The sequence below is a fragment of the Primorskyibacter sedentarius genome (genome assembly GCF_004342065.1).
In the GTDB taxonomy this organism is placed as follows: domain Bacteria; phylum Pseudomonadota; class Alphaproteobacteria; order Rhodobacterales; family Rhodobacteraceae; genus Primorskyibacter; species Primorskyibacter sedentarius.
The window spans coordinates 109,660-164,666 of the sequence record NZ_SLZU01000010.1 but is presented as its reverse complement, the minus strand read 5'-3'; the positions used below and the strand labels follow the sequence as shown (position 1 = coordinate 164,666).

Annotated in this window: 59 protein-coding genes and 1 tRNA gene (2 of these 60 only partly in view); 33 read left to right on the top strand and 27 right to left on the bottom strand. The window is 62.4% G+C overall.

Annotation, left to right across the window (positions count from 1 at the left end; genetic code table 11):
• Positions 1-290, top strand: the 3' portion of a protein-coding gene (locus tag EDD52_RS14565; RefSeq protein ID WP_132246214.1) for a complex I NDUFA9 subunit family protein. It extends 694 nt beyond the left edge of the window; the window shows 290 of its 984 coding nt (coding positions 695-984); its start codon lies beyond the left edge, outside the window; the stop codon is at positions 288-290.
• Positions 291-341: 51 nt separating this feature from the next.
• Here the strand turns inward: EDD52_RS14565 and EDD52_RS14560 are convergent, their stop codons facing one another.
• The 4 genes from EDD52_RS14560 to EDD52_RS14545 form a co-directional block, all read right to left on the bottom strand.
• Positions 342-605 carry a DUF6455 family protein gene (locus EDD52_RS14560; protein ID WP_132246212.1) on the bottom strand — a complete coding sequence of 88 codons (264 nt, stop codon included), beginning with the start codon at positions 603-605 and terminating at the stop codon, positions 342-344.
• A 4-nt stretch (positions 606-609) separates the two neighbouring features.
• Positions 610-888, bottom strand: coding sequence for a DUF6455 family protein (locus EDD52_RS14555; protein ID WP_132246210.1), 279 nt, complete (start codon positions 886-888; stop codon positions 610-612).
• A gap of 23 nt (positions 889-911) precedes the next feature.
• On the bottom strand, positions 912-1,109 hold the full coding sequence (locus EDD52_RS14550) for a DUF6455 family protein (protein ID WP_243651955.1): 198 nt from the start codon (positions 1,107-1,109) through the stop codon (positions 912-914).
• Positions 1,110-1,267: 158 nt separating this feature from the next.
• Positions 1,268-1,987, bottom strand: a complete 720-nt coding sequence (locus tag EDD52_RS14545; protein ID WP_132246208.1) for a M48 family metalloprotease — start codon at positions 1,985-1,987, stop codon at positions 1,268-1,270.
• 168 nt (positions 1,988-2,155) lie between these two features.
• Here EDD52_RS14545 and EDD52_RS14540 point away from each other — a divergent pair, with 168 nt between their 5' ends.
• On the top strand, positions 2,156-2,389 hold the full coding sequence (locus tag EDD52_RS14540) for a hypothetical protein (RefSeq protein WP_132246206.1): 234 nt from the start codon (positions 2,156-2,158) through the stop codon (positions 2,387-2,389).
• A gap of 37 nt (positions 2,390-2,426) precedes the next feature.
• Here the strand turns inward: EDD52_RS14540 and EDD52_RS14535 are convergent, their stop codons facing one another.
• A complete protein-coding gene (locus EDD52_RS14535) occupies positions 2,427-2,684 on the bottom strand; it encodes a DUF167 domain-containing protein (protein WP_132246204.1) in 258 nt (85 codons plus the stop codon).
• Between the two features lie 140 nt (positions 2,685-2,824).
• Here EDD52_RS14535 and EDD52_RS14530 point away from each other — a divergent pair, with 140 nt between their 5' ends.
• A complete protein-coding gene (locus tag EDD52_RS14530) occupies positions 2,825-3,403 on the top strand; it encodes a nitroreductase family protein (RefSeq protein WP_132246202.1) in 579 nt (192 codons plus the stop codon).
• A complete protein-coding gene (locus EDD52_RS14525; RefSeq protein ID WP_132246200.1) occupies positions 3,400-4,098 on the top strand; it encodes an EI24 domain-containing protein in 699 nt (232 codons plus the stop codon). The genes EDD52_RS14530 and EDD52_RS14525 overlap by 4 nt, the downstream gene beginning before the upstream one ends.
• Here the strand turns inward: EDD52_RS14525 and EDD52_RS14520 are convergent.
• Entirely contained in the window at positions 4,052-4,348 is a 297-nt protein-coding gene (locus EDD52_RS14520; protein WP_132246198.1) for a DUF1467 family protein, read from the bottom strand. The genes EDD52_RS14525 and EDD52_RS14520 overlap by 47 nt on opposite strands.
• An 18-nt stretch (positions 4,349-4,366) precedes the next feature.
• Positions 4,367-4,771, bottom strand: a complete 405-nt coding sequence (mce, locus tag EDD52_RS14515) for a methylmalonyl-CoA epimerase (RefSeq protein ID WP_132246196.1) — start codon at positions 4,769-4,771, stop codon at positions 4,367-4,369.
• Positions 4,772-4,900: 129 nt separating this feature from the next.
• Here mce and EDD52_RS14510 point away from each other — a divergent pair, with 129 nt between their 5' ends.
• Complete coding sequence (locus EDD52_RS14510; RefSeq protein WP_132246194.1) at positions 4,901-5,617, top strand: response regulator; 717 nt, start codon at positions 4,901-4,903, stop codon at positions 5,615-5,617.
• Here EDD52_RS14510 and EDD52_RS14505 read toward each other — a convergent pair whose 3' ends face one another.
• The 3 genes from EDD52_RS14505 to EDD52_RS14495 all read right to left on the bottom strand — a co-directional run bounded on the left by EDD52_RS14505 (position 5,618) and on the right by EDD52_RS14495 (position 9,098).
• Positions 5,618-6,382 (bottom strand): GNAT family N-acetyltransferase, encoded by a 765-nt coding sequence (locus tag EDD52_RS14505; protein ID WP_132246240.1) that lies wholly within the window; start codon positions 6,380-6,382, stop codon positions 5,618-5,620. It lies immediately after the preceding gene.
• Positions 6,383-6,469: 87 nt separating this feature from the next.
• Positions 6,470-7,705 carry a DUF1501 domain-containing protein gene (locus EDD52_RS14500; RefSeq protein ID WP_132246192.1) on the bottom strand — a complete coding sequence of 412 codons (1,236 nt, stop codon included), beginning with the start codon at positions 7,703-7,705 and terminating at the stop codon, positions 6,470-6,472.
• Between the two features lie 10 nt (positions 7,706-7,715).
• Complete coding sequence (locus EDD52_RS14495) at positions 7,716-9,098, bottom strand: DUF1800 domain-containing protein (protein WP_132246190.1); 1,383 nt, start codon at positions 9,096-9,098, stop codon at positions 7,716-7,718.
• 168 nt (positions 9,099-9,266) lie between these two features.
• On the opposite strand from EDD52_RS14495, the gene EDD52_RS14490 reads away from it, so the two are divergent.
• On the top strand, positions 9,267-9,743 hold the full coding sequence (locus EDD52_RS14490) for a hemerythrin domain-containing protein (protein WP_132246188.1): 477 nt from the start codon (positions 9,267-9,269) through the stop codon (positions 9,741-9,743).
• Positions 9,744-9,906: 163 nt separating this feature from the next.
• Here the strand turns inward: EDD52_RS14490 and aspS are convergent, their stop codons facing one another.
• Entirely contained in the window at positions 9,907-11,766 is a 1,860-nt protein-coding gene (aspS, locus tag EDD52_RS14485) for an aspartate--tRNA ligase (RefSeq protein WP_132246186.1), read from the bottom strand.
• Positions 11,767-12,277: 511 nt separating this feature from the next.
• Here aspS and carB point away from each other — a divergent pair.
• The gene (carB, locus tag EDD52_RS14480; protein WP_132246184.1) at positions 12,278-15,610 is read left to right on the top strand and encodes a carbamoyl-phosphate synthase large subunit; all 3,333 of its coding nucleotides are present in this window, start codon (positions 12,278-12,280) and stop codon (positions 15,608-15,610) included.
• Positions 15,611-15,695: 85 nt separating this feature from the next.
• Here the strand turns inward: carB and EDD52_RS14475 are convergent, their stop codons facing one another.
• A complete protein-coding gene (locus tag EDD52_RS14475; protein WP_132246182.1) occupies positions 15,696-16,505 on the bottom strand; it encodes a division plane positioning ATPase MipZ in 810 nt (269 codons plus the stop codon).
• A gap of 419 nt (positions 16,506-16,924) precedes the next feature.
• On the opposite strand from EDD52_RS14475, the gene EDD52_RS14470 reads away from it, so the two are divergent.
• The 11 genes from EDD52_RS14470 (at position 16,925) to EDD52_RS14420 (ending at position 26,722) form a co-directional block, all read left to right on the top strand.
• Positions 16,925-17,803 carry an RNA polymerase factor sigma-32 gene (locus tag EDD52_RS14470; protein WP_132246180.1) on the top strand — a complete coding sequence of 293 codons (879 nt, stop codon included), beginning with the start codon at positions 16,925-16,927 and terminating at the stop codon, positions 17,801-17,803.
• On the top strand, positions 17,800-18,594 hold the full coding sequence (locus tag EDD52_RS14465) for a ChaN family lipoprotein (protein ID WP_132246178.1): 795 nt from the start codon (positions 17,800-17,802) through the stop codon (positions 18,592-18,594). The genes EDD52_RS14470 and EDD52_RS14465 overlap by 4 nt, the downstream gene beginning before the upstream one ends.
• Positions 18,595-18,648: 54 nt before the next feature.
• Positions 18,649-19,848 carry a bifunctional phosphopantothenoylcysteine decarboxylase/phosphopantothenate--cysteine ligase CoaBC gene (gene coaBC, locus EDD52_RS14460; RefSeq protein ID WP_132246176.1) on the top strand — a complete coding sequence of 400 codons (1,200 nt, stop codon included), beginning with the start codon at positions 18,649-18,651 and terminating at the stop codon, positions 19,846-19,848.
• Between the two features lie 43 nt (positions 19,849-19,891).
• Positions 19,892-20,347: a dUTP diphosphatase gene (gene dut, locus EDD52_RS14455; RefSeq protein WP_132246174.1), complete on the top strand. Its 456-nt coding sequence runs from the start codon at positions 19,892-19,894 to the stop codon at positions 20,345-20,347.
• Positions 20,347-21,390, top strand: coding sequence for a HesA/MoeB/ThiF family protein (locus EDD52_RS14450; protein ID WP_132246172.1), 1,044 nt, complete (start codon positions 20,347-20,349; stop codon positions 21,388-21,390). The genes dut and EDD52_RS14450 overlap by 1 nt, the downstream gene beginning before the upstream one ends.
• A gap of 64 nt (positions 21,391-21,454) precedes the next feature.
• Complete coding sequence (locus EDD52_RS14445; RefSeq protein ID WP_132246170.1) at positions 21,455-23,467, top strand: M3 family metallopeptidase; 2,013 nt, start codon at positions 21,455-21,457, stop codon at positions 23,465-23,467.
• A gap of 80 nt (positions 23,468-23,547) precedes the next feature.
• Positions 23,548-24,525 carry a methylmalonyl Co-A mutase-associated GTPase MeaB gene (gene meaB, locus EDD52_RS14440; protein ID WP_132246168.1) on the top strand — a complete coding sequence of 326 codons (978 nt, stop codon included), beginning with the start codon at positions 23,548-23,550 and terminating at the stop codon, positions 24,523-24,525.
• A 4-nt stretch (positions 24,526-24,529) separates the two neighbouring features.
• Entirely contained in the window at positions 24,530-25,360 is an 831-nt protein-coding gene (locus EDD52_RS14435; protein ID WP_243651954.1) for an alpha/beta fold hydrolase, read from the top strand.
• Between the two features lie 115 nt (positions 25,361-25,475).
• Positions 25,476-25,766, top strand: coding sequence for a 50S ribosomal protein L28 (rpmB, locus tag EDD52_RS14430; protein ID WP_132246166.1), 291 nt, complete (start codon positions 25,476-25,478; stop codon positions 25,764-25,766).
• Positions 25,767-25,868: 102 nt separating this feature from the next.
• Complete coding sequence (locus tag EDD52_RS14425) at positions 25,869-26,234, top strand: hypothetical protein (RefSeq protein WP_132246164.1); 366 nt, start codon at positions 25,869-25,871, stop codon at positions 26,232-26,234.
• 47 nt (positions 26,235-26,281) lie between these two features.
• Positions 26,282-26,722, top strand: coding sequence for a copper chaperone PCu(A)C (locus tag EDD52_RS14420; protein WP_132246162.1), 441 nt, complete (start codon positions 26,282-26,284; stop codon positions 26,720-26,722).
• Positions 26,723-26,843: 121 nt separating this feature from the next.
• On the opposite strand, the gene EDD52_RS14415 is transcribed toward EDD52_RS14420, so the two are convergent.
• Genes EDD52_RS14415 through argB form a run of 3 tightly spaced genes read right to left on the bottom strand, consistent with a single transcriptional unit; the run spans position 26,844 to position 28,902 of the window.
• The gene (locus tag EDD52_RS14415) at positions 26,844-27,338 is read right to left on the bottom strand and encodes a SixA phosphatase family protein (RefSeq protein WP_132246160.1); all 495 of its coding nucleotides are present in this window, start codon (positions 27,336-27,338) and stop codon (positions 26,844-26,846) included.
• Positions 27,329-28,018, bottom strand: a complete 690-nt coding sequence (locus tag EDD52_RS14410) for a ferredoxin (RefSeq protein WP_243651953.1) — start codon at positions 28,016-28,018, stop codon at positions 27,329-27,331. Before EDD52_RS14410 ends, EDD52_RS14415 begins: the two co-directional genes overlap by 10 nt.
• The gene (argB, locus tag EDD52_RS14405) at positions 28,015-28,902 is read right to left on the bottom strand and encodes an acetylglutamate kinase (RefSeq protein ID WP_132246158.1); all 888 of its coding nucleotides are present in this window, start codon (positions 28,900-28,902) and stop codon (positions 28,015-28,017) included. Before argB ends, EDD52_RS14410 begins: the two co-directional genes overlap by 4 nt.
• 362 nt (positions 28,903-29,264) lie before the next feature.
• Between argB and yidC the strand changes: the two genes are divergently transcribed.
• Genes yidC through yihA form a run of 3 tightly spaced genes read left to right on the top strand, consistent with a single transcriptional unit; the run spans position 29,265 to position 32,478 of the window.
• Positions 29,265-31,088: a membrane protein insertase YidC gene (gene yidC / locus EDD52_RS14400; protein ID WP_132246156.1), complete on the top strand. Its 1,824-nt coding sequence runs from the start codon at positions 29,265-29,267 to the stop codon at positions 31,086-31,088.
• Positions 31,088-31,828, top strand: coding sequence for an MOSC domain-containing protein (locus EDD52_RS14395; RefSeq protein ID WP_132246154.1), 741 nt, complete (start codon positions 31,088-31,090; stop codon positions 31,826-31,828). The genes yidC and EDD52_RS14395 overlap by 1 nt, the downstream gene beginning before the upstream one ends.
• On the top strand, positions 31,828-32,478 hold the full coding sequence (yihA, locus tag EDD52_RS14390) for a ribosome biogenesis GTP-binding protein YihA/YsxC (RefSeq protein WP_132246152.1): 651 nt from the start codon (positions 31,828-31,830) through the stop codon (positions 32,476-32,478). Before EDD52_RS14395 ends, yihA begins: the two co-directional genes overlap by 1 nt.
• Before the next feature lie 161 nt (positions 32,479-32,639).
• Here yihA and EDD52_RS14385 read toward each other — a convergent pair whose 3' ends face one another.
• The 5 genes from EDD52_RS14385 to rpmH form a co-directional block, all read right to left on the bottom strand.
• Positions 32,640-34,178: a GGDEF domain-containing phosphodiesterase gene (locus EDD52_RS14385; protein ID WP_132246150.1), complete on the bottom strand. Its 1,539-nt coding sequence runs from the start codon at positions 34,176-34,178 to the stop codon at positions 32,640-32,642.
• 78 nt (positions 34,179-34,256) lie between these two features.
• Positions 34,257-35,147, bottom strand: a complete 891-nt coding sequence (ttcA, locus tag EDD52_RS14380; protein WP_132246148.1) for a tRNA 2-thiocytidine(32) synthetase TtcA — start codon at positions 35,145-35,147, stop codon at positions 34,257-34,259.
• A 62-nt stretch (positions 35,148-35,209) separates the two neighbouring features.
• Positions 35,210-35,440 carry a membrane protein insertion efficiency factor YidD gene (yidD, locus tag EDD52_RS14375; protein WP_132246146.1) on the bottom strand — a complete coding sequence of 77 codons (231 nt, stop codon included), beginning with the start codon at positions 35,438-35,440 and terminating at the stop codon, positions 35,210-35,212.
• Positions 35,437-35,847 (bottom strand): ribonuclease P protein component, encoded by a 411-nt coding sequence (rnpA, locus tag EDD52_RS14370; protein ID WP_132246144.1) that lies wholly within the window; start codon positions 35,845-35,847, stop codon positions 35,437-35,439. Before rnpA ends, yidD begins: the two co-directional genes overlap by 4 nt.
• Positions 35,848-35,869: 22 nt before the next feature.
• Positions 35,870-36,004: a 50S ribosomal protein L34 gene (rpmH, locus tag EDD52_RS14365; protein ID WP_084350332.1), complete on the bottom strand. Its 135-nt coding sequence runs from the start codon at positions 36,002-36,004 to the stop codon at positions 35,870-35,872.
• A 286-nt stretch (positions 36,005-36,290) separates the two neighbouring features.
• Between rpmH and EDD52_RS14360 the strand changes: the two genes are divergently transcribed.
• From EDD52_RS14360 to EDD52_RS14325, 8 genes are all read left to right on the top strand, one after another.
• Positions 36,291-37,022, top strand: a complete 732-nt coding sequence (locus EDD52_RS14360; protein ID WP_132246142.1) for a TVP38/TMEM64 family protein — start codon at positions 36,291-36,293, stop codon at positions 37,020-37,022.
• Positions 37,022-38,440, top strand: a complete 1,419-nt coding sequence (locus EDD52_RS14355; protein WP_132246140.1) for a dihydrolipoyl dehydrogenase family protein — start codon at positions 37,022-37,024, stop codon at positions 38,438-38,440. The genes EDD52_RS14360 and EDD52_RS14355 overlap by 1 nt, the downstream gene beginning before the upstream one ends.
• A 20-nt stretch (positions 38,441-38,460) precedes the next feature.
• A complete protein-coding gene (locus tag EDD52_RS14350) occupies positions 38,461-39,849 on the top strand; it encodes a sensor histidine kinase (protein WP_132246138.1) in 1,389 nt (462 codons plus the stop codon).
• A gap of 59 nt (positions 39,850-39,908) precedes the next feature.
• A tRNA-Arg gene (locus EDD52_RS14345) sits at positions 39,909-39,985 on the top strand.
• Between the two features lie 677 nt (positions 39,986-40,662).
• A complete protein-coding gene (locus EDD52_RS14340) occupies positions 40,663-41,109 on the top strand; it encodes an Hsp20/alpha crystallin family protein (protein WP_132246136.1) in 447 nt (148 codons plus the stop codon).
• A gap of 24 nt (positions 41,110-41,133) precedes the next feature.
• On the top strand, positions 41,134-41,535 hold the full coding sequence (locus tag EDD52_RS14335; protein WP_132246134.1) for an Hsp20/alpha crystallin family protein: 402 nt from the start codon (positions 41,134-41,136) through the stop codon (positions 41,533-41,535).
• Positions 41,536-41,561: 26 nt separating this feature from the next.
• Positions 41,562-42,071 (top strand): Hsp20/alpha crystallin family protein, encoded by a 510-nt coding sequence (locus EDD52_RS14330; protein ID WP_132246132.1) that lies wholly within the window; start codon positions 41,562-41,564, stop codon positions 42,069-42,071.
• Positions 42,072-42,422: 351 nt separating this feature from the next.
• Entirely contained in the window at positions 42,423-43,826 is a 1,404-nt protein-coding gene (locus EDD52_RS14325; protein WP_132246130.1) for a DegQ family serine endoprotease, read from the top strand.
• Between the two features lie 253 nt (positions 43,827-44,079).
• Here the strand turns inward: EDD52_RS14325 and lpxK are convergent, their stop codons facing one another.
• From lpxK to EDD52_RS14295, 6 genes are all read right to left on the bottom strand, one after another.
• Positions 44,080-45,087 carry a tetraacyldisaccharide 4'-kinase gene (lpxK, locus tag EDD52_RS14320; protein ID WP_132246128.1) on the bottom strand — a complete coding sequence of 336 codons (1,008 nt, stop codon included), beginning with the start codon at positions 45,085-45,087 and terminating at the stop codon, positions 44,080-44,082.
• Entirely contained in the window at positions 45,087-46,307 is a 1,221-nt protein-coding gene (locus EDD52_RS14315) for a 3-deoxy-D-manno-octulosonic acid transferase (RefSeq protein ID WP_243651951.1), read from the bottom strand. Before EDD52_RS14315 ends, lpxK begins: the two co-directional genes overlap by 1 nt.
• Before the next feature lie 2 nt (positions 46,308-46,309).
• On the bottom strand, positions 46,310-46,552 hold the full coding sequence (locus EDD52_RS14310; RefSeq protein WP_132246126.1) for a DUF4170 domain-containing protein: 243 nt from the start codon (positions 46,550-46,552) through the stop codon (positions 46,310-46,312).
• Between the two features lie 74 nt (positions 46,553-46,626).
• A complete protein-coding gene (locus EDD52_RS14305) occupies positions 46,627-47,403 on the bottom strand; it encodes an inositol monophosphatase family protein (RefSeq protein ID WP_132246232.1) in 777 nt (258 codons plus the stop codon).
• Positions 47,404-47,428: 25 nt separating this feature from the next.
• Positions 47,429-48,775, bottom strand: a complete 1,347-nt coding sequence (locus EDD52_RS14300) for a TldD/PmbA family protein (RefSeq protein WP_132246124.1) — start codon at positions 48,773-48,775, stop codon at positions 47,429-47,431.
• Between the two features lie 132 nt (positions 48,776-48,907).
• On the bottom strand, positions 48,908-50,440 hold the full coding sequence (locus tag EDD52_RS14295; protein ID WP_132246122.1) for a DUF2125 domain-containing protein: 1,533 nt from the start codon (positions 50,438-50,440) through the stop codon (positions 48,908-48,910).
• A gap of 175 nt (positions 50,441-50,615) precedes the next feature.
• On the opposite strand from EDD52_RS14295, the gene EDD52_RS14290 reads away from it, so the two are divergent.
• The 4 genes from EDD52_RS14290 (at position 50,616) to EDD52_RS14275 (ending at position 54,777) form a co-directional block, all read left to right on the top strand.
• Positions 50,616-51,368, top strand: a complete 753-nt coding sequence (locus EDD52_RS14290; RefSeq protein ID WP_132246120.1) for an SDR family oxidoreductase — start codon at positions 50,616-50,618, stop codon at positions 51,366-51,368.
• Complete coding sequence (locus tag EDD52_RS14285) at positions 51,365-51,979, top strand: enoyl-CoA hydratase/isomerase family protein (protein WP_132246118.1); 615 nt, start codon at positions 51,365-51,367, stop codon at positions 51,977-51,979. Before EDD52_RS14290 ends, EDD52_RS14285 begins: the two co-directional genes overlap by 4 nt.
• A 270-nt stretch (positions 51,980-52,249) precedes the next feature.
• Positions 52,250-53,596: a mechanosensitive ion channel family protein gene (locus EDD52_RS14280; protein ID WP_132246116.1), complete on the top strand. Its 1,347-nt coding sequence runs from the start codon at positions 52,250-52,252 to the stop codon at positions 53,594-53,596.
• Positions 53,593-54,777, top strand: coding sequence for an FAD-dependent monooxygenase (locus EDD52_RS14275; RefSeq protein WP_132246114.1), 1,185 nt, complete (start codon positions 53,593-53,595; stop codon positions 54,775-54,777). The genes EDD52_RS14280 and EDD52_RS14275 overlap by 4 nt, the downstream gene beginning before the upstream one ends.
• A gap of 61 nt (positions 54,778-54,838) precedes the next feature.
• Here EDD52_RS14275 and EDD52_RS14270 read toward each other — a convergent pair whose 3' ends face one another.
• Positions 54,839-55,007 carry the 3' end of a glutathione S-transferase family protein gene (locus tag EDD52_RS14270; protein WP_132246112.1) on the bottom strand. Its footprint extends 422 nt past the window's final position, so 169 of the gene's 591 nt are visible here — the last part of the coding sequence; its start codon lies off the right edge, out of view; the stop codon is at positions 54,839-54,841.

The window sequence follows — 55,007 nt, the reverse complement described above, 5'->3', positions numbered from 1 at the left end:
GACGGCGATTGATCCTGAACATTCCGTTCTTCCTTGCCCGGATCATTGCATGGATGTTCGACATGCTTGAAAAGATCACGCTTGGCCTGATCAAAAACCCGGTGGCGACGCGTGATCAGGTGCGCAATCTTGCCTATGACAATGTTGTCGCCGACGATGCCAAGGGTTTTGCAGAGCTTGGGATCGAGCCTGTGTCCATGGAGGCGGTGCTGCCTGATTACCTGTGGCGCTTCCGTCCGTCGGGCCAGTTCGACGCCATCAAGGATTCGGCGCGCAACATCCGGGCTTAAGCACGAGGGAAGGGCGGTCTGTGCCTATTTGGTGGCCGTGCCCTTGCCTTTTTACCGCCGACGCTGAAGCCGTGACAGCCTGACAAGACTTTCAGAAATGGCGCATCCCGGTGGCGGGGTGCTGGCGTGGTTTTGCGGGCGGGCCAGCCATTCGATGCAATTTTCGACCAAGGCGCAGTTGGCGCAGCGTGTGACCATTTCTTCGTACCGGTCGACACTCAGCGCCCCGGTATCCACGGCCTTGCCCAGATCCAGCCCCATGCTGCGCGCAACGCCGCGGGTAATCCAGAAGTGGCGGGAAAAGACAGCGGTCATCTACTCAGGCCTCGGGGGTTGCTTTGCGCAAGGCAGACAGCGCGCTGAACCTGTCTTGATTCGCACAGTCGACCGGCACGGATGCTTGGGCGTTCTCGGGGTCTGACAGCCATCGCTGGCAGCCTTCGGCCCAGGTGCAGGCGCGGCAACGTTCGACCATCGTCGCCCAATCCGCCTGCTCCAGCGCGTGCGCCTCCACAGCGCCCGTCAAGTCGGCGCCCGTGGCTTTGGCCATGCGCAGTGCGAGCCAGTAATGCGCGTTTCGGTCGCCAAGTCGGTGCATCTGGAATCCTCCCGGAAACGGGGTCAAATGGTTTTCAACTCGTGAAAAAGCTCGGTGTTGCGGCAGAAATCGGGCGCTTCGTCAGCCATCCCTGTTGTCGACGCAAGCCAGCGTTCACAGCCACCGGGGTCAGAGCAGTTGGCGCAACGCAGGACTGCATCCTCGATCGCACCGATGCTGAGATTGCCGGACAGGGCGGAGTCCTCAAGATCAAGCCCCAAAGATCAAGCCCCAGCTTGCCTGCCACCTCGTCTACCAGTCTTGCATGGCGCTTCAGCGTGGTTCGGTTCAGCATTTTGGCCCCCGTTTCGATGCAAACGATGGCTAAAAGCTAACAGCTCGCAGGGGGCGCGCTTTGATGCAGGTCAATCCGGCCTGGTCACAGCCGTGCTGCGGTGCGCCGAACAATCTCGATCCGCGCGGAATTTGGCGGGTGGCTGCCAAGAAAGCGGTTTCCGGGGTCGGGGATGCGGGTGAAGAAGGCGGCACCCCGAACCGCATTGAACCCGGCACGTTCAGTGATGACAGTGCCAAGCGCGTCCGCTTCAAGCTCGAAATCCTTGGAATAGCTGCGCGCGCCCACCGCGGCACCCAGCTCTTCTGCGTTGCGGATGCCCTCGGCATTGGCGCCCGACAGGCTGGCGAGGCCTGACAGGATCACAGCCCCGGCGATTGCGTTACTGCGCGTGCGTTCCAGATGGCCAAGGATATGATGCGCGGTCTCGTGACCCATGACAAAGGCCAGTTCGTCGGCATTCTGCACGCTGGCAATCAGCGCGAGATTGAAGGCCACGACAGGTCGGCCGAATTTATCCACCGTCTGAAAAGCGTTCGGCGGCTGGTTCGGGCGGTTATCCACGACGATCAGGAAATCGCAATTCGCACCGCTGGTGCGGCGACGGCATTCCGCTTCGGCAACAGGTTCGACCGTCTCGACGACATTTACGAATTGTTTCGCAGCGATTTCTGCACGTTGGCGGCGATCGGAATCGCTTGTTTGCGCTGTCTGGCCCGAGGGATGCTGTGGCGCGGGCGTCGAGGTCGGCACGACCTCGCAACCGGCGAGGGCAAGGAAGAGGATGGGCAGTAACCAACGCATGCGACGTCCTGAAATGGCTAGGGGCCTGAAACATGAACGCACAGTTTGGCCCGCCAGAACGCGCAATACAAGGGCCGGCCGCGCAAGGCGGTAAACAGTTCTTGTATGGGTGTTTTTTTCGCCAACCATCTCTTGCATGGGCTGCCCTCGCGGCGATAGGCTGTATTCATGTTCAGTATCGAGCACGAATTCGACGCGACGGTCGTCACCTTGGTAGATGAAGGCGAAGCGCCCTTGCAGGAGGACGTTATCGTCAACAATTTCGAGGAATGCATAACGGTCGAGCAATATGACCCGCGCACCGACAGGGTCAACAAGATCACCTTGTCGATCTCTCAGATGCGGGACCTTGCAGCGGCGATATCGCTTCCCGAAGGGGTTTATTCGCGCACCAAGCCCTGACATCCGTCTGCTGCCGCTCTGACCACTTGGTCCTGCGCTAGGGGTCCACTTCGAACAGTTTGTCGCGCGACGTGTCGCCCCGCAGCAATTTAAGGCGGGACTTGGCGATCCCCATTGCCTTGGCAAGAAGGCGCTGCACGGCGGCATTCGCTTTGCCGTTCTCCGGCGCCGTTGTCACGTAGACGCGCAGGTTGCCGTTCTCTTCGATGATCCGGTCACGCGATGCCTTTGGCGTCACCCGAACCGCGATTCGTGCGCCCGGTGTTGCAAGGTGGGTAAGGTCGATCAGGGCCATTCTGTCCGCCTAGCATGAGGCCACTTCCCTGCCAAGCAGACCCCACCTTTTCGCCGCGAAGGCTCCGGGCAGGCTGTATCTGCCCTTGAAACCCCTGTCCGGGCGTCAGACATAGGGGCTGCAAGAACAGGAGACAGCCGATGCCCGCACCCAACCCTTCCGCGATGGAGTTCCTGCTGAACAGGCGGTCGCGCCCGGCCAAGACGCTGACAGGCCCAGGCCCTGATCGAGACGCCCTGGAACCCATCCTCACCGCGGCGGCACGCACGCCCGATCACGGAAAGCTGGAACCGTGGCGTTTCATCGTGCTTCAGGGGGCGGCCTTGCAGCGGCTTGCGGGCGTCGCAGAGCAAAGGGGACAGGCGCTTGGCCTTGACGAGACGCAGATCGGCAAGGGGCGGGCGCAATTTGCCGACAGCCCGCTATGCGTCGCGGTGGTGCAGGTGGAGCGCGGCGTCGAAAAGGTGCCGATGCTGGAACAGACCTATTCCGCTGGGGCCGTCTGTCTTGCCCTGCTGAACGCCGCATTGGCAAGCGGTTGGGGCGCGAACTGGCTGAGCGGCTGGGTCGCCCATGATCGCGGGTTCATGGAGAAGGCTTTGGGCCTCACCTCGCATGAGCGGGTCGCGGGCTTCATCCATATCGGCACCGAGACCACAACCCCGCCGGAACGTCCGCGTCCTGAAATCGACGCCGTGACGGATTGGGTTTCGGAATGATCCTATCATCTTTTCTGGCAGCGATCGGGCAACTTGGTGATGCCCGTTTTCGCAAAGTTCTGATCCTTGGTGTCGGCTTGACGATTGCGCTGCTTGTCGGTGCGACGGCGGGGTTTCTGTGGCTACTCGACGGCATCATTCCCGAAGGGGTCACGCTGTTCGGGCGAGAGATCACCGCGCTTGACGACTTTGCCAGCTGGGCCGCAATCGGGCTGATGCTGCTTTTGTCCGTCTTCCTGATGGTCCCGGTCGCCTCTGCCATCACATCGATGTTTCTGGATGACGTGGCCCAGGCGGTGGAGGACAAGCATTACCCGCAGCTTCCACCCGCAACTCCTGTCCCCTTCGGTGATGCGGTGCGCGACACTGTCAACTTTCTTGGCGTGCTGATCCTTGCCAATATCGTGGCGCTGATACTGGGGCTGATATTCCTGCCCGCGTGGTTGTTCATCTTCTGGGGCGTGAACGGATTTCTTCTGGGGCGTGAATATTACACGCTCGCCGCCATCCGCCGCGTTGGCCGGGCCGAGGCAAAGCGCCTGCGCAGCCGCAATATGGGAACGATCTGGCTGGCAGGCATCCTGATGGCAATGCCGCTATCGGTGCCGCTGGTGAACCTTGTGATCCCGATCCTTGGCGCGGCGACCTTTACCCACCTGTTCCATCGGTTACAGGCGCGGGTCCCATCCGGTTGAACATGTCGATATCGCGCACGGTGATCAGACCGGAAAAGATGATCCCCGCGATAATGCACCACAAGACCGCGGCGATCCCTGTGGTGATCCAGGCCTTCTTCTTCAGCCCGTGATGCTCTGGCGCGCCTGCATGGGTGCCGGGCACGATCTTGTTCACATCCCCCTGAGTCTGAAGGCGCAGCGGGATGATGATCAGGAAGCACAAGAACCACAGAACGGCAAAAAGAACGATGGCAGAGGTGATGGACATGCGAAACGCTCCTGCGGCTCAGACCTGTTCCAGTTCGACGAGGCAGCCGTTGAAATCCTTGGGATGCAAGAAAAGAACCGGTTTTCCATGAGCACCGATCTTGGGGTCCCCGGACCCCAGAACACGAGCGCCGGTTGCTTTCAGATGATCGCGCGCGGCAAGGATGTCATCGACCTCGTAGCAGACGTGATGAATGCCGCCCGAAGGGTTCTTTTCCAGAAAGCCGTTGATCGGGCTGTCGTCACCCAGGGGGTAGAGCAGTTCGATCTTGGTATTGGGCAATTCGATGAAGACGACCGTGACGCCATGGTCCGGTTCATCCTGCGGTTCACCCACCTTGGCGCCAAGGGCAGAGCGATATTGCTCGCTGGCGGCCTCCAGATCCGGAACGGCAATGGCAACGTGATTGAGACGACCGATCATGGTGTAAACTCCTTGGATGTTTGGCAGCTTATGCATGGCTGCAACGGTATCGCGCAAGCGGTCTGCGTCCATTAACCGCTCGTTAGGGCTGTTCGAGTCAAGGTGGCCCGGTCCGTAAAGGAGGTTGCCATGGATGATCTGGACCATATCGGCCTGACCCGCCTGCCCACTGCCAACCGGCCATTGCTTGGCCTGACGGTGCTTGTGGTCGAAGACAGTCGCTATGCTTGTGAAGCCTTGCGTCTGATGTGCCTGCGCAGCGGGGCGCGTTTGCGCCGTGCCGATTGCCTGAAATCCGCGCGCCGTCATCTGCAGGTCTATCGCCCTACCGTGGCCGTTGTGGATATGGGGCTGCCGGATGGGTCCGGTGCCGACTTGATCGCGGAGATGTCGGGCGGGGTTCCGCGTGTCGAAGTCATCCTGGCGACAAGTGGCGACGACTTCACTGAAACCGAGGCGTTCTCTGCCGGCGCCGACGGTTTTCTTGCCAAACCGCTCAGCAATCTCGAAGTGTTTCAAACAGCGATTCTGTCGCGCTTGCCTCATGATCGCAGACCCTTGGGCCCCCGGAGCGTTTCGCAAGAGGTCATTGTTCCCGATCCGGTCGCCTATCGTGACGACATGGCCCATGCGGCGGATGTGCTGACAGACGCGCTGGATGACCGGACAGTCGCCTATGTCGTTCAGTTTCTTTCTGGCGTCGCGCGCAGTGCGGGGGATTCGACCCTCATGGAGGCGGCGATTGCGTTGTCCGAATCGCGCGACAAGGGCTTGCCTGTCCATTCCCTCGCGGCGTCGCTTGCCGGAATGGTTCAGGACCGACTTGCAGAGAAGGTTGCGATCTGATCAGCCGCCCAGTGCCGGGTCGGCAGAAACCCGCACAGGCGCCGTCAGATCGCTGAGCGACTGCTTCTGCCTGCCACCTGCATCAAAATTGCGCGGATCCAGCCAGGTCTCGAACGCGGACTGTAGTCCCGGCCATTCCTTGTCGATCACAGCGAACCAGGCGGTGTCACGATTGCGCCCCTTGACCACGGTGGCCTGTCTGAAGATGCCCTCGTAACTGAAACCCAGCCGCTGCGCCGCGCGCCTTGAGGGGATGTTCAGCGCGTCGCATTTCCATTCGTACCGACGATACCCGGCGTCAAAAGCCCATCGCATCATCAGATACATCGCTTCTGTCGCCGCACGCGTGGCTTGCAGCCTGGGGGCAAGATTGATGTGGCCGACCTCTATTGAGCCGGCTTCAGGCGCGATGCGCAGATAGCTGGCCACGCCGCCCCAGGACGTCGCATCCTTGTCGTAAATGGCGAAGAACATCGGATCTTCCTGATCCTGCACCGCGCGAACCCAGCGTTCATAGGGCGCGGCGGAGGGGAAAGGGCCGTAAGGCAGGTAATCCCAGACCGCATCGTGGCCCGCATAGGCATCGAATAGCAGCGCGGCGTGCCGGTCGGCACCAAGCGGTTCAAGCAGGCAAAACCGGCCCTGCATCTGGCTGCGTCCCGGCCTGTCAGGGGGCGACCATCCGCGCAGGCTCTCTCCGAAACGGTTGGACAGGTTCACGCGGCCTCCTTGCGGGATTTGGGAAAGATCAACGCCATACGGCATTTCTGGCGCAGCGCCCGTGGTTTTGCCAGCCATAATCGCCGCCAATTGCCGCGATCGTACCGAACGACAAGCCCCGTCAGGCAGCTATCAGAGGATCAGTCCGGGATTGCTGCCCATCTCCAGCCCGGGAAAAACGGTGGCCTCAAGGTCGCTGACAGAGGAACCCAGAAGCTCGCGCATCAACCAGGCCGCATGTGCGCGGACATCGCGCGTCGGCATCAGGTCGCGGCGTTGGTAGAGCGCGCTTTCGTCCAACCCCGGCCAATCGGCCACAACGCGACCGCCACGGATGGCGCCACCGGCCAGAACCATGGCGCCCGCCGTGCCATGATCAGTGCCTTGAGATCCGTTGATTTTCACGGTGCGCCCGAATTCGGTCATCGCAACAATTGCGGTTTTCTCCCAGACAGGCCCCAGACCGGAGCGGAGCTCCAGGATTACTTCTGAAAGCCGGGTCAAGGCGGTGTGCAACCCACGGGCCTGGGAGTTGTGGGTATCCCAGCCATTCAGCGAAAACGACGCGATCCGTGTCTCGCCCCGCAGTTGCTGTGCCGCAAATTCCGCGATCTTCTTTTCCGTGCCGCCCCGCGCGGCAGCCAGCATATCCTGCTGCATGTCTGCCAGCATGTCGCCTTCATTCGCCATGCTCGACACCGGATCACCATCTGACCCGGCAAGGCCAAATGCCTCTGTCAGTGCGGCGGCAAAACGCGGATCTTCTGCCATCACCATTTCCGCCAGCAGCATGGCCTGTGGGGTAAGGAGAAGGTCGCTGTCGGGCGACCAGTTGGAAACCGGCGCCGAGCCCGACAGGATCGCCATATTGTCGCGACCGATGGCAAAGGCCGTCCGCACGGTGATCCCCGGCATCGTTGTCATCAACCGGTTGAGCCAGCCGTCGCGGGCCTTTGCGTGGCCCAGATCGGGCGTTCCGGCCTCCAGCAGATCCTGCCCGTCGAAATGGCTGCGTTTGTCGCGATAGGGGGTTGAAACAGCATGAACGAAGCCCAGCTGCCCGGCGTCCCAAAGCGGCATCAGCGGGCGGAGTGCCGGGTGAATGGCAAAGTAGCCGTCCAGATCCACCGGTCCGGTTTCCGACACCATGGGGTGATTGCCGCGAAGGGCCCGGTAGGCGGGGTCGCCATAGGGGCGCACAACGCCAATGCCGTCCATGCCGCCCCGCAGGATGATGACCACAAGGCGGTTGTCGCCGGGGGCCGAAGCAAAGGACATCGGTGTCAGAAGCGGGCTTGCCGCGGCCGAACATCCAAGTGCTGCGGAGCGTGACAGGAAGGCGCGGCGGGAAAGCGGGCTTTGCGTCATCTGGGTGCCTCTAATGGCGTTGGAAAGCGGGGGAGGCGAGGATCAGTCCGATCCCGTCAGCCCGGCTTTCAGCCGCTTTCGCGGCAAAGGAGGTGGCAGGGCTCTCAAGAGGCCCCAAGGCGATCTGAACGAATTCTCGCGGGTCGGGCAGATCAGGCCGCAGCACCTGCGGAATGGCGACGGCCCATTGCAGCCGCGCGGCCACGCCCTGCGGTGTGATCCATTGCGTGTCCTCTTCGGGCCAACCATCGGGGCCTTCCGGACGCTCCCATATCTGGCCCATCAGCCCCATCGGCTGGATGATGTTCAACTGCAAGGCGCGCTCATCGAGCGTTGCCATCAGCTCCGGCTCCACGCACAAGGCGCGGCAGGACGATCCCAGGAAGTCGATGGGCTGCTTGATGTTGACCAGCGGTCCCCAGGCGTCGGGATGGTTGAGAAGCGCGTCATACACCTGCATGAGGTCGCCGTCGGTCTCCCGGTAGCGCTGTGTCAGCGCCTCGACCAGTGCTTCGGGTGGGGTGTCGGACACGAAATGAACCGCCAGTTTGCCCGCGATATGCCGCGCCGTGGCGGGGTGGCGGGCGATATCCCGCAACGCCCTGTGGATGTCGCGCAGGCGCGCCGGATCCTGGCCATATTCCGTGCCCAGAACCGTTTCCGGTCCGGGCTCTGCAAAATGCTTGTTGAATTTGAAGCCGTTCTGGACCTGGAAAGTCAGCCCGGTGAAAAGTTCTGCCAACTGGCGCACGTCATTCTGGCTATAGGGGCCGTCCACGCCAAGAGTGTGCAGCTCCAGCACCTCGCGGGCGAGGTTTTCGTTCAGCCCGGCGTTCTTCTTACGCCGGCCCGCAACGGTGCTGTTCGGCCCGACAGAGTTCATCTGGTCGAGGTAATGCAGCATCAAGGGATGCGTCACCGCCGCGATCAGCAGATCCTCGAACCGGCCTGTCAGATGGGGGCGGATGGCTTCCTCGATATAGGGGGAGGTGGCGCGCCGGATGACGCCGGTTTTACCGCGCGCGGTGAAGTGGTCGCCCCAGAACTGCGCAAGCCGTTCACGCAGCCCGTTCGTCGTCCATGTGCGCCGCATCAGGGTCTGGCCCAGCCACTGCGACGCATCCACGCGTGCCACCTGGTTGAGCTTCCGGATGGCCTTGACCGCAGCGCGCGATTCCGGCGAGCCGCGGTTTTCGCGGCGGATGTCACCAAGGCGGGCCCGCTCGATCATCCGGGCCCGAAACGTGTCAAAAGCCTCGATCGGAAAGCGCTTTGCCATCGCGTCAGGGGCGCGAAGTGCAGTCAGCATCGCTTCGGTCGACGGTGCAGGGGCAAGGGTCGGCGACAGGCCGCAGCCAAAGCGGATCTCTGCCAGAACTGGATCAAAGGGCAAGATTGAAACGGTGTCCCATGGTTGCGGTTTTCACCGGGAATATAGCATCGGCCGGGCACCATTACATCTGTCCTTTTGGCAGCATCGGCAACGCGCCGCCGAACAGCGGGAACAAGTTCGGCGAAACAGGCGTTTGCATCGCAATTCGTTCATTGGAGGAGATACCAGATGCCATCGATCTATGAGGCGATCCGCCACGATCACGACCGCCACCGCGAATTGCTTGACCGGATCGCCGACACATCAGGCGACAGCGAACAGCGCCGCGCGGCTTGGGACGAGTTCTATCGCGAGGTGAAATCGCACTCTGCGGCGGAGGAAGAGACCTTTTATTCCAAGCTGATGCAGCAGACATGGGGGCAGGATGCGGCACGCCACTCGGTGCACGAGCATGCTCAGATGGATGAAATTCTGGAAGAGCTGCGCGAGATGGATCCGTCATCTCCCGGCTGGCTGACCCGGTTCAAGACACTCAAGCACGACTACGAGCATCACATGGAAGAAGAGGAAGGGGACGTTTTCAAACGAGCCAGGGAGGTCATCGGCGAGGAAGAGAACGATGCCTATGGCGAGCGTTTCCTGAAGCGGAAGTCACAAGAGGTAGAGCTGATCCCAGAAAAGCGCGAGGACGCGTTAGAGGATTGAACCCGGTCAGGTATGGGGGCTGGCGTGCCCCGGGCTTGACCCGGGGCCTCTGCCGGGTTGGCCGAAAGGCCCCGGGTCAAGCCCGGGGCGCGTTCCGTAGAAGAACGAAACGGCTCCCTTTGTCGGGACGCCGTCGCTTTCATCGTTACCAGTTAGGGAAGCCCTACTTTTCCTGCGGGATCACGCGCAGCGACAATTCCATCAACTGATCTGACGTTGGCTCCGACGGGGCGCCCATCATCAGGTCTTCAGCGCGCTGGTTCATCGGGAACATGATGACTTCGCGAATGTTGGCCTCATCCGCCAGCAGCATCACGATCCGGTCGATGCCGGCCGCACAACCGCCGTGGGGCGGTGCGCCGAAGCGGAATGCATTGACCATGCCGCCAAAGCGTTTCTCGACCTCATCCTTGCCGTAGCCTGCGATTTCGAACGCTTTGAACATGATCTCGGGGCGGTGGTTCCGGATCGCGCCCGACACCAGTTCGTACCCGTTGCATGCCAAATCATACTGATAGCCCAGCACGTCCAGAGGGTCGCCCTCAAGCGCAGACATCCCGCCTTGCGGCATGGAGAACGGGTTGTGTTCGAAGTCAATCTTGCCGGACTCTTCATCCTTTTCGTAGATCGGGAAATCCACGATCCAAGCGAAGGCAAACCGGTTCTTGTCGGTCAGGCCGAGCTCCTCGCCGATAACGTTGCGTGCACGGCCCGCGACGGATTCGAACGCTTTGGGCTTGCCGCCCAGGAAGAAGGCCGCGTCGCCAATGCCAAGACCCAGTTGCTGTCGGATCGCCTCTGTCCGTTCGGGGCCGATGTTTTTCGCCAGAGGACCGGCCGCTTCCATGCCGCCCTCGATTTCGCCGGATTTCAGCTTGGCCTGCGCTTCCTTGACGGTGATGCCCAGTTCCTGCGCCACCGCATCTGCGGTCTTTTCACGCCAGAAGATGTAGCCCATCCCCGGCAGGCCTTCTTTCTGGGCAAACGCGTTCATGCGGTCGCAGAACTTGCGGCTGCCGCCGGTGGGTGCGGGGATTGCGCGGATCTGGGTGCCGTCCTGTTCCAGCAGCTTGGCGAAGATGGCAAAGCCGGAGCCCGCGAAATGTTCGGACACGACCTGCATCTTGATCGGGTTGCGCAGGTCCGGCTTGTCCGACCCGTACCAGAGTGCGGCGTCACGATAGCTGATCTGCGGCCATTCCGAAGGTGCGTCGACCGTGCGACCACCGCCGAATTCTTCGAACACACCGGCAATGACCGGGCTGATCGTATCGAACACGTCCTGCTGGCTGACAAAGGACATTTCCATGTCCAGCTGGTAAAAGTCGGTTGGCGACCGGTCAGCGCGCGGGTCTTCATCGCGAAAGCACGGCGCGATCTGGAAATACTTGTCGAAGCCCGACACCATGATCAGCTGTTTGAACTGCTGCGGTGCCTGGGGCAGGGCGTAGAACTTGCCCGGATGCAGACGGCTCGGCACGAGGAAATCGCGCGCGCCTTCAGGGCTGGAGGCCGTGATGATCGGCGTCTGGTATTCGCGGAAATCCCGATCCCACATCTTCTGGCGCAGGCTGCGCACCACATCGGACCGCAGCGCCATATTGCGCTGCATCACCTCGCGGCGAAGGTCGAGGTAGCGGTAACGCAGGCGCGTTTCCTCGGGGTATTCCTGATCTCCGAAGACGATCAGCGGCAGCTCTTCGGCGGCACCCAGCACTTCGATCTCGCGGACAAAGACCTCGATCTCGCCGGTTGGCAGCTTGGGGTTGATCAGGCTCTCGTCGCGGGCCTTCACGTCGCCATCGATGCGGATGCACCACTCGCTGCGGACTTTCTCGACATCCGCAAAGGCGGGGCTGTCGGGGTCGCAGATCAGCTGGGTGATGCCGTAATGATCGCGCAGGTCGATGAACAACACGCCGCCGTGGTCGCGGATGCGATGCACCCAGCCCGCGAGCCGAACCGTCTGGCCCACCTGGTCCTTGTTCAGCCCTGCGCAGGTATGGCTGCGATATGCGTGCATGTCTTTGCCTCTTCGAACGAATGGTTTGCGGGCCGATACACCCGTGATGGCGCGGGAAGTCAAGCAAAAGGACCCGTGGACGTGCCCCTGCGGGCCGCGTTCCCGCCTTTCACGCTGCGGCGCGGTGGAATTCATGTGATCCGTCACTGCAACGCGGCAGCGGAACTGCGTCTGCTGGCGAGAAGAAAGCCGAGCGCCGGACCGGTCAGACCCTGGGTACCGCCGCGCAGAGACATGTGGGCGAGCCAAAGGGTGCCGTGCCGCAACGGAACGTCCGCCGATTGCCCGCGGGGCATAGCTTTGCCACACCACCATGTGTTGCAAGGCGCGCTTCCGCCACGGCCCACGCGGGAAAAACCGGTGCTTCCGACAGAAAAGGCCGCGCAGAGTCGCAACAGAGTGCGCATGGGCGCGTTTCTGGCGCCCTATTGTGGCGTTCCGGGCCTTGCGTCCGTGGGGGCAATCCCTATAAGCCCGTGGCAATTTGCTCAGCAGCGCCATGGGGACCCAGATGCCGAAAAGAACCGATATCAACTCGATCATGATCATCGGCGCAGGGCCCATTGTGATCGGGCAAGCCTGCGAGTTCGACTATTCCGGCGCGCAGGCCTGCAAAGCGCTGCGGGAAGAGGGCTACCGGGTCATTCTGGTCAACTCCAACCCGGCGACGATCATGACTGATCCGGGGCTGGCCGATGCTACCTATATCGAACCGATCACACCCGAGACTGTCGCCAAGATCATCGAGAAGGAACGCCCCGATGCGCTGCTGCCCACCATGGGCGGGCAGACCGGGCTGAACACCTCGCTGAAGCTTGAAGAAATGGGCGTGCTGGAGAAATACGGCGTCGAGATGATCGGGGCCAAGCGCGAGGCCATCGAGATGGCCGAAGACCGCAAACTGTTCCGCGAAGCAATGGATCGGATCGGGCTGGAAAACCCCAAGGCCACGATCATTACCGCCCCGAAAAACGCCAAGGGTCAGGCCGATCTGGCCGAAGGTGTGCGGCTGGCGGTCGAAGCTTTGGAAGACATTGGCCTGCCCGCGATCATTCGCCCGGCCTTTACCTTGGGCGGCACCGGCGGCGGCGTCGCCTATAACCGCGAGGATTACGAGCATTACTGCCGCACCGGTATGGATGCCTCGCCCGTGAACCAGATCCTCGTGGACGAGTCCCTGCTGGGCTGGAAAGAATTCGAGATGGAGGTTGTCCGCGACACCGCCGACAACGCGATCATCGTCTGTTCCATCGAAAACGTCGATCCGATGGGCGTGCATACCGGTGACAGCATCACCGTGGCACCTGCGTTGACGCTGACCGACAAGGAATATCAGATCATGCGCAACGGCTCTATCGCCGTGCTGCGCGAGATCGGGGTCGAAACCGGCGGGTCGAACGTACAATGGGCCATCAACCCGGATGACGGCCGCATGGTCGTGATCGAGATGAACCCGCGCGTGTCACGATCCTCGGCTCTGGCATCGAAGGCGACGGGTTTCCCGATTGCCAAGATCGCCGCGAAACTGGCCGTGGGCTTTACGCTGGACGAGCTGGACAATGACATCACCAAGGTCACGCCGGCCAGCTTTGAGCCGACCATTGACTATGTCGTCACCAAGATCCCCAAATTCGCGTTCGAGAAATTCCCGGGCAGCGAGCCGCATCTGACCACCGCGATGAAATCCGTGGGCGAGGCGATGGCCATCGGCCGCACGATCCACGAATCGTTGCAAAAGGCGCTCGCCTCGATGGAATCCGGACTGACCGGTTTCGATGAGGTGGAAATTGACGGCGCACCCGAGAAATCGGCTGTCATCAAGGCGATCAGCAAACAGACACCCGACCGGATGCGCACGATTGCTCAAGCCATGCGCCATGGCCTGAGCGACGATGACATCCACGGTGTCACCATGTTCGACCCGTGGTTCCTTGCCCGTATCCGCGAGATTGTGGAGGCCGAAGAGGCGGTTCGCGCGGCTGGCCTGCCATCGGACGCGGACGGGTTGCGCGACCTCAAGATGATGGGCTTTACCGATGCCCGCCTCGCCAAGCTGACCGGGTTCTCGGAAAAGGACGTGCGCAAGCGCCGCCACAGTCTGGGCGTGACAGCTGTGTTCAAACGTATCGATACCTGCGCGGCAGAGTTCGAGGCGCAGACGCCTTACATGTATTCGACCTACGAGGCCCCAATGATGGGCGAGGTGGAATGCGAGGCCCGGCCCAGCGACCGCAAGAAAGTGGTCATTCTGGGCGGCGGTCCCAACCGGATCGGGCAGGGGATCGAGTTCGACTATTGCTGTTGTCATGCCTGTTTCGCGCTGACCGATCAGGGCTACGAGACCATCATGGTCAACTGCAACCCCGAGACGGTTTCGACCGACTATGACACGTCGGACCGGCTGTATTTCGAACCGCTGACGTTTGAGAGCGTGATGGAGATCATGCGCGTCGAACAGCAGAACGGCACCTTGCACGGGGTGATCGTGCAATTCGGTGGGCAGACCCCGCTGAAGCTGGCCAATGCGCTGGAGGCCGAAGGCATCCCGATCCTGGGCACCACGCCCGACGCGATTGATCTGGCCGAAGATCGCGAACGTTTTCAGGCGCTGGTCAACCAGCTGGGTCTGAAGCAGCCGCGCAACGGCATTGCGTCCACCGACGCTCAGGCACTGGCGATTGCCGACGATATCGGCTTCCCGCTGGTGATCCGTCCATCCTATGTTCTGGGCGGCCGCGCGATGGAGATCGTGCGCGACATGGCGCAGCTGGAACGCTACATCAAAGAGGCCGTGGTTGTGTCTGGCGACAGCCCCGTCTTGCTGGACAGCTACCTGTCGGGCGCTGTGGAGTGTGACGTCGACGCGATTTCCGACGGCAAACAGGTTCATGTCGCGGGCATCATGCAGCATATCGAAGAGGCCGGCGTGCATTCTGGCGACAGCGCCTGTTCCCTGCCGCCCTATTCGCTCTCGGACGAGATCATCGCCGAGTTGAAGGTGCAGACCGAGGCCCTGGCTCTGGCGCTGAACGTGGTCGGGCTGATGAATGTGCAGTTTGCTGTCAAGAACGGCGAGATCTACCTGATCGAGGTGAACCCGCGCGCCAGCCGGACCGTGCCTTTCGTGGCCAAGGCAACCGACAGTGCGATTGCTTCCATCGCCGCGCGGGTGATGGCCGGAGAGCCGTTGAGCAACTTCCCGCTGCGCGCACCCTATGCTGCCGAGGCAGGCTATGACGACGTATTGCCGCTTGGCGATCCGATGACGCTGGCCGATCCGAACATGCCGTGGTTCAGCGTGAAAGAGGCCGTCCTGCCCTTCGCGCGGTTCCCCGGCGTGGACACCATTCTGGGCCCGGAAATGCGCTCTACCGGGGAGGTCATGGGCTGGGATCGGTCCTTCCCGCGCGCCTTCCTTAAGGCGCAGATGGGCGCGGGCAACATTCTGCCCGACAGCGGCAATGTCTTCTTCTCCATCAAGGACGACGACAAGACGCCCGCATTGGTCGAAACTGCGCAGGTGCTTGTCGATCTGGGTATGAAGATCATCGCGACGCGTGGCACGGCGGCGTTCCTTGAGCAGCACGGCATCAAATGCGAGGTGGTCAACAAGGTCTACGAGGGGCGCCCGAACGTTGTCGACATGATGAAGGACGAACAGATCGCGCTGGTGATGAACACGACCGAAGGTGCGATGGCGGTTGAGGACAGCCGCGAAATCCGTTCGGTCGCGCTGTATGACAAGATCCCGTATTACACCACGGCGGCCGGTGCCCATGCCGCGGCGCTCGCAATGAAGGCGCGCGGCGAAGCCGAGCTTGTGGTCAAGCCGCTACAGGGCTGAAGCCAGCGGTGAATTGATTGAAAGGGCGCTCGGAAGGGCGCCCTTTTTTGTGTGGGCACGTCGCTTGCCGGTATGCCCGTGGCGGTCAGAAGTCGATTGAAACGCCCGGCAGGTTCAGCGCCTTCACAAGGTCGCGCAATTCCTGTCGCGCGGCGACATTCGAGATGTTGAGCTGTTTCACCCCGATATCCTTGAGATCAAGCAGCGTCAGGCCGCGCGGAAACAGCTCACGGAAGACCACGCGTTCGTTGAAACCGGGCGAGACGCGGAATCCGATCCGTTTGGACAAGCGGTCCAGCGCCTGTTCCATCTTCTGCTTGTTGACCATGTTCTGCGCGCCCAGACGGTTGCGCAGCACGACCCAGTCGATCGGCTTCAGCCCGGCCTGCGCGCGCAGCTGACGCGCATTCCAGACCATTTCGGAATAGACGGACGGGCCCTTGATTGTCGTGCCATCGGCATCGGTCTGTGCCAGCAGATCAAAATCCACGAAACTGTCATTCAGCGGCGTGACAAGCGTGTCGGCCAGCGAATGTGCAACTTGGCTCAGGCGGGTATGCGAACCGGGGCAGTCAATCAGGATGAAATCGCTCTTGCCTTCCAGATCCGCAATCGCGGCGGACAGACGATGGTCGTACAGGTTTTCCCCGGCCGGGACAGTTGCCGGATCGATCTCTGGCAGCTGGATGAAGTTTGGCGTCGGCAGATCAAGCCCTTCATGGGCCAAAAATTCAAGCCGGTTGAGCGTGTACCGCCCGAAGGTCTGCTGGCGCAGGTCAAGGTCCAGCGCCCCGACCGTATGGCCCATCCGCACCAAGGCGGTTGCCACATGCATGGACACGGTGGATTTCCCGGCCCCGCCCTTTTCGTTCCCGACTACGATGATATGCGCCAATGTCCGTCCCTTGCCTTGGACCCACATGTTAGGCTGTGGTGTCTTTGACGGCACTGTATCTTGTGCGTTTTGCCAAGAAAAGAGCAGGAAGGGCAGGGAATGGTGCGAATTGGCATCTTCTGCGTCAAGCACGGGTGTGGCTGACGCCATATCGCGCGGGTCAAATGCAATTGGTTAACGCGTTGCGACCCGCCGGTCAGAGCATTCTTGCGGGCAAACGGTCCCCCGCGACTCTGCGATCGGTACCCGCTACGTAACAAAATCGGGCAATTTTTGGAACCGGATGGCGTTTTGCCGCGTTATCGGACCAAAGAGGTGCCTCGCGCATCAATTCAACCAACCGTGATCCGCTTCTGGTGTGACGCCGTATTACTGTCGAGATTCGGTTTTACCATGAACCCATAAATTGGGAGCGCACTATGGCACTAGACGCATTCAATGACCGTACACTGACCCGCCGGGCCATGAAGGCAGAACTTCTGGACGCGGAGACCGAACTGGCGCTTGCCTATGCATGGCGCGACCAGCGCGACGAACAGGCTTTGCACCGGCTGATCACAGCCTATATGCGGCTTGCCATCTCTATGGCTGCGAAGTTCAAACGCTACGGCGCCCCGATGAACGACCTCATCCAAGAGGCGGGGCTGGGGCTGATGAAAGCGGCGGACAAGTTTGATCCTGATCGCGGCGTACGCTTCTCGACCTATGCGGTCTGGTGGATCAAGGCGAGCATCCAGGACTACGTGATGCGCAACTGGTCGATGGTGCGCACCGGGTCGACCTCCAGCCAGAAGTCGCTCTTTTTCAATATGCGGCGCGTACAGGCCCAACTGGAACGCGAGGCCGCAGCGGCGGGCGAAAAGCTTGCCCCGCACGAGCTGCGCAGCATGATCTCGGAAGAGATCGGTGTGCCCCTGCATGATGTGGAGATGATGGAAGGGCGCCTGTCCGGGTCGGACTTTTCACTGAACGCGACACAATCCGCCGAGGATGAGGGGCGCGAATGGATTGACGCGCTGGAAGACGATGGCGCGCAGGCTGCCGAAATCGTGGAGAGCAGTCTGGACAATGCGCAGCTGCGCGAATGGCTTGTCCATGCGCTGTCTGCCCTCAACGACCGAGAGCGGTTCATCGTGCGCGAACGCAAGATGCGCGAAAGCCCACGCACGCTGGAAAGCCTCGGGACAGAGATGGGCCTGTCCAAGGAACGTGTCCGCCAGCTTGAAGCGGCGGCGTTCCAGAAAATGCGCAAAACGCTGGAGGCGCAGTCGCAGGAAGTACACGAATTCCTCGGATGAGGTGGATTGCACTGTTTCTGCTTTGGCCGGTCGCTGCAATTGCCGCGGCAACTGGGGCGGATGTCGTGTTCCTTGGTGAGGTTCACGACAATCCGGCCCACCACATTGCACAAGCGGCCGAGATTGAGCGAATGCAGCCGGCCGCGGTGGTTTTCGAGATGCTGACAGACGAACAGGCTGCCCGCGTGTCGCCGCAGCTCTTGCCGGATCGCGAGGCGTTACAAGCAAAGCTGGAATGGGACGCGTCGGGTTGGCCGGATTTCGCGATCTATTACGCGATCTTCGCAGCGTTGGGCGAGGCCCGGGTCTATGGCGCCGCGGTTTCGAGGCAAAAGGCACGCGAAGCCTCGGCAGATGTGATCGGGGCATTTGGCCCGGACGCGCCGCGTTTCGGGCTGGATCGACCCCTTCCTGAAGATCAGCAAGCGGCACGCGAAGCTGCGCAGATGTCGGCGCATTGCGATGCTTTGCCGTCCGAAATGCTGCCGATGATGGTGGCCATTCAGCGGCTTCGCGATGCGCGGCTGGCGCAGGTCGCGTTGCAGGCGCTTGAGGACACTGGCGGCCCGGTGGCTGTCGTCACCGGCAATGGCCATGCCCGCAAGGATTGGGGGGCGCCCGCGCTTTTGTCCTTGGCGGCACCGGATGTGACGGTCTGGGCGCTTGGTCAGGGGGAAGGTGACGATCCCCCCTTGGGAGAGTTCGACGCGCTGCGCAGCGCGCCTGCCCCTGAACGAGAAGACCCGTGCGCGGCCTTCGCCAAACAGCCCGATGCCGTCAGCACCGATTGAGTTTCCCCGCCCGGCTGCGTAACACTGTCGGCGAACGGACCCAAAGGGGGCGACATGCTTGCGGGAAAACGCATTCTGCTAATCATCGGTGGCGGTATCGCGGCCTTCAAAATACCCGCGCTGATCCGGCTCTTGCGGCAGCAGGGCGCCGCCGTGACCCCGGTGATGACAGCCGCATCCGAGCAATTCGTGACCCCGCTTACCGTGGCAGCGGTCGCCGGGGAAAAGGCCTATACCGCGCTTTTCGATCTGACGGACGAGGCAGAGATGGGCCATATCCAGCTGTCGCGCGTGGCCGATCTGGTGCTCGTGGCCCCCGCCACGGCCGACCTGATGGCGAAAATGGCGCAAGGGTTGGCGGGGGATCTGGCCTCGACGCTGCTGCTCGCCACCGACACGCCGGTGATGATCGCACCTGCGATGAATGTCCGCATGTGGCTGCACCCCGCGACGCAACGCAATCTGGCATTGCTGAAGGGTGACGGTGTGCAGATCGTTGGCCCGGACGAGGGCGACATGGCCTGCGGCGAGTACGGCCCCGGTCGCATGGCAGAGCCAGAGGAACTTGCTGCGGCCTGCGCTGCGGCGCTGACCGACGGGCCATTGAAGGGGCGCCGCGTGCTCGTCACCTCTGGCCCCACGCACGAACCGATCGATCCGGTGCGCTACATCGCCAACCGGTCCTCGGGGGCGCAGGGCACGGCAATTGCGCGCGCGCTGGTGGGTTTGGGGGCAGAGGTGGTTTTTGTGACCGGTCCCGCAGACGTGCTGCCGCCAGAGGGGGTAACGCTGGTGCGTGTCGAAACCGCGCGGCAGATGCGCGACGCGGTGCAGGCGGCGCTTCCGGTCGATGCGGGCGTCTTTGCCGCCGCCGTGGCCGATTGGCGCGTGGCGACGGAATCCTCGTCGAAGATCAAGAAGGGCGCGGGCGGGCTGCCAGTGCTGGAATTCACCGAGAACCCCGACATTCTGGCCGAGGTTTCGCAAATGAGCGACGGTCGGCCTGCGCTTGTTGTGGGCTTCGCTGCTGAAACCGATGATGTCGTGAACCATGCCACTGCCAAGCGCGCCCGCAAAGGATGCGACTGGATTTTGGCCAATGATGTCAGCCCCGAGACCGGCATCATGGGCGGCAGTGAAAACGCCGTCGTCCTGATTTCGGAAGACGGGGCAGAGGTCTGGCCGCGCATGGGCAAGGACGATGTGGCGCAGCGGTTGGCGGCGCGCATCGCAGAGACGTTGGGCGCCGGGTGATCGGGCGGGAGTGGAGCATTTGGGCCGGAATGAAGCGCAAGCCATGGTAAATCTGCAAATCAGCTGGGACGAGGGCGCGGATCGGTCATTTGGCCTGCCGCGATACGAGACGGTGGGCGCTGCGGGAGCGGATCTGCGGGCGAACCTCGCAGATCGCGGCACGGTGCAACTGGTGCCGGGCGCGCGGGTTCTGGTGCCGACAGGCCTGCGTCTGGCCGTTCCTGACGGGTACGAGGTGCAGATACGGCCCCGGTCCGGGCTGGCGCTGAAACATGGGATCACGCTGCCCAACAGCCCCGGAACGATCGACAGCGACTATCGCGGGCCGCTGGGGGTGATCGTGATGAATGCCGGGGCAGAGCCTTTCGTGATCGAACACGGGATGCGCATTGCGCAGATGGTCGTGGCGCCAGTGGTGCGGGCTGTCTTTCACGAGGTCGCAAGCCTGGACGAGACCCGGCGCGGCGCGGGGGGCTTCGGCTCTACCGGGGTCGGCTGATGCTGGTGGTTCTGTTGATGGCCGGTGCGCTTTGGGGCATCGGGGCTGCCATGGGCACGCCGCGCAACCTTCGCTGGGGAATGATCGGGCTGCTTTATCTGGCCGTTGTGCTGGCGCATTTGGTGCTGCCTGCCGGCCATCCGATCCGCATGGCAACGGGGGAGGACGCGTCTGGCTGGCTGATCCTCGCCGGTTTCGTCGTGCTTGTGATGATCTATCGCTGGGGGCTGGGGCTGATACGTGCACGGGCGCGAGAGGCGGAACCCGCTGCCGCCGAACAGCCCTCTGGTGCCTTTACCGAGACCGAGCTGGAGCGATACGCAAGGCATATCGTGCTGCGCGAACTGGGTGGGCCGGGGCAGCGCAAGCTGAAAGATGCCCGTGTGCTCGTCATCGGGGCCGGGGGGCTGGGTGCGCCCGCGCTGCAATATCTGGCGGCGGCGGGCGTGGGCAGTATCGGGGTGATCGACGATGATGTGGTTGAGAATGCCAATCTGCAACGGCAGGTGATCCACCGTGATGACGATATCGGCATGGCCAAGGTCTTTTCCGCGCAGGCCGCGATGGAGGCACAGAACCCGGCCATCCAGGTTCGCCCCTACAATCGCCGTCTGGACGAGGGGATCGCCGGGGCGCTGATCGCTGATCATGACGTGATCCTTGACGGGACGGACAACACCGAGACGCGCTATCTGGTCAACCGTGCCTGCGTTGCGGCGGGAAAACCGCTGGTGTCCGGCGCGCTCAGCCAGTGGGAGGGGCAGTTGAGCGTCTTTCACCCGGCCGCTGGCGCGCCCTGCTATCAATGCATCTTCCCGCAGGCGGCAGCACCCGGAATTGCGCCTTCCTGCGCAGAGGCGGGCGTTCTGGGGCCGCTGCCGGGTGTCGTGGGCGCCATGATGGCGGTCGAGACGGTGAAGCTGATCACCGGTGCGGGCAAGGCACTGACGGGCGAGATGCTGATCTATGACGCGCTGTGGGGCGAGACGCGCAAGATTGCATTAAAGCGCCGCGCCGATTGCCCGGTTTGCGGGCAGGGTTGACCCGTCGAAGGGGGCTGGAAGCCGGGCGCAACAGCACATAGCTTGGCACGCAAAGGAGACCCCCATGACAAACCCGCTTTTGCAGGACTGGACCACGCCGTTTGGTCTGCCGCCCTTCGATCAGATTGACGACGAGGATTTCACGCCCGCACTGGAGATCGCGCTTGCCCGCCACATGGACGAGATCACCGCGATTGCCGAAAACCCCGACGCGCCCACATTTGCCAACACGATCGAGGCGATGGAAGGCGCGGGCGAGGATCTGGACAAGGTGTTGTCGCCCTTCTTTGCGCTGGCCGGTGCCGACAGCACGCCCCGCCGTCAGGAATTGCAGCGCGAATTCACGCCGAAACTGTCCGCGCATAGCTCTGCCATCTACGCCAACCGGCCGCTTTTCGACCGGATTCGGCAGCTATGGGAGGCCCGGGACGGGCTGGACCTGTCGCCCGAGGAAGCGCGCGTTCTGATGCTGACCCATCGCGGCTTTGTCCGTGCGGGTGCAGCACTTGATGGTGACGAGGCAGATCGCATGGCCGCCATCAAGGCCTGTCTGGCGACGCTTGGCACCAGCTTTACCCAGAACCTGCTGGCAGATGAGGCGGGCTGGTCGATGACATTGACCGAGGCTGACCTGGAAGGCCTGCCCGATTTCGTGCGCGATGCGGCACGCGCCGCAGGCGAAGAACAGGGCGCGGACGGTCCGGTGATTACGCTCAGCCGGTCGCTGATCGTGCCGTTCCTGCAATTCTCGCCCCGGCGCGACCTGCGTGAGGCTGCCTGGCGCGCCTGGGTGTCGCGCGGTGCGAATGGCGGCGAGACCGATAACCGCGAAATCGCGGCCGAGGTGCTGGCCCTGCGGGAAGAACGCGCCAAGCTGTTGGGCTATGACAGCTTTGCCGCCTACAAGCTGGAAACCGAGATGGCGGGCAGCCCCGACCGCGTCCGCGAGCTTTTGATGGCCGTATGGGAGCCTGCCCGCGCGCAGGCAGAAGCAGACGCGCAGGTGCTGTCGGACATGATGCATGCCGATGGCATGAACGGCGATCTGGAGCCTTGGGATTGGCGCTATTATTCCGAGAAACGTCGCCGGGCAGAGCATGACCTCGACGAGGCAGAGCTGAAACCTTACCTGCAGCTCGACCGGATGATCGAAGCAGCATTCGACTGCGCAAACCGCCTGTTCGGGCTGGAGTTCCGCCCGCTGGAGGCCGCTCTTTACCACCCCGATTGCCGCGCGTGGGAGGTTACGCGCAACGGTGCCCATGTGGCGGTCTTCATCGGCGACTATTTCGCGCGGGCGTCGAAACGGTCCGGGGCATGGTGTTCCGCGATGCGGATGCAGGCAAAGCGCCCGGTGGCCAAGGCGCCGATCGTGGTCAATGTCTGCAACTTCGCCAAGGGTGACCCGGCGCTGCTGTCTTATGACGATGCGCGCACGCTGTTTCACGAATTCGGCCATGCGCTGCACCAGATGTTGTCTGATGTGGAATTCGGCTCTGTCGCGGGCACGTCGGTGGCGCGTGATTTTGTCGAACTGCCCAGCCAGCTATACGAACATTGGCTGGAAGTGCCCGAAGTGCTGGAACGTTTCGCCACCCATGCCGAGACCGGAGAGCCGATGCCGCGCGAGATGCTGGAGCGTGTGCTGGGGGCTGCCAATTACGACATGGGCTTTCAGACCGTGGAATATGTCGCCTCTGCGATGGTCGATCTGGATTTCCACGATGGCGCCGCCCCTGCGGACCCGATGGCGGCGCAGGCCAACACGCTGGCCCGGCTGGGCCTGCCCCATGCGATCCCCATGCGCCACGCCACGCCGCATTTCGCCCATGTCTTCGCGGGGGACGGCTATTCCAGCGGCTACTACAGCTACATGTGGTCCGAGGTGATGGATGCCGATGCCTTCGCGGCGTTCGAGGAAGCAGGCAGCGCCTTTGACGCCGATACTGCAAAGCGGCTGGAGGCGAATATCCTCTCCACCGGTGGGTCCGTCGAGGCCGAGGACCTTTACAAGGCATTCCGGGGCCGGATGCCGGGGGTCGAGGCGCTGCTCAAGGGGCGCGGGCTCGCCGCCTGAACCCAGCCGCGGCGCCCGCTCGTCTGGACAATTCGTGGGCAACCCATGCAAATGGGGCCGAGGCAGTGAAGGAGACCGGCATGGACATCGCAGACACGGCACAACGCATCCTTGCGGGCGAACGCCGGGCCTTGGCCCGGGCCATCACGCTTGTCGAAAGCGGGCGTGAGGACCACCGCAAGGATGCAGCCGCCCTGCTGGAGGAACTCAAGGGCTCCGGCCGCGAGGCGCTGCGCATCGGTCTGTCCGGGACGCCGGGCGTGGGCAAATCCACTTTCATCGAGGCCTTTGGCTGTTTTCTGACAGCGCAGGGATTGAAAGTGGCGGTTCTCGCGGTCGATCCGTCCTCTGTCCGGTCCGGAGGATCGATCCTTGGCGACAAGACGCGGATGGAACGGCTCAGCCGGGATCCGAACGCTTTTATCCGTCCGTCGCCCAGTCAGAGCCAGCTTGGCGGTGTCGCCCGCCGATCACGCGAGGCAGTGGCGCTGTGCGAGGCGGCAGGGTTTGACGTCGTTCTGATCGAAACGGTGGGCGTCGGTCAATCCGAAACCATGGTGGCCGAGATGTCGGACCTGTTCATCCTGTTGCTTGCGCCCGCGGGTGGGGACGAACTTCAGGGCGTCAAACGTGGCATCATGGAAATTGCCGACATCATCCTTGTAAACAAGGCGGATGGAGAGCTGAAATCGGCCGCTACCCGCACCTGTGCGGATTATGCGGGCGCGCTTCGCCTGCTGCGCAAACGGCCGCAGGATCCAGAGGGCTTTCCCAAAGCGATGACCGTGTCGGCGCTGGAGGAAGAGGGGCTGCAAAAGGCCTGGGACGAGATGACCGCCCTCACCGACTGGCGCCGCGAAACGGGCCATTTCAAGGCCCGCCGCGCCGCCCAGGCCCGGTTCTGGTTCGAGGAAGAGGTGCGCCAGTCGCTTTTGTCACGCCTCAGCCGCGAGCCGATCAAGGGCGCGCTTGAAACCCTTGCGCAGCAGGTAGAGGCCGGGCAGGCCACGCCCTCTGCCGCAGCGGTGGAGTTGATGCAGACCTATCTCGGCGGGTGAGCGGATGGCGCTGAGCGAGGAGCGCGTTTTTGACGGCCTGCACATGCGGGCAAGCCTCTTCAACCGGGCGGCCCCCCGCCTGATCGTGACCTTCCGTCAGCGAATCAACGGCCCCCCCGTTTTCAACGATGCAAAGCCAGTGCAGAGCTTCGTGAAAAACGGGCACGCGCATTTGCATATCCAAAGCTTGCGCAACGATTGGTACATCAATTCCGAGACAGGCGCGCTGGGCGCTGCGCTGCGCGCGCTGACAGTGCCGTATCGAAGCGTTTCGGCCATCGGGTTTTCGATGGGGGGCTACGCGGCACTGCGCTATTCCAAACCCTTGCGGCTGCGAAAGCTGATCGCCGTGTCTGCGCAGTACTCGATCTCGCCGCGTGTGGTTCCGACCGATGGGCGGTATCGCGATTGCGCGGACGGGTTTGACGATGATCTTGGCGATCTGGTTGCAAACGCGCGAAACGGCGTGTCGGGCGTGATCCTGTGCGACCCGTTCAAGCCGCTGGACGTGATGAATGCCGAGATGATCCAGATGGTGTTCCCGCGGCTGCGGATCTGTCGGCTTGCGGGGGGCGGGCACCCGGCCAGCCGCGTGCTGCGCCAGGGGGGGTATTTCGGCGCGATGCAAAAGCTGCTTTTGTCGGGCGAGGTCGAGCCTGCGTCGATCATCGACATGCACCGGGACAGCCGCCGCGAATCGGACCATTACTGGGCGCATATCGCCAAGGTCGCTGCCCGACGCAAACGCCCGGATCTTGGCAAATTCGCCGCCGCCCGGGCCGCAGCCCTTCGCTCCATCGCCAAAGCAGCAGCCAATCCGTCCGATAGCTCTTGACGGGCTGTTGTTCAGGGCCTAATGACACCCAACCAGATTCCGGGCGCTGCGTCTGCGGCGCCCTTAAATATTGGCGGAAGGAACGCTTTCGCCGGAACCAGACGAGGATGGACACATGTCGCGCCGTTGCGAACTGACCGGAAAAGGCCCGATGACTGGCAACAATGTCAGCCATGCCAACAACAAGACCCGCCGTCGTTTCCTGCCGAACCTGAACGACGTCACGCTGCAATCCGAAGCGCTGGACCGCGGCATCAAGCTGCGCATCTCTGCTTCGGCGCTGCGCAGCGTCGATCACCGCGGTGGTCTTGACGCATTCCTGGCGAAAGCCAAGGACGATGAGCTTTCGGCCAACGCGCTGAAAGTGAAGAAAGAGATCGCGAAGGCGCTGGCCGCTTCGGCCTGACACCTTGACGATCGAGGGACGTGATGCGGCCTCGCCTTTTTCGGGCGGGGCTGTTTCCTTTTGTCGCGTCGCACGTGGTGCCCCCTTGGGTAAAGTGTCGCGATGACGACGTTCTTTCGCTGCACCTTTGCGCTGATCCTGTCGCTTGTTCTGACCGCCACGGCGCAGAGCATGGCGCTGGCGCGTGGGCAGACGATGGTGGCCGGGCAGATGGTCATCTGCACCGGAACGGGCGTCGCGACAGTTCAGATCGATGCCGATGGCAACCCGGTTGAACCGACGCATATCTGCCCCGATTGCGCACTGACATTGCTGATCTTCGCCGGGGCCGCCCCGGCCGAGCCCCAACCTTCGGGCGTCTACCGCGCGGTTGTTTTCGGGGTTGAGGCGTCGCAGGGCCGCGATGCACAGACGGTGGGGGCGAAAGCGCGCGCACCACCTGTCGGAGCAGGCATCAGGCCCGCCTGACCCAGCAGACGACACCCAACATTCCAATTCTGACAGGAGAGACACCCATGTCTTTCATTTCTCGCGCCGCCGTTCTGGCGCTTTCACTTGCGGCCACCCCTCTTCTTGCTGAAGAAAGCCAGGTGCGTATCGACGATGCTTATGCGCGGGTTTCCGGCCCCGCGGCGAAGTCCGGCGCGGCCTTCATGCTGATCGAGAACCTTGGTGACAGTGCCGATCAGCTGATTGATGCCGCGTCCGATGCCGCCGCGCGGGTCGAACTGCACACCCATATCGACGATGGCAACGGCGTGATGCAGATGCGCCATGTGCCCGACGGCTTTGCCCTGCCAGCAGGCGAAACCCACGCGCTGGAGCGCGGCGGTGACCACGTGATGCTGATGGGGCTGACCGACCCGTTGGAAGATGGTGATGTCATCACGTTGACGCTGACCTTTGAAAAGGCGGGCGAAGTCGTGATCGAGGTTCCTGTCGATCTGGATCGCTGATCGTTCATCGGCCGGACGGGGGGGACGTTTCTCCTCGGGCGGCGCTGCCGCCGCCGTCGTCCAAACGTGGGCCGGGCCTTCGGGTCCGGCCTTGGCGCGCTTCATCGGTGTTTGGCGTCGATCACAGCCCATCCTCAACTTCGCGGGGGATGGCAAATGCTTCGACCTGACAGGTGCCGGGCTGAAGTGCGCCCCAGTCGGTGATGTCGCAATGGGCGACAAGCGTCGCGCATGTCGGGTAATCTGCGAATCGCGGATGGGTCGGGCGAACCTTTACCAACCGTGAGGCAAAGGCGCCGATACCGGGATTATGGGCCAGCAACAGAACGGTGTGGCCGGTGGTATGCCTGAAAGCGTTCAGCAAGGTTTCCGGAGAACCGTGGTAAAGCGGCTCTTCGAAGGTGACGGGCGCCGCGATATCAAGCAACGCCAATGTTTCGCGGGTGCGCGCCGAGGTTGAGCACAGCACGCTGTCGGGGAGGAATGCGTTCTCTCGCAGCCAGCCGCCCATCGTCGTGGCATTGCGCCTGCCGCGCGCATTCAGAGGACGGTCGTGATCAGGCTGGGAGAAATCATCCCAGCTCGACTTTGCGTGGCGCATAAGGATCAAGCGCATGTCTGTCCTTTCAGGAATGCGGTCATGTGAAATGCGGATTGGCCGGGGTCGCGGCCGAATTGTTGCGAAACTGGGCAGATGCAGCGCACGAGGCATCCTTGGCGGCACTCGCGACCCTTGGCAGAGCAGACATGCGCCATGCAGGCAGCGACGTCGTAGTCCTGACCAGGAGACAGGGCACCCACCGGGCATGCGGTGGCACAGGGCGCAGGGCAGGAGGTGCAGGGCGACGGCGCGGGCGCGGGCAGCTCCAACTGCACCGGCAGCGCGATTGCCGCCCGGAAGCTGAGGAAAAGACCTGCCTTGTCGTGTACGAGCAGCCCGACGGGCGAGATGTGGCAGCTTTGCGTCGCGAGCGCCCATGCGATGAACGGTGGCCATGGCGGGCCGTCGGAGGGAAATATCGCGGTCCCGCCGATCTTTGTCGCCAAGGCCCCGGCCTGCCGCGTTGACCACCTGTCCAGCGGATCCGGCGACCCGTCTAGGTATTCGGGCGCTTTGCGGAACACCGGCCAGAAGCGCGGCTCGTCCGGGCCCAGCAAGAGCAATGTGCGGCAATCCGCGGGGGCGCCGTCGTCCTTGCCGGGGTGAAACGCGCCAGTCACAGCCAGCGCGTACCGATGTGCGAGGGAGTCGATCCGGTGAAACTCGGTAAGGGGGCTGCGCCGCGCCGTGCTCACTCTTCGACGGGCGCGGGGCTGGGCTGGCGGATCAGTGACCCGGCGCCGTGATCGGTGAAAAGCTCCAGCAGGCAGGCATTGGGCACGCGCCCGTCGAGAATCACCACCGCGCGCACGCCCTCTTCGATTGCCTTGAGCGCCGTTTCGGTCTTGGGGATCATCCCGCCCGCGATCGTGCCATCCGCTGTCATCCGGCGGACGTCATCGGGGGTCATCGAGGTCAGAACCTCGCCCGAGCCATCCTTGACCCCTGTAACATCGGTAAGCAGAAGCAGCCGGTCCGCCTTGAGAGCGCCTGCGATGGCCCCGGCTGCGGTGTCGCCGTTGACGTTGAACGTTTCCAGCGGGTCCATGCCGGTGGCAACGGGGGCCACGACCGGTATGATCCCGGCGGAAAAGAGATCGCGCAGAACCTGAACGTTCATCTCGATAGGCCGACCGACAAACCCGAGTTCGGGGTCATCCGCTTCACAGACCATCAGGTCATCATCCTTGCCGGAGAGACCAACGGCGCGACCGCCCTCATCCATGATCGCCTGAACGATACGCTTGTTGACGAGCCCGGTCAGCACCATCTCCACAACCTCGACGGTGGCCTGATCGGTGACACGCTTGCCGCGCACGAATTTCGATTCGATCCCGAGCCGCCCCAGAAGGTCGTTGATCATCGGGCCGCCGCCGTGAACCACGACCGGGTTCACCCCGACTTGCCGCATCAGCACGATGTCGCGGGCGAATTCGGCCATCGCATCGGCGTCGCCCATCGCATTTCCGCCGAATTTGACCACCACGATGGCGCCGGAATAGCGCTGCATGTAGGGGAGGGCCTCTGAAAGAGTGCGGGCGGTGGTAATCCAATCCTGGTTCATCGTGCGTGTTTTCATCCCTGGCATCCCCAAAAAGATCTGTTTCGTTTATCGGGTGCGCAGGCAGGCGGTGCAAGGGCAAGCTACGCCTTGATGGTCAGGGAGGCTGCCGCGCGAAACCTGCTCCGCGCCAAGGGGGGAGCGTAGCTGTCCTTTGGCCCAAGATGTGGCCTCGCAGGCATGGGTGGGCCTTGCCTGATGGCGCGGTCGGCCATGCCGAAGCGGTGAATGCGCTGGTCTCTGGCGTGACAAAAACAAGGAAACAGGTGCCATCTGCCGTCGAATCGCCGCCTGTTTACGGATAATCCGCTTGACCTTTCCCCCTTGGGTCTGTTGAACCCAAGCCTAATTTCCGGAACAGGCACAGGTGGCGTTCCCCCATGGACGATCAGAACAAGAACCTCATTCTCGCGACGGCGCTGAGCTTCGCCGTGATCCTGACGTGGTTCGTACTCTTCCCCCCACCGGAGACTGCCGCGCCTGATCCGAACGCCCCCGAAATCGTTCAGCAGGATACGGCAGGCGACACTGCCGCAGTGCCCATGGCCGCGCCCAGCGATGGCGCAGCTGCGACCACCGTGGACCCCGCCGCCGAGCAAAGCGCGGCAGACGCGCCCCGCATCCAGATCCAGACCCCGCGGCTGAGCGGGTCGATCTCGCTCGCCGGTGGCCGGATCGATGATCTCGCGCTCAGCGATTACAGGGTCACCGTGGAGCCCGGTTCCGAAACCGTCCACATGCTGCGCCCTGTCGGCTCCGACCAGCCTTACTACGCCCTGTTCGGCTGGGCGCCGGGATCCGGGCTGTCGGTTGACGACGTGCCCGGGGCCAACACCCTGTGGCAGGTCGAAGGCAACAGCACGTTGACACCTGAAGCGCCCGTTACCCTGACGTGGCAAAGCCCGGCCGGTCTGGAATTCCGCCGCACCATCGCCGTGGATGAGGACTATATGTTCACCGTCTCGCAGCAGGTCGAAAACACGTCGGGCGGCACTGCAACGCTTGCGCCTTACGGTGTTCTGGCCCGTCATGGCGAACCGCAGGACCTGAAGAACTTCTTCGTGTTGCACGAAGGGGTCGTGGGCATGTCGGACGGAGAGCTTTCCGAAGTCGATTACGACGATATCGCGGATTACGCGGTCAATGCCAGTGAAGGTGCCCGTGCCGAGGTGACACAGGTGTCTGAAAACGGCTGGATCGGCTTCACCGATCACTACTGGATGTCGACGCTTGTCCCCACGCCCGGATCGGCGTTCAAATCCGTGATCAAGTATGACGACCGTCGCGATATCTACCAGACAGAGGCCGTGCATCCCACGATCAGCCTCGCGCCGGGCGCGACCGCCGAAGTGTCCACCCAGCTCTTTGCAGGTGCCAAGGAATGGGACACCATTCGCGGCTATGAAAAAGCAGGCGTGGACCGTTTCGACGATTCGATCGACTGGGGATGGTTCTTCTTCCTGACCAAGCCGATTTTCGCCGTGCTGCACTGGCTGAACGCGCTGATTGGCAACATGGGCTGGTCCATCATTCTTCTGACCTTCCTGATCAAGGCGCTGCTCTTCCCGCTTGCCTATAAATCCTACGTGTCGATGGCGAAGATGAAAGAGCTTCAGCCGCAGATGGAAAAGATCAAGGAAAAGGCCGGGGACGACCGTCAGAAGCTCCAGCAAGAGATGATGACGCTCTACAAGAAGGAAAAGGTCAATCCGGCCTCGGGCTGTTTGCCGATCCTGATGCAGATCCCGATCTTCTTCTCGCTCTACAAGGTGATCTTCGTCACGCTTGAGCTGCGCCACGCACCCTGGATCGGGTGGATTCGCGACCTGTCCGCGCCGGACCCGTCGTCGATCCTGAACCTGTTCGGCCTGCTGCCCTTTGCGCCGCCGGATCCCAACTCTTTCCTCGCGATCCTCAGCTTGGGTATCCTGCCGATCCTTCTGGGCATTTCCATGTGGTTGCAGCAGAAACTGAACCCGGCGCCCACCGATAAGACACAGGCGATGATCTTTGCCTGGATGCCATGGGTATTCATGTTCATGCTCGGCACGTTTGCCTCGGGTCTTGTGCTGTACTGGATCGCGAACAACACGATCACGTTCACGCAGCAGTATCTGATCATGCGCAGCCAGGGCTACAAACCTGACGTTTTCGGCAACATCTTGTCCTCGTTCAAGAAGAAGCCAAAGCCGGACGAAAAGTGATGGGTCGGGTCGCGCAGATCTGGCGCCATCCGATCAAGGCGCATGGCTGCGAAGAACTGACACATGTCAGCCTGTCCGAGGGGCAAACACTGCCTTGGGACAGGACATGGGCTGTGGCGCATGAAGCCTCGAAGGCCGATGGCTCTGATTGGGTGCCTTGTGCGAACTTTTCGCGCGGGGCCAAGGCGCCGGGGCTGATGGCGATACGGGCGAAGTTCGACGAAACGACAAAGACGCTGACCCTCACCCATCCCGATCTGGCGGAGCTTCGATTTCGCCCTGACGACGAAGGCGACAAGCTGATCGCCTGGACCCGGCCGCTGATGCCAGAGGACCGCGCGGCCTCCGCGCGCGTGATCGCTGCGCCCGAGCGCGGTATGACGGATACAGACTACCCGTCCGTTTCCATTGGCAACCTCGCAACGCTGCGCGCGGTGGAGGAAAAGCTCGGCCAGCCGCTCGATGTGCGGCGCTGGCGCATGAACCTTTGGCTCGACGGGTTGGCTCCTTGGCAGGAATTCGACTGGGTCGGCAAGGAAATCCGCATCGGTGGCGCGCGTCTGCGTATTTCCGAACCGGTCACGCGCTGCCTCGCCACGACCGCGAACCCCGAGACGGGCATCCGGGATGCAGACACGCTGGGTGCGCTCAAATCCTGGGGACATACCGATATGGGTGTCTATGGCGAAGTCACAGCCTCTGGCGACATCGCCATTGGTGACAATCTGGAGACAGTCTGATGCAGCTCCCCTTTCCTCTGGCCGAAGATCCCGACGATATCACCCGTGAAAAGGGGCGCATGCTCTTTGCCGCGGAGTCGCAGTTTCTGAAGGGTGTCGTTGCGATGGATGGCTTGCCGGAAGCGGACCGGCTGGAAGTCTGCTTTGCCGGGCGGTCCAATGTGGGCAAGTCGACGCTCATAAATGCGTTGACCGGGACAAAGGCGCTGGCCCGCGCCTCCAACACGCCGGGCCGCACGCAAGAGATCAACTTCTTCACGCAGGGCGCCACGCATTATCTGGTGGATTTGCCCGGCTATGGCTATGCCAATGCGCCGCTTCCGGTGGTCGAGAAATGGCAGCGCCTGTTGAAGAAATACCTCTCTGGCCGCGCAAATCTTCGCCGTGCTTTCGTGCTGATCGATACGCGCCACGGCGTTAAGGCGGTGGACGAAGAGATCATGACCCTGCTTGACCAATCGGCCGTCACTTTCCAAGTGGTCATGACCAAGGCCGACAAGGTGAAGGCTGCCGAGCGCGACAAGATTCTGGATCAGGTTCGTGGCGCGCTTTCGAAACACCCGGCCGCTTATCCCGAAATCGTGCTGACCTCGTCTGAGAAATCCGAGGGCATAGAAACGCTTCGTGCCATAATCGCCGGGCTCGACTGAAACGACCGCAGGGTTGCGTGCAGCGCTGTTGCCACTGCTTGCATGCAGTTACCCGTTCAGACGGCGCCGTCACCGCTTGGGTCTTGTCTTAGCGCCTTTAGTGGGGTCTGGGGCAGGCTGCGCCGAGGCGCTGACCCGATCCCGTCGATTACCGCAGGAAATCACCCCATCGCGCGGGGCAGGCGTGGCGCCTGCGCCAGCTTGGCATTGTAGGTCTGGATCCACTTTGGGATGCGCTCTGGCGACATCGGGCGCGCGATGCCGAAGCCTTGGACAACCTTGCACCCTAGCTGGGCCAGCAACGCGTGTTCCCCAACCGTTTCGACACCTTCGGCCACCGTGTCGAGGCCAAGCCGCTCTGCCATTCCGATAACGGCGGCAACGACACGGCGCTGATCCTCGTCAGTATCCACCCGGGTCACGAAGCTGCGATCAATTTTCAGGCGCGACACGTCGAACCGCCGCAATACACTGATGGAGGCCTTACCCGTGCCGAAATCATCAAGGTCTATGCCGCAGCCCATCGCAGCCAATGCCCGGATGTTTCGGGCGGTGACGTCGTCCGGCCCTTCGGCAACGACATCCTCCAGCACCTCGATGCACAGCCGGTCGGGCGTTAGATTGAAACGATCGAGTTGCCAGGCGATACGATCCGGCAGCTTTGGATCGTCGAGATCCTGCTTTGTCATGTTGACCGCGGCACTTGCGACGGTGAGGCCAAGACTATCCCAGTCCTGCAACGCTTCGAGCGTCTCTCGCAGGATCGTTTCGGCCAGTTTGGGGAGCAACCCCGCCGACGCGATCGCAGGTAGGAAGACGGCTGGCGGCAGCGTGCCGCGATCCGGGTGCAACCAGCGCGCCAGCGCCTCCACACCCGTGACCTGTCCGGTCTCGGTACTGATTTGCGGCTGGAACCATGGCACAATTTCTCCGGCCTCCAAGGCGGCACGGACTTCGGTTTCCAATGGCGTCTCGGCGGTTTTCATATAGCGCCCATGGCGCGACCACGCGCGGATGGCAGAAGCGCCGCTGGACTGCGCATCCTCAAGCGCCGCATTGGCGCTGGAGAGGAAGTCTTTGCCCTGCGCCTCTATTTCGAGGCGGGAAGAAAGGCTGAGGCCGACACTGTAACTGGGGTAGATCGCGCTGCCGGCGACCACAACAGGCTCCTCTGCGGCGGCCTGAATGCGGCTTGCAATTTGCAATGCGCTTTCAAGATCCAGCCGGATAACTGGCCCCAGAAGAACAGCAATCCGGGTCTTGTCCACGATATAGATGTCATCGCCGGGCCGCAGCGCGCTGCGAATCCTGCCGGTGGCCGCATCGCGCAGTTTGAACACGGTTTCGGCACCGTGCCGGCTGTCTAGTTCCTCGGTGTCCTCGAACCCGAGAAGGAAGCAGGCGGTTAACTTGTTTTGCTCCTGGGCGCGTTGGGCCAGCCGCGTCGCGACGGGTTCAAGCTTGTCCAGCGTGGTAACCTCGCAAGCGCGCCCGTGATGGCCGCTGTCCGACATGGAGAACAGGCCCATCCCCGACAAGAGCATTGGCAGGCCGAGTGCGACGCCAAGAAGTGCCAGTTCGCCGAAGACCCAGAAAGCCGCCAGCGCTATGGCCGGGACAAAGGCGATCAGCTGCGGGCCCTGCAGGACGCGCCGCAGCTCTCTCATCCGCCGCCGAACTGCCGTACCGATAATGTTCATCTTGTCCCCCGTGGTAGCGATGCCCGTCCGGACCGACCGTGATGGCCGTAACGTAGCGCATGGGGGGTGGCGCAAAACTTAACTCAGCCGGGGAATATCCGGCAAATTTTCGTCAATTTCGGCGTCTCGGAGCGCGAGCCCTGTAAAATCAAAGAGCTTTGGGTCGAGAAGATGCGACGGGCGCGCGTTTGTCAGCGCGCGGAACATGACCTGCCGTCTGCCGGGGCTGTTTTTCTCCCACCCGTCGAGGATCTGCTTGACCTGCTGGCGTTGCAGCCCGTCCTGGCTGCCACAAAGGTCACAGGGGATGATGGGATAGTTCATCGCACGGGCGAATTTCTCGCAATCTGCCTCTGCAACATGGGCAAGGGGGCGGTACAAGAACAGGTCCCCCTCTTCATTGACCAGCTTGGGGGGCATTGTCGCAAGACGCCCACCATGAAACAGGTTCATGAGGAAGGTTTCCAGAATGTCATCGCGGTGGTGCCCAAGCACCACGGCAGAGCAGCCTTCTTCGCGGGCAATCCGGTAAAGATGGCCACGCCGGAGACGCGAGCAGAGCGCGCAATAGGTGCGGCCTGCGGGGACCTTGTCGACGACGACGGAATAGGTGTCCTGATATTCGATGCGATGAGGCACGCCCATCTTTTCCAGAAACGCAGGCAAAACGGTTGCCGGAAACCCGGGCTGCCCCTGATCCAGATTGCAGGCGAGAAGGTCGACGGGCAGCAGGCCACGCCACTGCAATTCATGGAGCACCGCAAGAAGGGTGTAGCTGTCCTTGCCGCCAGACAGGCAAACCAGCCATTTCGGACGACCACCGTCTTGCCGCGCCGCCTGATCCACCATGCCATAGTGCTCGATCGCCTCGCGCGTCTGGCGGACGATTCGCTTGCGCAGCTTCTTGAACTCGGTGCTGGCAGGAGCGCCGTGAAACAGCGGGTGAATGTCGTCAAGATCGTCAAGCATGGTCCGGGCCTTTGGCTGGGTCGCTGGGTGATAGCGCGGGCAGGGGGGATTCGGCCAGTGGCCTAGCCGTGCCGGTCCGGCACGTTGTCGACGCCGGAGCCGCCCCAGGGATGGCACCTGGCGATGCGGCGGGCGGCCAGCCAGCTGCCACGAAACGCGCCGTGCTTTTCCAGTGCTTCCATCGCATAGGCCGAACAGGTCGGCTGAAACCGGCACCCATGGCCGACCCAAGGTGAAAAAAGAAGCCTGTAGGCGCGCACGGGCAGGGCAACGATATGCGCGAGCGGGCTCATCCGTGCAGTTTTCGCAGCGCGTAGCTGAGATCGCCCTTGAGCGCCTCAAACGGGCGCGCGGCTGTGGACTCGGCCCGGCCGATCAGAACATAATCATATCCCGCCTGCCCATCCCGGGTCAGAACAGCGCGCGCAGCCTCGCGCAGCCGACGCTTGGCACGGTTGCGGGCAACGGCATTGCCGACCTTCTTGGAACAGGTAAAGCCAACGCGAATCGTCGGATCATCGTCATTGCGCGCGCGGGCCTGCACCATCATCGAGGCAGTGCCCTGACGGCGTGCCCGCGCTGCGGCAAGAAAGTCCGACCGTTTACGCAGTACAATGAGGCCCGGACATGACGAAACCGCCGTTGGCCCGCCCGTGTCTTTGGCAGAAATGCCATCCACGGAAGCCACCGGCGGTGTCATAACGTTCGTCTCCTGGCGCGGATTACGCGCTCAGCGACTTCCGGCCCTGCGCGCGACGTGCGTTCAGGATCTTGCGGCCGGCCTTGGTGGCCATGCGCGCACGGAATCCGTGGCGGCGTTTGCGAACCAGGTTCGAGGGTTGAAAGGTGCGTTTCATCGCTCCGTCTCCGTCTGATCTCGGGCCCAGGGCGCGAAACATTTGTCGCGGGGCCGTTTATTCGAAGCCCGTGCTATAGGCAGGTGCCGAGGATAAGTCAAACGCCACGAACGGGTTCTGCAACAATTTCTGCGCAAAGACGATGCGGAATGTTTCAGTCCGGTACGGAACGTGCCGTTTCACTGCCAATTCCGTCACTGTGGATCAAGCACCCGTGAGGCAGCTATCGTTTCCGCCCTGTATTGCGCATGTATCTGTCACGATACCCCAGAGGCGGAACCCAGAAATGAGCGACATGACCGACACCAAACAACCCGGCGCGGCCCGGCATTTACCTTTGATCGTGATTCTTTTGGTAGCCGCGGTGGGCTATTTCACATTGCGCGACCACCTGACCTTCGAGACGCTGCGCGCGAATCGTGAGGCGCTGCTGGCTTTCCGCGACGGGCACTTCCTTTTGCTCTCGCTGGGCTTTGTCGCGACATATATCGTGATCGTCGCATTCTCTCTGCCCGGGGCCGCCGTGGCGTCGGTGACAGGCGGCTTCCTGTTCGGCCTGTGGACCGGAACAGTGTTCAACGTGGCCGCAGCGACCGTCGGTGCAGCCGCGATCTTCCTTGCGGCGCGCTGGGGGCTGGGGCAGGCGCTCAGCGCCAAGATGGACGCATCCGACGGCAAGCTAAGCCGTATTCGCGAAGGTCTGCGCGAGAACGAGATCAGCGTCCTGTTCCTGCTGCGCCTTGTGCCGGTCGTGCCGTTCTTCGTGGCCAATCTCGTGCCTGCTCTCGTAGGCGTCAAATTCAGCAATTACCTGTGGACAACCCTGGTCGGGATCATTCCGGGCGCGATGGTCTATACCTCCATCGGGGTGGGCGTCGGCGAGGTGTTCGACCGCGGAGGCACGCCGGATCTGAGCTTGCTGTGGGAACCGCAGGTCATCGGCCCGATCCTTGGACTGGCCGCGCTGGCCGCGCTTCCTATCATCGTCAAAGCAATTCGCGGACGGAAGGACATCTGATGAAACGCATTGAAACGGATCTGCTGGTCATCGGCGCAGGCTCTGGCGGCCTGTCGGTTGCCTCGGGCGCAGTGCAGATGGGTGCCAAGGTTGTGCTGCTGGAAGGCGGTGAAATGGGTGGCGACTGCCTAAACTATGGGTGTGTCCCGTCCAAGGCGCTGATTGCCAGCGGCAAGGTTGCCTACGGTATGTCGCATGCAAGCGTCTACGGTGTGGCCGACGTGGCACCGCAGGTCGATTACGCCGCAGCCCAGAGGCATGTGTCCGATGTGATCAGCCAGATCGCCCCGGTTGACAGTCAGGAACGGTTCGAAGGTCTTGGCGTCACTGTGATCCGCGAATATGGCAAATTCCTTTCCGAGAACGAGGTTCAGGCGGGCGATACCGTCATCGCCGCGCGCCGGATCGTGATCGCAACCGGGTCGTCGCCGCTCGTGCCGCCCATTCCCGGACTGGACAAGGTGCCGTACCTGACCAACGAGACATTGTGGGAGCAGGTCGAACGCCCTCGCCACCTTCTGGTGATCGGCGGCGGCCCCATCGGGATGGAGATGGCACAGGCACACCGGCGGCTTGGATCAGAGGTTACGGTCATTGAAGGCGCAAAGGCGCTTGGCAAGGACGATCCTGAAATGGCTGAGGTCGTGCTGGAAAAGCTGCGCGCCGAAGATATCGTGATCGCAGAAGACGCGATGGCGCAGGAGATCCGCGGCACTGAAGGTGCCATTGAAGTCGAGGCCAAGGACGGGCGCATCTTTCGGGGCACGCATCTTCTGGTGGCTGTCGGGCGCAAGGCAAATACCGCCAGCCTGAACCTCGATGCTGCCGGGGTCGAGACGACGCGCGCGGGCATCAAGGTCGATGACAGCCTGAAAACGACCAATCGGCGGATCTATGCCATCGGCGATGTCGCGGGCGGGCTGCAATTCACGCATGTCGCGGGCTATCATGCGGGCATAGTCATCCGCTCCGCCCTTTTCGGGCTGCCTGCGAAGACCAAGACCAGCCATATCCCCTGGGCGACCTATACCGACCCAGAGCTGGCGCAGGTCGGTCTTACCGAGGCGCAGGCCCAGAAAAAACACGGAGATCGGCTGGAAACGGTCCGCTTCCATTACAGCCACAACGACCGCGCCATTGCTGAACGCAAGACGACTGGCCTGATCAAGGTCATGGTGGTGAAGGGACGTCCTGTCGGCGTCTCCATCGCCGGGTATCAGGCGGGTGAATTGATCAACCTGTGGTCCCTTGTTATCGCCAACGGGCTGAAAATGAGCCATGTTGCCAACATGGTTTCGCCCTATCCAACCATCGGGGAGGTTAACAAACGCGCGGCGGGCGCCTATTTCAGCCCCAGACTGTTTGAAAGTGACATGGTCAAACGCGTTGTTGGACTGGTACAGCGCTGGCTGCCTTGAAGGATTGTGGTTAACTGCCCATGCTGAATTCGCTCTCTGGCCGTTTCCTGATCCTGACCACAATTTTCGTGATGCTGGCGGAAGTGCTGATCTTCCTTCCGTCCGTCGCACGGTATCGAGAGGATTTCCTGCTTACCCGGCTGGAGAGAGCGCAGATCGCATCGCTTGCGCGGCTTGCCAATGACAGTATCGACGCGGATCTGGAAGAAGAGCTGCTGCTGAATGCGGGCGTCTTCAACATCGTGCTGCGCCGCGATGAGGCGCGACAGTTGGTGCTGTCCTCGCCGATGCCGCATCCGATTTCGGAAACATATGACCTTCGGGATCCGTCTGCGATCACGCTGATCCGCGATGCGGTCGCGCAATTGGCCAACCCGGAGGACCGCATGATCCGGGTTATCGGCAACCCGCTGCGCGATGCTGGCCTGCTGATCGAGGTCACGATGGAAACCGCGCCATTGCGCATGGCGATGATCGACTATGGATTGCGCATCCTTGCGCTGTCTGCCGTAATCTCTGTCATCACCGCGGTGATGCTGTTTCTCGCGGTGCGCCGGTTGCTGGTCAAACCGATCAAGAAGGTCGTCCGCCAGATGGCCGCTTATGCCGCCTCGCCCGAGGACACAAGGCGGATCATCCGTCCCACCGCGCGCGTGCGTGAACTGCGCGAGGCCGAGGACGCGTTGCAATCGCTTGAAACTCAGCTGACCTCGGCATTGAAGCAGAAAGAACGGTTGGCTCAGCTCGGCGGGGCCGTGGCGAAAATCAGCCACGATCTGCGCAACATCCTGACCTCGGCTCAGCTGTTTACCGACCGTATCGAAACGTCCGAAGATCCCACCGTACAAAGGCTTGCACCAAAGCTCGTGAACTCGATCTCGCGCGCCGTGTCCTTGTGCGAAAGCACGCTGGCCTTTGGCCGGGCAGAGGAGCCGGCACCGACGCTCACGCGTTTCAATCTGGCGGAACTGGTCGGCGATGTGCTGGACAGCGAAAGGCTGGCGATCGGCGACCACGACCTGAGCCTGTCCGAGGATATTCCGGCGCAATTGATGATCCGCGCGGATAGCGAACAACTCTACCGGGCGCTGTCGAACCTCGTGCGCAACGCGCGCCAAGCGATCATCGGCACGGGCAACCCCGGCGAGATTAACGTCGCGGCCCGCGAAGATGAAAATTACTGGTATATCGAGGTGACCGATACCGGGCCCGGTTTGCCGCCCAAAGCGCGCGAACACCTGTTCCAGGCTTTCCAGGGCGGCGCCCGCAAGGGAGGCTCTGGTCTGGGTCTGGCGATTTCGCAGGAATTGCTGCGTGGCCATGGCGGTACGCTTCGGCTGGTTTCCAGCGACGAAGGCGGCACAAGGTTCGAGATCTGCCTGCCGATGCAAGATTTGGTCGAAGACTGAATTTTCCTGCCATTTGCCCCTTGCAATGCCCGCCACCCACAGGTAAATCCCGCCCTCACGGACCGATAGCTCAGCTGGATAGAGTACCTGACTACGAATCAGGGGGTCGGGGGTTCGAATCCTCCTCGGTCCGCCATTTGCCTTTGATTTCACCGGCAAAAGGTGGCGAAAGGCTAGCTGCCCCACATCTTACCCCGCGAAGAAGAAGCGCCTGAGAATCTATTAAACACGTGCGTTAGCTCGGCACTGTGCCCAAGTCTCCGTCTTTTCTATGCGCGAAAGGTGCCACCCGCACCGTTCCCTTGTTAGACGTTTAAAAAGATCGAGCAGGCCCATCGATTATATCGGTAGAGATATGGCATGGGAACGCGACCACGGATCCTGTACGAACAGGACGTCGATAAAGGCCAGCACGAAATACCACGTATCGAACTTGGTTTGTTGCGACGCCTCCTCCTCCGTCATCTGACCCGGACTGGAATTGCACATTGATGTGGGAATCGCGCAGAAATATTCCGGCCGGCCACTTGATATTTCAAAGGCGTGTTTCCACCTGAATTGGCGTGGGGATGCCGTTGGCGGGTCCCCAGGTAGTGGAACCGGCGATTGGCGCTGCGCAATCGCTCATTTGGCTGCCAGTCAGGCTTGGCGCGGATCTTTGCGTCAGGGCTTTGGCGTTGCGTTCCTCCTGCAACCCGCCACGTCGGTATCTCCCGAAAATGGATCGTGCCTGACCTGCCACTGTGCAGTCATTGCAAACCTGTACGCTTTGGCGGCCCGGCCGCGAGTATCACGTGAGCAAAGGAAAGGAGGATGACCATGCTTCACACACGCTTTGATCCCTTCGCCGGGACCGATCCGTTCGTCGATATGCGCCGTATGCAGAGCCAGATGAACCGGCTGTTTGATGGTCTGGGCACTTCGCGCTCTGTTGCGAGCTATCCGCCGGTGAATTTCTGGACCGGTGAGGACAGCATCGTGATGACAGCCGAACTTCCCGGCCTGTCACAAGATGATATCGAGATCACCGTCCGGAATTCGGCGATCTCCATCCGCGGCGAATTCAGCGATCACGACAGTGATGACGACCTGACCTGGCATCGGCGCGAGCGACCGAAGGGCAAATTCTCTCGCTCGGTCGAGCTTCCGTTCCGTGTTGAGGCCGATCAGGTCGATGCCCGGTTCGAAAACGGCGTGCTGACCGTCGAGATGCAGCGCCCCGAAGATGAAAAGCCCAAGCGCATCGAAATCAAATCGTAAGCCAGTGTAGAAAGGAGGATCATCATGGCACTCGAACTCGCAACCCAAGATGGCCGCGATGTTGCATCCCGGAATGGTGCAGGCGACCAGGTGGAACATATGTTCACGCCAGCAGTCGACATCTTCGAAAAAGACGACATGACCGTCATCCTCGCCGACATGCCGGGCGTGGCGCCGGGTGACATTGATGTGACGCTTGAGCGTCAGGTTCTGACCTTGACCGGCCACATCAAACCGCATGCTCCCGAAGGCTACCGCCGTCTGTCTTCGGAATACCGCGAAGGCGGATATAGCCGGGTCTTCACGCTGTCGGACGCAGTTGACCAAAACAAGATCAAGGCCAGCGTCAAGAACGGCGTTTTACGACTGGAACTGCCACGCGCCGCAGAGGCCAAGCCGAAGAAAATCGCTGTCAAGGCGGTCTGACGCGTATCGGAAAGGAGGAAAGGAAAATGCAGATCGGCGATCTTATCCCGTGGGGACGTGACAGGGAAAAGACCCCGTCCAAAGACACCGCGGTCGAAAGCAACCCGCTCGTCAAACTTCAACGAGACATCAACGATGTCTTTGAAAACTTCTGGAGCCGGGTCGAAAACGGCTGGAACGGAAGGTCGAGCCCCGTCGGCATGTTCGGGCCAAGCACCGATGTGGCGGAGACGGAGGCTAATGTCACGATCGAGGTCGAACTCCCCGGCATGAGCGAAGAAGACATCGACATCTCGCTGTCGGGCGACGCGCTGACAATACGTGGTGAGAAGAAGCTCGAACACGAGGAAACGCGCAAGGGTGTCTACATGTCCGAACGCTCTTACGGGGCCTTCTACCGGACGATCCCGCTGCCGCCCGGCATTGATACCGACAAGGCCGAAGCTGAGTTCAAGCACGGCGTTCTGACCGTCACGCTGCCAAAATCGGACGAGGCGCAGGCGCGGATCAAACGGATCCCCGTCAAAGCGGCATGATCGAGATGGGCGGCCGGAATTGACCGGCCGCACCACCGCTCAAATTGGCCGATATCCCCGGCGCTTTCAGGGCATCCGCGAGCGCTGAAGAAGGACCCAGACAGGCGGGCCGGGAACACCTGAACCGCGCAGAGGCCTTTGACAGTGGGACCAACGGCGATTTCACCGAAGTGGCTGATGATACCGAAGTTGGCGCAGATGGCATCCTTGGCAAAATCCGTCAGAGCCTTGATCGGGTCTGCAGCCAAAAATTTTGATGCGCGGCGGCCCCCGCCGCGCCACGTGTCCAAATTCGCAAACCGGGTGGCGCAGGTCCCCTTGTCCACCCCTTCCGGAACAAGGAGACAGTTAATGCCCGCCGCAATAGTTAGAATTGGCCGCTTGGTGTCGGCTCTTTGCGTTGCGACCTTCATTCTGGCCGTGCAGGCCCCGGCACAGACCGCAGACGCACCGCTGTTCCGCAACGAGGACGGCTTGCCGACCTTGGCGCCTCTCATGGCAGAAGTGACCCCCGCGGTGGTGAACATCTCGGTCGAAAGCCACCAGACCCCAGAGATGAACCCGCTTTTCAACGATCCGTTCTTTCGACGGTTCTTCGACATGCAGCCCATGCCGCAACAGCCCTCTCCACGCCGACAGATGAGCGCCGGTTCGGGCGTCATCGTTGACGCGGAAGAGGGCTATGTTCTGACCAACCATCACGTGGTGGAGAACGGCGACCGGATTATCGTGACGCTCAAGGACCGGCGTCAATTTGATGCCGAACTGATCGGGAGCGATGCAGGCACGGATATCGCGCTTTTGCGGATCGATGCCGAGGACATCACAGCGCTCGAACTGGGCGATAGTGACCGGTTGCAGGTGGGCGACTACGTGCTTGCCATCGGCAACCCGTTCGGATTGGGACAGACCGTGACCTCCGGCATCGTCAGCGCGCTTGGTCGCAGCGGGCTGAATGTCGACGGGTACGAAGACTTCATCCAGACGGACGCCTCCATCAATCCCGGCAATTCCGGTGGCGCGCTGGTTACGCTGGACGGTCGGCTTGTCGGCATTAATACGGCGATCATCGCACCGTCAGGCGGCAATGTCGGTATCGGTTTCTCTGTGCCTGCGAATATGGCACAGGCAGTCCTGGAACAGCTGATCGAATATGGCGAGGTGCGTCGGGGTCAGCTTGGCGTCATGATACAGGATTTCACCCCCGATCTGGCCGACGCACTTGGGATCGAAGCGGGGGTCGGCGCGGTCGTCACACAGGTCGAACCGGACAGCGCGGCAGACAAGGCCGGGTTGCAGGCCGGGGATCTGATCGTTGCGGTGGATGGCAGGTCCGTGGCCGGTTCCGCCGATCTGCGCAGCCAGATCGGGTTGAAGCGGGTCGGCTCGGAGGTTGAACTGGACGTGATCCGGGACGGACAGCCCATGAGCGTGAAGGCCACGATGCGCGAGGCAGGATTGGTTGCAGCCCACGTCACGGACCGTGCCCTTGATCGGCTGGCAGGTGCGGAAATCCGCGACTTGAGGCCGGGCGATCCCTTCTACGGTGATCTCGAAGGTGCCGTGATCGCGCGTCTTGATCCGGGCAGCCGCGCGGCGCGTTCGGGCCTGGAGGTTGGCGACATCATTCTTGCCGTGAACCGTGTACCCGTCGGTTCGCTAGGCGAGTTGCGTCGGCAATTGTCGCAGGTAAACGGTGCCTTGGCGCTGACAATCCAACGCGGCACGGCACGCGTTTTTCTGGTGATGCGCTGACATGGACGCAGCCAAAGAAGGCAAGTCAAAAGCGAGCGACGAGGGCGAAGGACAAAGATCGAGGCTTGGCAACAACTGCCAAAGACAGGCCCGGGATATAGAAAGCCCGGGCCGGAGGCGCTTCTCTGCCTTATCGGGATCTCTTGGTTCACCCTGTCAAGGGATGCATGCGTCCGTAGCCCCTTCGGATCACGGTTGATTTCTGTCCATCGCGCAGGAGAGTGTGCGTGCGGGTCAGGCTGTGCCCAGCTTTTCAGCCTGCCGGGCCCTCGACGTTGAGGAGTTCCGCGATGCGGCTGTCCAGACAGGTCCAGTCAGACACGTCCAGCCTGACCGGCAAGGTCAGAACTTTCTGCCGAAAACTCGCGGGCAGACGGACAGCATCCTTTTCAGTGGTCACGAGGTTCGCACCCAGTAACAGCGCTTCGTTTTCAAGCCTTGCCATCAGCGCCGGTGTAAGCGGCTGGTGGTCGCTCAAACCTTCGGCGCGCAGGACGTCTGCGCCGAGGCTGCGCAGGGTGGCGAAGAATTTCTCCGGGTGGCCGATACCTGCGAAGGCAAGCAGCCGCGTGTCGGCCCAGTCCATCCCGGTTGGCAAGGGTTCCAGCGCACCGGTGACATGTGGGAGCTTGAGCGACGGGCCCCAAGCATCGCAGAACCGCCGTTGCGCAGCGGGGCCGCCGATTGACAGGACAAGATCGGCCCGCGCCAGACCCGCGGCGACAGGTTCCCGCAATGGACCGGCGGGCATGCAAAGCCCGTTGCCGAAGCCCCGGGCCGCATCGACAACGACGATTGATAGATCCTTGATGATTGCCGGATTCTGAAAACCGTCATCCATCACGATGACATCCGCGCCGTCCTGAATGGCCGCGCGTGCACCTGCGGCGCGGTCTTTCGCAACCCAGGCGGGGCAGAAGGCGGACAGCAGCAGCGGCTCATCCCCCACGCGGGCGGCATCGTGGCGCGCGGGATCAACGCGCACAGGCCCGTTTTCCGATCCGCCATACCCGCGAGAGACGACATGAGGCGCACAGCCCATCCCGATCAGACGCTGCACAAGCGCGATTGTCGTGGGCGTCTTGCCGGTGCCGCCCGCGTTGATATTGCCGATACAGATCACGGGCTTCGCCAGCCGTTCTCCGGCCCGCGCCACGCGCCGCGCCGTTGCCGCCGCCGTCAGGTAGGACAGGGGCGTCAGAACCCGCGCCTGCCAGCCCGGCTGTTCCGGCGGGTTATCCCAGAAAAGGGGCGCGCGCATTACTCTGCCTCCGCCGTGTCCAGAGCGTCATTGAGAAATTCGATGACCTGATTGGCCAGCTCTGCCCCCTCGGACACGACCTCCCACCCGGCATGCGCCATCTGCGCCGCGCGGTCCGGGGCGATCAGCTGTGACACGGAAGCGGCCAGGGTCTCTGCATCGGTGACGAGCTTTGCCGCGCCCGCCTTGTCCAGCTTTGCATAGCTTTGAAGGTAGCGCCCCACATTGGGGCCATGCAGCACGGCCGACCCAAGCGCTGTCGCCTCATACGGGTCGCGCCCCTGATGCCCGACCAACAGCGACGTGCCTACAAAGCTGACAGGCGCAAGGCGGTACCACAGGCCCAGCTCTGCCGTGTCGACAACCAGAAGCACCTCTGTCGCTTCGTTCGGCTGCTCTCCGGTATCCCAGCAGACGTGGCGCAACTTGCTGTCCTCAAGCTCACTCAGGATCGCGACAGGATCGACGCCCACATCCGGCAGGATTACCAGAAGCAGCCGATGGGCGAGGCGCCGCACGTGCCGGAAAGCATGCAGCACGATATCGACTTCCTCCCGCTGCACCCTTGCCGCCAGCCAGACGGGCCGACCGGCCAGAATGGCCGCGGCTTCGCTGTGTTCGCCATCGTTGCAGGGCAGCGGAAGGGGCGTTTCCAGCAAAGGCCCCGCGACCCGGACAGAGCTGCCCTGCAGCCCCAGACGCCGCAACCGCCGCAAAGCATTGCCGTTGACGGCAAAATGCCGGTCGAACAGGCGGAGCGTTGCAGTCACCGTGTCGCCCAGCCATCGCGGCGCGCTGGTGGTGAAGGGCATGTCGCGAATGTCCAGAAGGGCAAGCGCGCAGTTGCGATCGGCCGCCTGACGCAAGAGCGTCGGGTGTAATTCCGCCCCGGTCCAAAGGCCCACGGTGGGTTTCCAGTGATCAAGAAAGGCAGCGGCATTCACTGCCGTATCTGCCGGAAGCTGCATGCAGAATGTGCCGCCAAGCTCGATCCGGGGTTGCGCACCATTGGAATAGGTCAGCAGGCAGGAGAAATCCTCCCGCTGCTGGCGCAGGCGTCTGCACAGATCCGACAGCGCCCGAAGCTGTTCCCCCTGGCTGGCATGCGCCCAGACCAGCGGACCGCTGGGACGGTCCGGCATGGGGGCCACGCTGAGGTCCGACGTGCGCTTGCGCGGAAGGGCCAGATACGAGGCAAGGCTGAGCGGGCGATTGGCCAAGATTAACCGAGTTCTTCGGTCGAGGAGGCCTCTCTCTCCTCGTCGCGCAGCCGGTGGATATGTGCGATGAAGTACCGCATATGGGCGTTGTCGACAGTCCGCTGTGCTTCGGATTTCCACGCGTTATACGCGCTTTCGTAATCCGGGAACATGCCGACGATTTGAATGTCGTCGGTGTCCTTGAACTCTGATCGTGACGGATCGACCAGTTCGCCGCCAAAGACGAGGTGCAGGCGCTGTGCCATGAGATGTCCTTTCAGAAAGATTTTCGGCAGGGTACGGCTTGGTGTGGCAGGGTCAAGCCAAGTCGTTCCACCGTTCAGTTGCGCAATGCGGCCAGAAAGGCGCGATGCAGGGGCGGATTGGCCGCGACGACGCCATGCGCCTTTGGATGTCGGGCATTGAAGCTCAAGGCGTTTCCGCGCCTGTCCGTGACGCGGGCGCCCGCCTCGGCGCAGATCAGCGCGCCTGCGGCGATGTCCCATTCCCAGCTGTCGCGCAGGGTAAGCATCGCGTCGAACCTGCCTTGCGCGATCAATGCCATGCGATAGGCCAGCGACGGACGCAGGTGCCGGTTGATCGCGGGCGGCGCGCCGTTCCAGTGGTGCGGCTCCAGGGCCGCTCGGGCCAGCAGCACGTCTGCGCCACCAAGCTTTTCTGCACGGCCCGCATGGATGGCCGCCCCGTTCAGGACAGCACCGCCCCCGCGCGCGGCGGCGTAAAGCTTGTCCTGCATGGGCAGGTAGACCACGCCGGCAGAGACTTCACCGTCCTCGACCACCGCGATGGAATGCGCCCAGGAAGTATCGCCCTTGATAAAGCTGCGTGTCCCGTCGATCGGGTCGATGATAAAGACCCGCCGCGCGGAAAGGCGGTCGGAGGAGTCCGCGTCTTCCTCGCTCAGCCAGCCGTAATCAGGCCGGGCGTCGCGCAGGATCTGTTTGAGCGTCTCGTTGACGGCTAGATCCGCCTCTGTCACCGGGCCTGCGCCTTCGGGTTTGTCCCAGGAACGCGCCGACGGGCCGGTAAAGGTCAGCGCGGTTTCGCCCGCTGCATGCGCGGCGCGGGTCAGAAGCGACAGGTCTTCGGCGGCCAGCACGGCGGCAGGGGCATCCACCCGGTCAGCTCCCGGCGAGGGTCAGCCCCTCGACCAGCAGCGACGGGACCACCCGCGACAGCCAGGGGCGGGCATCATTTGCCGGGCGCAGCGTGCGCAGCATCTCGCACAGATTGCCCGCAACGGTACATTCATTCACCGCGCCCGCGATTTCCCCGTTCTCTATCCAGAGGCCAGAGGCACCGCGCGAATAGTCGCCGGTATTGGGATTGATGGTGGAGCCGATCATCGACGTCACAAGCAACCCCGTTCCCATGTCGCGGATCAGGTCTTCCCGGCTTTGCGTGCCCTGCGAGAGCGCGACGTTCCACGTGGTCGGGGAGGGTGCCGATCCGGTGCCGCGGCCGGCGTTTGCAGTGCTTTGCAGCCCCAGCTTGCGGGCCGAGGCGAGATCCAGCGTCCAGCCCTGCAGGATGCCATCTTTGACAATGTCGCGCTGGCGGGTCGGAAGGCCCTCGGCGTCGAATGGGCGCGATCCGGGGGCGCGGGGGCGGTGCGGGTTCTCGATCAGGTCAATGCCGTCGGGAAGAACGGCTTCTCCCATCGCGTCGCGCAACCAACTGGAGCCGCGCGCGATGGCGCTGCCGTTGATCGCAGCCAGCAAATGGCCAATCAGCGAGGAAGAAATGCGCTCGTCAAACAGCACCGGATAGCTGCCGGTCGGGGGTTTGGTGGCGCCCAGCCGGGTCAGGGTCCGTTCAGCGGCGCTCTTGCCGATGTCTTCCGGGCTGCGCAGGTCGGACTGAAAGATGCGGCTATCCCCGTCATGGTCGCGCTCCATCTCTGTACCGCTGCCCGCGATGGCGACGCAATAGAGCGCCCTGTCCGTGCGTCGGTACCCGCCCGAAAACCCGTTGCTTGCCGCAAGGTGGATGCTCCGGTCGGAATAGCTGGCCGAGGCTGCCTGCACCTGGCTGATACCCTGAACACCCAGCGCTGCTGCTTCGGCGCGGCGGGCATCTTCCTGAAGCTCCGCCGGAGAGGGCTCTGCCGTGTCATCCGCCAGTTCCAGCGCAGCAACATCCCATGATTTCGCCAGCTGATCCGGATCGGCCAGCCCGGCATAGGGGTCTTCGGGGGCCTCGCGTGCCATCAGAACGGCGCGTTCTGCCATCTCTGCGATCGTCTGGTCGGAGGTTTCGGAGGCCGAGACATTGGCCTGCCTTTTGCCCACGAAGACACGCAGCCCGATATCCGTGCCCTCGGACCGTTCAGCTTGTTCCAGCGTGCCGCCGCGGACATCGATCGAAACCGAGGCACCCGAAAGCGCAATGGCATCGGCACTGTCTGCCCCGGCCTTTTCGGCGGCGCTCAGCAGGGCCTGCGTCAGGGTTTCCAAGTCATGCTGCATGGTGGCTCCGGCGGTTGTTTCGACTAGCAAGTATTGCCTGTCATGCGTCTGTGCAAGAGCGGCGGCCTGACGCGGGGTGCGCGGGCAAGGAGGCTGGCGCCAGACCAGCCTCCTCGGGCCATGTGGCCGGTGTCAGCGGATGCGCTGACCATTGGCCAGTATCTGGCCGCTTTCGTTGATCTCCAACGTGGATTTCAGTTGGTCCTCGCCGCTGCCGGCAACGGCGAACATGCTCAGCATCATCCGCGCACCCATTGCGTCCTGCTGTTTCATCAACCCGGCTGCGATCAACCGGTCAAGTACCGCGTTCGCCCCGTCCAGCGTCAGGTTGAGCGTTCCCGTGGGCCGCGGCATACCGTCAAAGGTTTCCAGATCGGTATTGTCGAAGGTAAAGGACCCCTCACCGGTCAGCCGCGCGCCGATTGCTTCGACCAGCAAACCGCTGAGCGTCAGCGACTGTGGTTCCGCCGGAAGGGCGTTTTCGCGGTCCATCATCGCCATCTGTTCGGCATCCATGAGTTCCACCAGCATCTTGACCTTTCCTGTCAGGTCGAAGGCCAGCGTGGCGGGATCGCGCGGCAGCGCCTTGCCGGGATCGAAGATGTTCCACAGCATGTCCGACATGGTGAACCCGGCCAGGTTGACCCCGAAGGCGACATCGCTGGGCTCGTCGCCTTTCGACGTCGGCAGGGTCAGGTTGATTGCGGTTTCAGACATCGCCGTTTCGACCGGGAAAGGCAGCTCGCCGCCTGTCATCGACATCTCGACATCGGTCGTGCGGCCGGAATAGGCCAAGGCGTCGGCATTCATCGTGACCTGCAAAGTGCCCGAGCCCGAACTGGTCCGCCCGGTCGTGACCTCTCCATCCTCGGTGACGGCAAAGCTGCCCGACCCGCCGCTGTGACCGAATGTGCCATCCACCGCGAAACCTGCCGCCAGCATGGCCGGCATGTCCTCCGGGTCCATGTCCAGGGGAATGGATGTGCTGCCCTCGAATAGCAGGCCAGCCATCGATCCCGCAAACAGGGCGGAGCCTTCGGCCTCCGGATCATTGAACGCGATATCGTAATCAACGCTTGCCGCTTTCAACACCTGCGAGATGGTACGAATATCCGCGACGGTCACCTGCGCATTGCCGGAAATATCGGTCAGCGTGATGTCGGCGCGGGCGACATCACGGCCCAGAACCTCGCCATCCACCACCAGCTCTGTCAGGCGCATGCCCAGGCTGTCGGCTGTGTAATCATAGGTCAGATCGCCCGGCGTCCCCGAGACGATCATCTCCAGCCCGTCCTGCGTATAGTCGATGGTCAGATCGAACGGTTCGCCGTCCGGCACTTCTGTCATGTTCAGCGTGATTGGCATGTCGGCGGGAAAGCTGACACGGACGCTGCCGTTGCCTGCATCTTCCAGCACCACGTCAGCGGCAGAGAAGCTCAGCACGCCCTCTCCGTCGGGGATGTCCATCGTCAGGACCATGTCCTTGACGCTCAGCGTGCTGCCGGACAGGGTTTCGGTGCCCGCCACTTCGTAACCGAAACTTGTCATGTAAGCCTCGATATCATCCCAGACCTGCTGGGGGGTGACATCCGCAAAGGCAGGGGGGGCCGCCACCACGGCCACCGACAGGGCAGCGGAATACATAAAGGCGGAATAACGAGGCATAATGGGGTTCTCCAGTTTCGAACTCCCCTATAACTTCGGGTGCGGGGCCGGAAGGGTCAAGGTCTGGCAATCCGGTAGTTCCCCGAGAATGCCACCTGTCGAAAGCCGCATATGGACCTTCCATTGCAAGCTGCGCTAGCAATGGGGCGAAATCTGCAAAACAGGGAGGGTCGCCATGCAGGGACTTGATGGAAAGGTGGTCATGATCACCGGAGCCAGCCGTGGTATCGGGGCCGCCGCCGCGCGGGTCTTTGCCGGGGCGGGCGCGCGGGTTGCACTGGTTGCCCGCAGCGAGGATGCCGTGGCCGATCTTGCCGGTGAACTGGGAGGCGATTCCCTTGCCATTCCCTGCGATGTCAGTCGCTTCTGGGAGGTGGAGGCCGCTGTGAATGCCACCGTGAAGGCCTTCGGACGGCTCGACATCCTGATCAACAATGCGGGCGTGATCGAGCCGATCTCGCATCTGGCAGAGGCCGACCCGGAGGCATGGGGGCATGTGATCGACATCAATCTCAAGGGCGTCTTTTATGGGATGCGCGCGGCGATGCCCGTCATGATGAAGGCGGGCGGGGGCACCATCCTGACGATCAGCTCCGGCGCGGCCCATGGCCCGGTAGAGGCGTGGTCACATTATTGTGCATCCAAGGCCGGGGCGGCCATGCTGACGCGATGCGCCGACAAGGAGGGCCGCGAGGCGGGCATCCGCGCGATCGGGCTTAGCCCCGGTACGGTGGCCACACAGATGCAGCGCGAAATCAAGACGAGCGGCGTGAACCCGGTCAGCAAGCTGGAATGGTCCGACCATATCCCCGCCGATTGGCCCGCCAAGGCGTTGCTTTGGATGTGCAGCCCAGAGGCGGATGACTGGCTGGGCGACGAGATTTCCCTGCGCGACGAGGACATCCGCAAGAAGATCGGGCTGGCATGATTTCCCTGGAGAAAGAGGGCGGGCTGTGGATCGCGCGCATCGACCGGCCTGAGAAGGCGAACTCTCTGACCGCGGAAATGCTGCAGGAGCTGGCCGAGATTGCCGAGGCCGCGCAAGAGGCGCGTGCCCTGATCCTGACCGGGACGGGCAAGGTGTTTTCTGCGGGGGCCGATCTTGATGCCGCGCGGGCGGGTCTTGCGACCAGCCCGTTATGGGAGAGGCTCTCAGGTGCGATCGCGGCCTTGCCCGGCCTCAGCATCGCCGCGCTGAACGGCACCATCGCGGGCGGGGCGATTGGCATGGCGCTGGCCTGTGACATCCGCATTTGCGCGCCCACGGCCAAGGTTTTCTATCCTGTCATGAAACTCGGGTTTCTGCCTCAACCATCCGATCCGCGCCGCATGTCTCAGCTGATCGGCCGGTCCCGCGCCGCGATGATCCTGATGGCGGGTCAGAAGATCGGCGCAGAGGAAGCACGCGACTGGGGGCTGATCGACCGGATCGTCGCCCCGGACGACCTGATGGCCGAAGCAAAGGCGCTGGTCACGGATTGCCTTTCCGCCGATCAAACCGTCGCGCAGGGCATCAAGACATTGCTTCGCGACGCGTAAAGCCAAATACGTCGGGTTGTGCGAGATGATCAGTGCCCCTTGTCATGGGACCGCTTCGGCCATCTCGCCGCTTGCGCAAAACCGGACGCGCGCAAGCTGAACGGCCATCCGCTTCGAAATCTGCCCGCACAAAGCGTCTTCGTGCTCATTTCCCAACAGATTTGACGCAACGACACAAAGACCGGGCGGCTGTGCGCAGTCTTCGCTTGTGGCAAGTGGGGGCGATTGGCTACAGGATGACCCGGAAATGACCGCATTGAGAGGTTGGATATGAATTGGGATCTGTCAGAGCAGCCTGAACTCGTGCAGACCGCTGCGGGCTATGCCCTGCAAGCCTGGGAGATCGCGCTCGGCTGGATCATCCGTCCGGCCTCCTGGTCGCAGCTTGCCCTGCTTGTCCTGTCCTATGTGCTGGCTGTCATGCTGGCCCGCCGCCTTTCCCCGGCCCTGAACAGGATGCTGACGCCCGCCAAGGGGCAGCAGAACATCCTGGCAAGCGCGCGGCGTTTCGCGCTGTTGTTCACGCCTCTGCTGCTGCCGCTTCTGGCCTATGTGCTGACCGCGGTGGGCGAGGCGATCACCGCTTCGGCATTCGGGGCCACCGCCGTTATCGCCTTTGGCAAGCGCGTGTTTCTGTTCCTCGCCGCCCGCATATTTGTCAGGGAAATCGTCGCCGACCCGTTTCTGAAGCTGTTGGGGCGATACGTGCTGATCCCCGTGATGGCGCTCTATGCGGTGGGGATGCTGGACACGGCCGTCGAACAATTGTCGGCGATGACTGTCCAGATGGGCACGATTTCCTTCTCTGTCATGGCGCTGGTGCGCGGCGTCATCGCCGGGGCGTTGCTGTTCTGGCTTGGCCGCTGGTCGAATGACCAGTCCTCTGCGTTCCTGCAAAAGCAGGAAGAACTGCGCCCCGCCACGCGGGAGCTTGCCACCAAGGCCGCAGAAATCGCCATCTTCGGGGCGGCCTTCCTGCTCTTGATGAATATCATGGGCATTTCGCTGACCTCGCTTGCCGTTCTTGGCGGCGCGATTGGTGTGGGGCTTGGCTTCGGTCTGCAGAAAATCGCGGCGAACTTCATCTCGGGTGTGATCCTGCTGCTTGAAGGGCAGGCGACGGTCGGTGATTTCGTGGAACTGGACGACGGGCAGGCGGGCACGATCATTAAGACAACGGCCCGCGCCATGATCCTTGAAACCTTTGACGGCCGCTGGGTTGTGGTGCCGAACGAGGATTTCATTACCACTCGGATCGTGAACTATTCCGACAGCGGCTCTGCCAACCGTTACGAAGCCCCTTTTAGCGTGTCCTACGACACCGATATCAACGCGGTGCCGGATATCGTCGAGGCGGCAGTCTCCAGCCATCCGCGTATCCTGCAAGAGCCCTATCCGCCAGATTGCGAATTGCGCGGCTTCGGCGATTCCGGCGTCGATTTCGCGGTGGAGTTCTGGGTCAACGGGTTGGATGACGGGCCGAACAAGTTCACCTCCGACGTGCTGTTCCTGATCTGGAACGCGTTGAAGGACAACGGCATCGAAATCCCCTATCCGCATCGCGTGGTGGAATTGAAGGGGGCGATGCCGCCCCAAGACGCCCAGGCAGAGGCGTGACCGACGCCCTGATCGTGGGGGGCGGCCCTGCGGGGCTGATGGCGGCAGAGGCACTGGCGGATGCGGGGCATCACGTCACCGTGGCCGATGCCAAACCGTCTTTCGGGCGCAAGTTCCTCATGGCGGGAAAGTCCGGGCTGAACCTGACCAAGGACGAACCGTTCGAGGCGTTTCTGGCCTCATATCCTGACCTGCCTGCGCAGTTGCACGAAGCGCTCCGGTCCTTTGGCCCCGCCGATGTTCAGGCCTGGGCGCGCGGGTTGGGACAAGAGCTTTTCACCGGGTCCACAGCGCGCGTTTTTCCCAAGGCGATGAAGGCCTCGCCCCTGCTGCGGGCCTGGCTGGCGCGGCTTGACGAAAAGGGCGTCACCTTCCGGCGTCGCTGGCGCTGGACCGGGTGGGATGCGGATGCGCTTACCTTTCAGACGCCCGAGGGCGGGATGACACTGGAACCGAAAGTCACCGTTCTTGCGCTGGGTGGTGCAAGCTGGGCGCGGCTGGGGTCGGACGGGACATGGGCGACCCTTCTTTCTCAGAAAGATGTGCCGGTTGCGCCGTTCCAGCCGTCAAATGCCGGTGTCAGTGTCGACTGGACGCCACATATGGTGCGGCATTTCGGTGCCCCGTTGAAGAACATCCGCCTCAGCGCCGGGGCGACACGCCTGCGGGGGGAGGCTGTGATCTCTTCGCGCGGGTTGGAAGGGGGCGGGATTTACGGCCTGTCCGCCGCCTTGCGCGAGGGTGCGGAGCTGACCATAGATCTGGCGCCGGACCGCACGGCCGAAGAGATCTCGGACCGGATCGCCCGTCCGCGCGGCAAGACGAGTTTCACAAATCATCTGCGCAAAGTGCTGAACATCGAGCCGCAGAAGCTGGCGCTGCTGATGGAATTTGCAGGCCCCCTGTCGAAATTTCCCGAAGTTCTGGCGCAGCAGATCAAGGCGCTGCCCATCGGGCATACCGGCCTGCGCCCCCTGGACGAGGCCATCTCGACCGCGGGCGGCCTGCGGTTCGACGCGCTGGATGAAAGGTTGATGCTGAAGGCTATGCCGGGAACTTTCGCGGCGGGCGAGATGCTGGATTGGGACGCACCCACCGGCGGCTATCTGCTGACCGCCTGCCTTGCGACTGGCCTTCATGCAGGGCGCGCCGCCGCGCAGTTTTCCCAATCAAGACTGTAGTGACCGGGCGATTGGCCTGACCACCTTATTGCCAAACGGATAAAGGGGGCGAGATGACCGGTCAGGCGCCCCGTGCAACCGCCCGTTTGAAGCCCGGTCTGCCACGTAGCCGCCTGAGGTAATCCACGAACGCCGCTGGCGCATCCGGGAAGTTAGCGGTTCTCGCCCAGCCCGCGCAATGCCCCAGAATGATGTCCGGCACGGTCAGCGCGTCCCCCATCAGGAATGGG

Excerpts from the sequence above, each read along its gene's own strand:
- EDD52_RS14295 (WP_132246122.1), bottom strand. The coding sequence starts at position 50,440 with ATGCCTCGTTATTCCGCCTTTATGTATTCCGCTGCCCTGTCGGTGGCC.
- EDD52_RS14355 (WP_132246140.1), top strand. The coding sequence starts at position 37,022 with ATGAAACGCATTGAAACGGATCTGCTGGTCATCGGCGCAGGCTCTGGC.
- EDD52_RS14445 (WP_132246170.1), top strand. The coding sequence starts at position 21,455 with ATGACAAACCCGCTTTTGCAGGACTGGACCACGCCGTTTGGTCTGCCG.
- EDD52_RS14350 (WP_132246138.1), top strand. The coding sequence starts at position 38,461 with ATGCTGAATTCGCTCTCTGGCCGTTTCCTGATCCTGACCACAATTTTC.
- EDD52_RS14555 (WP_132246210.1), bottom strand. The coding sequence starts at position 888 with ATGCACCGACTTGGCGACCGAAACGCGCATTACTGGCTCGCACTGCGC.
- EDD52_RS14505 (WP_132246240.1), bottom strand. The coding sequence starts at position 6,382 with ATGCCGTATGGCGTTGATCTTTCCCAAATCCCGCAAGGAGGCCGCGTG.
- EDD52_RS14520 (WP_132246198.1), bottom strand. The coding sequence starts at position 4,348 with ATGTCCATCACCTCTGCCATCGTTCTTTTTGCCGTTCTGTGGTTCTTG.
- EDD52_RS14310 (WP_132246126.1), bottom strand. The coding sequence starts at position 46,552 with ATGGCACAGCGCCTGCACCTCGTCTTTGGCGGCGAACTGGTCGATCCG.
- EDD52_RS14560 (WP_132246212.1), bottom strand. The coding sequence starts at position 605 with ATGACCGCTGTCTTTTCCCGCCACTTCTGGATTACCCGCGGCGTTGCG.
- ttcA (WP_132246148.1), bottom strand. The coding sequence starts at position 35,147 with ATGCTTGACGATCTTGACGACATTCACCCGCTGTTTCACGGCGCTCCT.
- EDD52_RS14330 (WP_132246132.1), top strand. The coding sequence starts at position 41,562 with ATGCAGATCGGCGATCTTATCCCGTGGGGACGTGACAGGGAAAAGACC.
- yihA (WP_132246152.1), top strand. The coding sequence starts at position 31,828 with ATGCAGCTCCCCTTTCCTCTGGCCGAAGATCCCGACGATATCACCCGT.
- EDD52_RS14300 (WP_132246124.1), bottom strand. The coding sequence starts at position 48,775 with ATGCAGCATGACTTGGAAACCCTGACGCAGGCCCTGCTGAGCGCCGCC.
- EDD52_RS14280 (WP_132246116.1), top strand. The coding sequence starts at position 52,250 with ATGAATTGGGATCTGTCAGAGCAGCCTGAACTCGTGCAGACCGCTGCG.
- EDD52_RS14435 (WP_243651954.1), top strand. The coding sequence starts at position 24,530 with ATGGCGCTGAGCGAGGAGCGCGTTTTTGACGGCCTGCACATGCGGGCA.
- lpxK (WP_132246128.1), bottom strand. The coding sequence starts at position 45,087 with ATGCGCGCGCCCCTTTTCTGGGATAACCCGCCGGAACAGCCGGGCTGG.
- rnpA (WP_132246144.1), bottom strand. The coding sequence starts at position 35,847 with ATGACACCGCCGGTGGCTTCCGTGGATGGCATTTCTGCCAAAGACACG.
- EDD52_RS14285 (WP_132246118.1), top strand. The coding sequence starts at position 51,365 with ATGATTTCCCTGGAGAAAGAGGGCGGGCTGTGGATCGCGCGCATCGAC.
- yidC (WP_132246156.1), top strand. The coding sequence starts at position 29,265 with ATGGACGATCAGAACAAGAACCTCATTCTCGCGACGGCGCTGAGCTTC.
- EDD52_RS14545 (WP_132246208.1), bottom strand. The coding sequence starts at position 1,987 with ATGCGTTGGTTACTGCCCATCCTCTTCCTTGCCCTCGCCGGTTGCGAG.
- dut (WP_132246174.1), top strand. The coding sequence starts at position 19,892 with ATGGTAAATCTGCAAATCAGCTGGGACGAGGGCGCGGATCGGTCATTT.
- EDD52_RS14540 (WP_132246206.1), top strand. The coding sequence starts at position 2,156 with ATGTTCAGTATCGAGCACGAATTCGACGCGACGGTCGTCACCTTGGTA.
- EDD52_RS14385 (WP_132246150.1), bottom strand. The coding sequence starts at position 34,178 with ATGAACATTATCGGTACGGCAGTTCGGCGGCGGATGAGAGAGCTGCGG.
- argB (WP_132246158.1), bottom strand. The coding sequence starts at position 28,902 with ATGAAAACACGCACGATGAACCAGGATTGGATTACCACCGCCCGCACT.
- EDD52_RS14470 (WP_132246180.1), top strand. The coding sequence starts at position 16,925 with ATGGCACTAGACGCATTCAATGACCGTACACTGACCCGCCGGGCCATG.
- EDD52_RS14450 (WP_132246172.1), top strand. The coding sequence starts at position 20,347 with ATGCTGGTGGTTCTGTTGATGGCCGGTGCGCTTTGGGGCATCGGGGCT.
- EDD52_RS14510 (WP_132246194.1), top strand. The coding sequence starts at position 4,901 with ATGGATGATCTGGACCATATCGGCCTGACCCGCCTGCCCACTGCCAAC.
- aspS (WP_132246186.1), bottom strand. The coding sequence starts at position 11,766 with ATGCACGCATATCGCAGCCATACCTGCGCAGGGCTGAACAAGGACCAG.
- mce (WP_132246196.1), bottom strand. The coding sequence starts at position 4,771 with ATGATCGGTCGTCTCAATCACGTTGCCATTGCCGTTCCGGATCTGGAG.
- carB (WP_132246184.1), top strand. The coding sequence starts at position 12,278 with ATGCCGAAAAGAACCGATATCAACTCGATCATGATCATCGGCGCAGGG.
- EDD52_RS14325 (WP_132246130.1), top strand. The coding sequence starts at position 42,423 with ATGCCCGCCGCAATAGTTAGAATTGGCCGCTTGGTGTCGGCTCTTTGC.
- yidD (WP_132246146.1), bottom strand. The coding sequence starts at position 35,440 with ATGAGCCCGCTCGCGCATATCGTTGCCCTGCCCGTGCGCGCCTACAGG.
- EDD52_RS14425 (WP_132246164.1), top strand. The coding sequence starts at position 25,869 with ATGACGACGTTCTTTCGCTGCACCTTTGCGCTGATCCTGTCGCTTGTT.
- rpmH (WP_084350332.1), bottom strand. The coding sequence starts at position 36,004 with ATGAAACGCACCTTTCAACCCTCGAACCTGGTTCGCAAACGCCGCCAC.
- EDD52_RS14290 (WP_132246120.1), top strand. The coding sequence starts at position 50,616 with ATGCAGGGACTTGATGGAAAGGTGGTCATGATCACCGGAGCCAGCCGT.
- rpmB (WP_132246166.1), top strand. The coding sequence starts at position 25,476 with ATGTCGCGCCGTTGCGAACTGACCGGAAAAGGCCCGATGACTGGCAAC.
- EDD52_RS14360 (WP_132246142.1), top strand. The coding sequence starts at position 36,291 with ATGAGCGACATGACCGACACCAAACAACCCGGCGCGGCCCGGCATTTA.
- EDD52_RS14335 (WP_132246134.1), top strand. The coding sequence starts at position 41,134 with ATGGCACTCGAACTCGCAACCCAAGATGGCCGCGATGTTGCATCCCGG.
- EDD52_RS14530 (WP_132246202.1), top strand. The coding sequence starts at position 2,825 with ATGCCCGCACCCAACCCTTCCGCGATGGAGTTCCTGCTGAACAGGCGG.
- EDD52_RS14500 (WP_132246192.1), bottom strand. The coding sequence starts at position 7,705 with ATGACGCAAAGCCCGCTTTCCCGCCGCGCCTTCCTGTCACGCTCCGCA.
- EDD52_RS14465 (WP_132246178.1), top strand. The coding sequence starts at position 17,800 with ATGAGGTGGATTGCACTGTTTCTGCTTTGGCCGGTCGCTGCAATTGCC.
- EDD52_RS14490 (WP_132246188.1), top strand. The coding sequence starts at position 9,267 with ATGCCATCGATCTATGAGGCGATCCGCCACGATCACGACCGCCACCGC.
- EDD52_RS14420 (WP_132246162.1), top strand. The coding sequence starts at position 26,282 with ATGTCTTTCATTTCTCGCGCCGCCGTTCTGGCGCTTTCACTTGCGGCC.
- EDD52_RS14340 (WP_132246136.1), top strand. The coding sequence starts at position 40,663 with ATGACCATGCTTCACACACGCTTTGATCCCTTCGCCGGGACCGATCCG.
- EDD52_RS14525 (WP_132246200.1), top strand. The coding sequence starts at position 3,400 with ATGATCCTATCATCTTTTCTGGCAGCGATCGGGCAACTTGGTGATGCC.
- EDD52_RS14395 (WP_132246154.1), top strand. The coding sequence starts at position 31,088 with ATGGGTCGGGTCGCGCAGATCTGGCGCCATCCGATCAAGGCGCATGGC.
- EDD52_RS14535 (WP_132246204.1), bottom strand. The coding sequence starts at position 2,684 with ATGGCCCTGATCGACCTTACCCACCTTGCAACACCGGGCGCACGAATC.
- EDD52_RS14415 (WP_132246160.1), bottom strand. The coding sequence starts at position 27,338 with ATGCGCTTGATCCTTATGCGCCACGCAAAGTCGAGCTGGGATGATTTC.
- coaBC (WP_132246176.1), top strand. The coding sequence starts at position 18,649 with ATGCTTGCGGGAAAACGCATTCTGCTAATCATCGGTGGCGGTATCGCG.
- meaB (WP_132246168.1), top strand. The coding sequence starts at position 23,548 with ATGGACATCGCAGACACGGCACAACGCATCCTTGCGGGCGAACGCCGG.